The 46935-nt window shown below is 67.0% G+C and carries 35 protein-coding genes and 1 riboswitch (1 of these 36 running past the window's edge); of the genes, 12 read left to right on the plus strand and 23 right to left on the minus strand.

The window, feature by feature from the left end:
• The 4 genes from urtD to urtA form a co-directional block, all read right to left on the minus strand.
• On the minus strand, positions 1–681 hold the 5' portion of the coding sequence (gene urtD, locus LC039_RS18370) for an urea ABC transporter ATP-binding protein UrtD (protein ID WP_226627177.1). It extends 60 nt beyond the left edge of the window; only the first 681 of its 741 coding nucleotides appear in the window; the start codon lies at positions 679–681; its stop codon lies beyond the left edge, outside the window.
• Positions 678–1913 (minus strand): urea ABC transporter permease subunit UrtC, encoded by a 1236-nt coding sequence (urtC, locus tag LC039_RS18375; protein WP_226627179.1) that lies wholly within the window; start codon positions 1911–1913, stop codon positions 678–680. The genes urtD and urtC overlap by 4 nt, the downstream gene beginning before the upstream one ends.
• A 193-nt stretch (positions 1914–2106) precedes the next feature.
• Positions 2107–4092 carry an urea ABC transporter permease subunit UrtB gene (gene urtB, locus LC039_RS18380; protein WP_226627180.1) on the minus strand — a complete coding sequence of 662 codons (1986 nt, stop codon included), beginning with the start codon at positions 4090–4092 and terminating at the stop codon, positions 2107–2109.
• A gap of 90 nt (positions 4093–4182) precedes the next feature.
• Positions 4183–5472: an urea ABC transporter substrate-binding protein gene (gene urtA, locus LC039_RS18385; protein ID WP_226627182.1), complete on the minus strand. Its 1290-nt coding sequence runs from the start codon at positions 5470–5472 to the stop codon at positions 4183–4185.
• A 470-nt stretch (positions 5473–5942) separates the two neighbouring features.
• Between urtA and LC039_RS18390 the strand changes: the two genes are divergently transcribed.
• From LC039_RS18390 to LC039_RS18405, 4 genes are all read left to right on the plus strand, one after another.
• On the plus strand, positions 5943–7367 hold the full coding sequence (locus LC039_RS18390; protein ID WP_226627183.1) for a circularly permuted type 2 ATP-grasp protein: 1425 nt from the start codon (positions 5943–5945) through the stop codon (positions 7365–7367).
• Positions 7368–7371: 4 nt separating this feature from the next.
• Positions 7372–8325, plus strand: coding sequence for an alpha-E domain-containing protein (locus LC039_RS18395; protein WP_226627185.1), 954 nt, complete (start codon positions 7372–7374; stop codon positions 8323–8325).
• Positions 8322–9161 (plus strand): transglutaminase family protein, encoded by an 840-nt coding sequence (locus LC039_RS18400; protein ID WP_226627187.1) that lies wholly within the window; start codon positions 8322–8324, stop codon positions 9159–9161. Before LC039_RS18395 ends, LC039_RS18400 begins: the two co-directional genes overlap by 4 nt.
• A gap of 142 nt (positions 9162–9303) precedes the next feature.
• On the plus strand, positions 9304–10026 hold the full coding sequence (locus tag LC039_RS18405; RefSeq protein WP_226627188.1) for a peptidase: 723 nt from the start codon (positions 9304–9306) through the stop codon (positions 10024–10026).
• Positions 10027–10125: 99 nt separating this feature from the next.
• Here the strand turns inward: LC039_RS18405 and LC039_RS18410 are convergent, their stop codons facing one another.
• From LC039_RS18410 to LC039_RS18450, 9 genes are all read right to left on the minus strand, one after another.
• Positions 10126–10650 carry a chemotaxis protein CheD gene (locus tag LC039_RS18410; protein WP_226627190.1) on the minus strand — a complete coding sequence of 175 codons (525 nt, stop codon included), beginning with the start codon at positions 10648–10650 and terminating at the stop codon, positions 10126–10128.
• Positions 10647–11705, minus strand: a complete 1059-nt coding sequence (locus LC039_RS18415) for a CheB methylesterase domain-containing protein (protein WP_226627192.1) — start codon at positions 11703–11705, stop codon at positions 10647–10649. Before LC039_RS18415 ends, LC039_RS18410 begins: the two co-directional genes overlap by 4 nt.
• A 238-nt stretch (positions 11706–11943) precedes the next feature.
• The gene (locus LC039_RS18420) at positions 11944–12306 is read right to left on the minus strand and encodes a chemotaxis protein (RefSeq protein WP_226627193.1); all 363 of its coding nucleotides are present in this window, start codon (positions 12304–12306) and stop codon (positions 11944–11946) included.
• 4 nt (positions 12307–12310) lie between these two features.
• Positions 12311–12697: a response regulator gene (locus tag LC039_RS18425; RefSeq protein WP_226627195.1), complete on the minus strand. Its 387-nt coding sequence runs from the start codon at positions 12695–12697 to the stop codon at positions 12311–12313.
• 9 nt (positions 12698–12706) lie between these two features.
• Complete coding sequence (locus LC039_RS18430) at positions 12707–13573, minus strand: CheR family methyltransferase (protein WP_226627197.1); 867 nt, start codon at positions 13571–13573, stop codon at positions 12707–12709.
• Complete coding sequence (locus LC039_RS18435) at positions 13570–14037, minus strand: chemotaxis protein CheW (protein ID WP_108968485.1); 468 nt, start codon at positions 14035–14037, stop codon at positions 13570–13572. The genes LC039_RS18430 and LC039_RS18435 overlap by 4 nt, the downstream gene beginning before the upstream one ends.
• On the minus strand, positions 14030–16171 hold the full coding sequence (locus LC039_RS18440; protein WP_226627198.1) for a chemotaxis protein CheA: 2142 nt from the start codon (positions 16169–16171) through the stop codon (positions 14030–14032). The genes LC039_RS18435 and LC039_RS18440 overlap by 8 nt, the downstream gene beginning before the upstream one ends.
• A 2-nt stretch (positions 16172–16173) precedes the next feature.
• The gene (locus LC039_RS18445) at positions 16174–16548 is read right to left on the minus strand and encodes a response regulator (protein WP_095882021.1); all 375 of its coding nucleotides are present in this window, start codon (positions 16546–16548) and stop codon (positions 16174–16176) included.
• A complete protein-coding gene (locus LC039_RS18450) occupies positions 16545–16880 on the minus strand; it encodes a hypothetical protein (protein ID WP_226627200.1) in 336 nt (111 codons plus the stop codon). Before LC039_RS18450 ends, LC039_RS18445 begins: the two co-directional genes overlap by 4 nt.
• A gap of 319 nt (positions 16881–17199) precedes the next feature.
• On the opposite strand from LC039_RS18450, the gene LC039_RS18455 reads away from it, so the two are divergent.
• Positions 17200–18864, plus strand: a complete 1665-nt coding sequence (locus LC039_RS18455; protein WP_226627202.1) for a thiamine pyrophosphate-dependent enzyme — start codon at positions 17200–17202, stop codon at positions 18862–18864.
• Positions 18865–19044: 180 nt separating this feature from the next.
• Positions 19045–19857: a restriction endonuclease gene (locus LC039_RS18460; RefSeq protein ID WP_226627203.1), complete on the plus strand. Its 813-nt coding sequence runs from the start codon at positions 19045–19047 to the stop codon at positions 19855–19857.
• A gap of 39 nt (positions 19858–19896) precedes the next feature.
• Here LC039_RS18460 and LC039_RS18465 read toward each other — a convergent pair whose 3' ends face one another.
• Positions 19897–20985, minus strand: a complete 1089-nt coding sequence (locus tag LC039_RS18465) for a hypothetical protein (protein WP_226627205.1) — start codon at positions 20983–20985, stop codon at positions 19897–19899.
• Between the two features lie 410 nt (positions 20986–21395).
• Here LC039_RS18465 and trpB point away from each other — a divergent pair, with 410 nt between their 5' ends.
• The gene (gene trpB, locus LC039_RS18470) at positions 21396–22616 is read left to right on the plus strand and encodes a tryptophan synthase subunit beta (RefSeq protein ID WP_226627207.1); all 1221 of its coding nucleotides are present in this window, start codon (positions 21396–21398) and stop codon (positions 22614–22616) included.
• 47 nt (positions 22617–22663) lie between these two features.
• Here trpB and LC039_RS18475 read toward each other — a convergent pair whose 3' ends face one another.
• The 7 genes from LC039_RS18475 to LC039_RS18505 all read right to left on the minus strand — a co-directional run bounded on the left by LC039_RS18475 (position 22664) and on the right by LC039_RS18505 (position 29204).
• Positions 22664–23056 carry a GFA family protein gene (locus tag LC039_RS18475; RefSeq protein WP_226627208.1) on the minus strand — a complete coding sequence of 131 codons (393 nt, stop codon included), beginning with the start codon at positions 23054–23056 and terminating at the stop codon, positions 22664–22666.
• Between the two features lie 200 nt (positions 23057–23256).
• On the minus strand, positions 23257–23994 hold the full coding sequence (locus LC039_RS18480; protein ID WP_226627210.1) for an ABC transporter ATP-binding protein: 738 nt from the start codon (positions 23992–23994) through the stop codon (positions 23257–23259).
• Positions 23991–24974, minus strand: coding sequence for a FecCD family ABC transporter permease (locus LC039_RS18485; RefSeq protein ID WP_226627211.1), 984 nt, complete (start codon positions 24972–24974; stop codon positions 23991–23993). The genes LC039_RS18480 and LC039_RS18485 overlap by 4 nt, the downstream gene beginning before the upstream one ends.
• Positions 24971–25732: an ABC transporter substrate-binding protein gene (locus LC039_RS18490; RefSeq protein ID WP_226627213.1), complete on the minus strand. Its 762-nt coding sequence runs from the start codon at positions 25730–25732 to the stop codon at positions 24971–24973. Before LC039_RS18490 ends, LC039_RS18485 begins: the two co-directional genes overlap by 4 nt.
• Positions 25733–25812: 80 nt before the next feature.
• A complete protein-coding gene (locus tag LC039_RS18495; protein WP_226627215.1) occupies positions 25813–27654 on the minus strand; it encodes a TonB-dependent receptor plug domain-containing protein in 1842 nt (613 codons plus the stop codon).
• A gap of 110 nt (positions 27655–27764) precedes the next feature.
• Positions 27765–27969, minus strand: a riboswitch (cobalamin riboswitch).
• A gap of 67 nt (positions 27970–28036) precedes the next feature.
• On the minus strand, positions 28037–28957 hold the full coding sequence (locus tag LC039_RS18500; RefSeq protein ID WP_226627216.1) for a LysR substrate-binding domain-containing protein: 921 nt from the start codon (positions 28955–28957) through the stop codon (positions 28037–28039).
• 82 nt (positions 28958–29039) lie between these two features.
• Positions 29040–29204, minus strand: coding sequence for a hypothetical protein (locus LC039_RS18505; protein WP_226627218.1), 165 nt, complete (start codon positions 29202–29204; stop codon positions 29040–29042).
• On the opposite strand from LC039_RS18505, the gene LC039_RS18510 reads away from it, so the two are divergent.
• Entirely contained in the window at positions 29203–29652 is a 450-nt protein-coding gene (locus tag LC039_RS18510) for a cupin domain-containing protein (protein ID WP_226627219.1), read from the plus strand. The genes LC039_RS18505 and LC039_RS18510 overlap by 2 nt on opposite strands.
• Positions 29653–29841: 189 nt before the next feature.
• On the opposite strand, the gene LC039_RS18515 is transcribed toward LC039_RS18510, so the two are convergent.
• Positions 29842–31026 carry an ROK family transcriptional regulator gene (locus LC039_RS18515; RefSeq protein WP_226627220.1) on the minus strand — a complete coding sequence of 395 codons (1185 nt, stop codon included), beginning with the start codon at positions 31024–31026 and terminating at the stop codon, positions 29842–29844.
• 193 nt (positions 31027–31219) lie between these two features.
• On the opposite strand from LC039_RS18515, the gene LC039_RS18520 reads away from it, so the two are divergent.
• The 3 genes from LC039_RS18520 (at position 31220) to LC039_RS18530 (ending at position 34215) form a co-directional block, all read left to right on the plus strand.
• Entirely contained in the window at positions 31220–32236 is a 1017-nt protein-coding gene (locus LC039_RS18520; protein ID WP_226627222.1) for a sugar ABC transporter substrate-binding protein, read from the plus strand.
• A 117-nt stretch (positions 32237–32353) separates the two neighbouring features.
• A complete protein-coding gene (locus LC039_RS18525) occupies positions 32354–33424 on the plus strand; it encodes an ABC transporter permease (protein ID WP_226627224.1) in 1071 nt (356 codons plus the stop codon).
• Positions 33421–34215, plus strand: a complete 795-nt coding sequence (locus tag LC039_RS18530; protein ID WP_226627225.1) for an ATP-binding cassette domain-containing protein — start codon at positions 33421–33423, stop codon at positions 34213–34215. Before LC039_RS18525 ends, LC039_RS18530 begins: the two co-directional genes overlap by 4 nt.
• 631 nt (positions 34216–34846) lie before the next feature.
• On the opposite strand, the gene LC039_RS18535 is transcribed toward LC039_RS18530, so the two are convergent.
• Positions 34847–35098 carry a hypothetical protein gene (locus LC039_RS18535; protein WP_226627227.1) on the minus strand — a complete coding sequence of 84 codons (252 nt, stop codon included), beginning with the start codon at positions 35096–35098 and terminating at the stop codon, positions 34847–34849.
• A gap of 47 nt (positions 35099–35145) precedes the next feature.
• Here LC039_RS18535 and LC039_RS18540 point away from each other — a divergent pair.
• Positions 35146–46935: carbohydrate-binding protein (locus LC039_RS18540; protein WP_226627229.1), on the plus strand; the 11790-nt coding region annotated here is incomplete at its 3' end.

Consider the following 46935-nt stretch of genomic DNA (forward strand, 5'->3'; position numbering starts at 1 on the left):
CTCGGCCAGCACTGAGCCCTCGCAGAGCACCGTCACCTTGCAATCGAGCCGCCGCACGAATTCCATGTCGTGCTCGACCACCACCACCGCGTGTTTCTGCGCCGCCCGGCGCAGGAGGTCGGTGGTGTGCTCGCGCTCGGCCGGCGTCATGCCCGCGGCGGGCTCGTCGACCAGCAGCAAGCGCGGATCCTGCGCCAGCAGCATGCCGATTTCGAGCCATTGCTTCTGCCCGTGGCTGAGCTCGCCCGAGACCCGCCCGAGCTGGTCGGTCAGCCCGATCTCGGCGGCGATCTCCTCGATCCTCTCCGCCCCGGCCCTGGTCTTGTTGTAGAACAGGACGTCGAACGGCCCGCGCTTGTTCTTCAGCGCCATGGCGAGGTTCTCGCGCACGGTCTGCGCCTCGAAGACCGTGGGTTTCTGGAACTTGCGCCCGACACCCGAGCGGGCGATCTGGCTTTCCGACATCTTCAGCAACGAGACCGATTTCTCGCCCCAGAGCACGCGGCCTTCGTCGGGGCGGGTCTTGCCGGTAATGATGTCCATGAAGGTGGTCTTGCCGGCGCCGTTGGGGCCGATAATGGCCCGCAGCTCGGGCTCGCCGATGCGGAAGCTGAGGTTGTTGATCGCCTTGAACCCGTCGAAGCTGACGGAGACGCCGGACAATTCGAGCAGGGTCTTCATTTCTCTTCCTCCCCCTCGACGGTGCGATGCGCGCCCATGTCGGGGCCGAAATCGCCGACCCGCTCGGGCACCGGGTGGTGGCGGGTGAACAGATCGAAGATGCCGCCGATGCCCTTGGGCGCAAGCAATGTGACGGCGACGAAGCTGAGCCCCAGCAGCACCAGCCACCAGTCGGTCCAGTTGATCGTGTAGAAGCCGAGGTTGACGTTGGGCGCGCCGCCGCCGGTGAACCAGCTCGACAGCAGCGAGACCACGGCGGCGCCGAGCGCCGCGCCGTAGAGTCGCCCGCGCCCGCCGATGGCGACCCAGACCGCCAGGTAGATCGAGGCGATAGGGGCGATCTCGGCCGGGTTGATGATCCCGGCCTGCGGGTAGTAGAGCGCCCCGGCGAGGCCCGAGACGATGCCGGTCAGGGTGAAGATGAAGAGCTTGTAGCTCTCCACGTGGTAGCCGAGGAAGCGCACGCGGTTCTCGTTGTCGCGGATGCCGCGGATCACCGAGCCCATCTTGCCCGAGACCACCCAGGCAAAGAGCAGGTAGCCGAGGCCGAGCGCGGCCGCCGAGCCCCAGAAGAACCAGATCGAGATCGTGGCCTGCGGCACCGCGTCGAGCCCCGGCAGGTTCTGCAGGCCCGACAGACCATTGTTGCCGCGCAGGCCGGCCTCGTTCTGAAAGAGGTAAAGCGACAGGGCGAGCGTCATCGCCTGCGTCAGGATCGACAGGTAGACGCCGGTGACGCGGCTGCGGAAGGCGAGCCAGCCGAAGACCAGCGCGAGGATGCCGGGCACCAGCACCACCATGGCGAGCTGCAGCGGGAAGCTGTGCGCGAAGCCCCAGAGCCAGGGGAAATCGGCGCTGCCGACCACGCCGAAGATCTGCTGGCCGATGGCGTCGTGGATTTCCTCGGGGGTGGGCGGGATCGGTGCGTTGCGCAGGCTTTCGGCGATGATCAGCTCGGTGCGGGCGTACATCAGCCACATGCCGATCATGTAGCCGCCGAGCCCGAAGAAGGCCATGTGGCCGAGGCTGAGAATGCCGGTGTAGCCCCAGACCACGTCCATCGCCACGGCGACCAGCATCAGGCAGAGCGTCTTGCCCAGCGTCTTGACGAAGGAGGTCGACAGGAAGCCGGTGCCGGTGGCGGGCGCCAGCACGGTCACCAGCAGCACTAAGAGCGCGAGGGCCAGCAGGAACCAGGCGACGGATTTGTTCTGCGCGAAGAAGCTGGTCATGCGGTGGCTCCCTTGGTCTGCGGGGGGAGGGGGCTCTGCCTGGCGGTGCCCTGTTGGGGGCTCTCCCCCAGGATATTTCTGTCCAGACGAAGGGGCGGGCGCCGCGCGGAGCTCGTCGTGCTGCAATTGCGTCCGGCGGAGGCGATCCCTGCGGTGATGCAGGCGCGGCGGGGCGAGGTCTGCATGGCCATGGTCAATCTCCCGCCGCGCGGCCCTTGAGGGCGACGATGCCCTTCGGGCGGAACTGGATGAAGAGGATGATGAAGAGGATCATGTAGGTCTGCGCCGCCAGCGTATTGCTGGGGTTCATCCACTCGATGCCCTTCTGCAGGATGCCGATCAGCGCGGCGCCCGCCAGCGTGCCCCAGACGTTGCCGACGCCGCCGACGACCACGGTCATGAAGCTCTGCACGATATAGTTGGCGCCCATCTCCGAGGTGACCTGCGCGTAGAGCCCGATGGCGATGCCGGCGATACCGGCGATGCCCGAGCCGAGTCCGAAGGTCAGCATGTTGATCTTGTCAGGGTTGATGCCCATCGAGGCGGCCATGCCCGGGTTCTGGGTGACGGCGCGGACCTCGAGGCCGATGCGGGTCTTGTTCAGGATGAAGAGGATCAGGCACAGGAAGACCAGCGCCAGCACGAAGATCGCGATGCGGATGTTGGCGATGCCGGCGACGTCGTTGAGGATCCACGCCCCGTCGAGCCAGTGCGGCGAGGTGAGCGGGCGGGCCTGCGTGCCGAAGATGTTCTTGGCGAGCTGTTGCAGCGCGATGGAGATGCCGAAGGTGGCCAGCAGCGTCTCCAGTGGGCGGTGGTAGAGCCAGCGGATCACCAGCCGCTCCATCGCCACGCCCGCGGCGAAGGTGATCGCGAAGGCCAGCGGCAGGGCGACGATCAGCGACAACGTGTAGTCGGGGATGATCTGCTGCACCACGTAGCCGGTATAGGCCCCCATCATGATGAACTCGCCATGCGCCATGTTGATCACCCCCATGACGCCGAAGGTGATGGCAAGGCCGATGGCGGCGAGGAAGTAGATCGAGGCCAGCGACAGCGAGTCGAGCCCGAAGTCCACCGCCTGCCAAAGACCGACGCGGGTGCGCACCGAGCCGAGTGCCGCCTCGGCGGCCGCGGTGATGGCGGCATCCGGCTCGGTGTATTCCTCGTAGAAGACATGGGAGGCGAGGGCGGCGGCGCGGTCCTCCTCGGTGACGCGGGCAGGGACGGTGCCCGCCTCGGCGAGCGCGGCATAGGCGCGGGCGCGTCCGGCCTCCGAGCCGAGCTGGCCGAGGGGCACGCCCGCGACCGCGCCATCGGCGAGATTGGCGGTGAGGGCGGCCTTGATCTGCTCGCGGCTCTGCACTGGCTGGGCGAGTTCGGCGCTGACCAGGCGGGCATAGGCCTCGGCCTCGGTCAGGTCCTTGCCGGGTGTCAGTTCGCGGGCGATGTTTGCGCCCTCGGGCAGGGTTTCGGCGACGCCGGCGCGGGTGGTGAGGATCTGGTTGAGCACCGCGCGCACGTCGACGCTGAGCTCCGACGAGAGCGCCTCGATGGCGTCGATACGTACCTCGGGGGTGGCGCCGAAGCTGGCGGTGAGCATGCCGTCGAGACGCCGCTTGCGGGCCAGCACGCCGGGGTCCTCCTCGGTCTCGATGGAGGCGCGCAGCGGCTCGATCTGGTCGGCGGAGGGGCTGCGCGCGATCGCGTCGAGCGCGGCGATGCGGTTGGTGATGTTCGGATCGGAGAGCTGGAACTGCACCAGCGCGGTGCCGATCACCCGGCGCACGCCACCATTGGGGCGGATCTGGTCGATCTCGGCGCTCGGCGCGGTGCCGGCGGACTCGCCGGTGGCGATGTCGGTCAGCGCGTAGCTGTCGCCGTCCTTCTCGGCGTAGAAGAACCGCCCGTCGGTGGTGCGCTGGTAGACCTCGCGGTCGGCCCAGGTCTGCAGGAAGGTCGGAACGGCGGGATCGCCGGAGGTGACGAGCGCCTCGATCAGCGTGCCGACGGTCTGGCGGCCGGGCTTGGCCACCTCGTCGGCGTATTGCTGGAGGATCGCCTCGAGCCCCGTGTCGGGCCCGGTGTCCGCTGTGCCGGTGTCCTGCGCGGAGGCGGTCAGCGGCGTCAGGATCAGGCAAAGCAGGAGCGCAAGACAGGAGAGAAGCGCGCGCGGCATGGACGGCCCCCGGGAACAGAGTGCGGACAATGGAAAAGCGGTGTGGCGGGCGCGCTGCCGGAGCGCGCGCCCGCCTGAGGTTGGCTCAGATCAGTAGTTGGACTGGATCTGCACGCAGCTCTCGGTCTCGGTGTTGTACATGCCGCACTCGAGGTCTTTCCAATCGGACTTGAGGACAGCCGAGTCCGGCAGGAAGTCGGTCCAGGCATCGCCCGGAACCGGATCGGTCTCCGAGATGATGTCGAACTGGCCGTCGGCGCGGATCTCGCCGATCAGCACGGGCTTGGAAAGGTGGTGGTTCACGCCCATCACGGCGGTGCCGCCGGTCAGGTTCGGGTACTCCTGGCCCCACATGGCTTCGCGCACGGCGTCGACATCGGTGGTCTCGGCGGCGGTCACCGCGTTCACCCACATGTTGAAGCCGATGTAGTGGGCTTCCATCGGGTCGTTGGTGACGCGGGCGTCATCGCCGATGAAGGCGTGCCATTGCTCGATGAACTCGGCGTTCTCGGGGGTGTCGGCGGTCATGAAGTAGTTCCACGCGGCGAGGTGGCCGACGAGGTTCGAGGTGTCGAGGCCGGAGAGTTCTTCTTCCCCCACGGAGAAGGCCACCACGGGGATGTCGTCGGCCGAGACGCCCTGCGCTGCCAGTTCCTTGTAGAAGCCGATGTTGGCATCGCCGTTGATCGTCGAGATCACGCCGACCTGCTTGCCGTCGGCGCCGAGCGCGACCACGTCCGACACGATGGTCGACCAGTCGGAATGGCCGAAGGGCGTGTAGTTGATGAAGATGTCCTCTTCCGCGATGCCCTTGTCCTTGAGATAGGCCTCGAGGATGCGGTTCGTGGTGCGCGGGTAGACGTAGTCGGTGCCGAGCAGGGCGAACTTCTCGACGCCAAGCTCGTCGAGGAAGTAATCGGTGGCCGGGATCGCCTGCTGGTTCGGCGCGGCGCCGGTGTAGAAGACGTTCTTCGAGCTTTCCTCACCCTCGTATTGCACCGGGTAGAAGTAGAGCGCGTTGAGCTCCTCGATCACCGGCAGCACCGCCTTGCGCGAGGCGGAGGTCCAGGAGCCGAAGATCACGTCGACCTCGTCGTTCGAGATCAGCTCGCGGGCCTTTTCCGCAAACAGCGGCCAATCGGACGCCGGATCCTTGACCACCGCTTCGAGCTCGCAGCCGAGCAGGCCGCCGGCGGCGTTCTGCTTCTCGATCAGCATCAGCATGGTGTCTTTCAGAGTGGTCTCGGAAATCGCCATGGTGCCGGAGAGCGAGTGCAGCACGCCGACCTTGATCGGGCAGTCGGCGGATTGCGCCGAGGCGGCGCCTGCAGAGATCATGGCCAGCGCGGCCACGGTGGAAAGTTTGAGTGCTTTGGTCATGTTCAACATCCCTAGAGAGCGGGGTCTCGGCTCCGCGCGTCCCGGCTCTTGCGGCCGGTGATCTGGGCGGGTCCTCCTCCGCTTCGATTATTGTTGTGCCACAGGCGGCTGCCCTTTTGAGCTTGGTCCGCCACGGCTCCCCGTTGACGCGCCGTCGTCGCGCGCTCTCTTGAGATAACGGAGCGGTGATTGCCGGGCACATGCTTTCCGCTGGCAGGCGAAGCCCCGGGAGTGCGTGATTATTTCCTGTGCGATGACTGCTTTAGATGTCTAATATTTAATCGAAAGATATGAGGAATGAGGAGGATATCCGGCTAAACTACGGCGAATGCTCAGGAGATCGGATTCGTCACGGAGGGTTTGCCGGTTTTTTGGGCAGGTAATTTGGGGCCGGGATCGTTTTTCTGCGCGGGGGGCTTTTCCTTCGCCCGCGAAACGGAGAACGTGAGCCTCAGAACAAAGGGATTGTCATGAGCGCCACGAAGCCAGCGATTTTCAATGAGATGTTGAACGGCGAGCAGGTTCGCTCGGCCTATCAGAACCTCGAGAAATGGTACCGGTCGATGCCGGCCGAACTGCGAAGCCTGAAGCAGAGCGAGGCCGAGGCCCTGTTCCGAAGGGTCGGGATCACCTTCGCGGTCTACGGCGAGGGCGGGGATCCGGAGCGGCTCATTCCCTTCGACATGTTCCCGCGGGTGATGACCGCCGAGGAATGGCGCAAGCTCGACCGCGGCGTGCGGCAGCGGGCGGCGGCGCTGAACGCCTTCCTGGCCGATGTCTACGACCGCCGCGAGATCATCCGCGCAGGCAAGATCCCCGAGCACCTGGTGACCAACAACGAGGCCTTCGAGAAGGCCGCCATCGGCTTCCGCCCGCCGCGCGGCGTGTTCAGCCATATCGTTGGCGTCGATCTGGTGCGCACCGGGCCCGACCAGTTCTACGTGCTGGAAGACAATTGCCGCACGCCCTCGGGCGTGAGCTACATGCTGCAGAACCGCGAGATCATGATGCGCATGTTCCCGCAGCTCTTCATGGAGAACCGCATCCGCCCGGTCGACGGATACGCCGGCCTTCTCAAGAAGACCCTGGCCTCGGTGGCACCCAAGAAATGCCAGGGCGAGCCGAACATCGTCATCCTCACGCCGGGCCATTTCAACTCGGCCTACTACGAGCACAGCTTCCTCGCCGACCTGATGGGCGTGGAGCTGGTCGAGGGGCAGGATCTCTTCGTCGAGGGCGACTTCGTCTGGATGAAGACCACGGAGGGCCCCAAGAAGGTCGACGTGATCTATCGCCGGATCGACGACGCCTTCATCGACCCGCTGTGCTTCCGGCCCGACTCGATGCTCGGCGTGCCGGGGCTGATGAGTGTCTACCGCTCGGGCGGGGTGACCATCTGCTCGGCCCCCGGCGCGGGCGTGGCCGACGACAAGGCGATCTACACCTTCGTGCCCGAGATGATCCGCTTCTATCTCGGCGAGGAACCGATCCTCGAAAACGTGCCCACATGGCAATGCGCCAAGCCCGACGACTGCAAATACGTGCTCGAGAACCTCTCGGAGCTTGTGGTCAAGGAGGTGCACGGATCGGGCGGCTACGGCATGCTGGTCGGGCCGAAGTCCGACAAGTCGACCATCGAGTCCTTTGCCGCGAAGATCCGCAAGAACCCCGACAACTACATCGCCCAGCCGACGCTGGCGCTCTCGGCCTGCCCGACCTTCGTCGAGGAGGGGATCGCGCCGCGCCACGTCGATCTGCGACCTTACTGCCTCGTGGGGGAAACCATCGAGCTGGTGCCGGGCGGGCTGACCCGCGTGGCGCTGACCGAGGGTTCGCTCGTGGTGAACTCGTCGCAGGGCGGCGGGGTCAAGGACACCTGGGTATTGGCGGAGTGAAGACATGCTGAGCCGGACTGCAGAACACCTTTACTGGATGGCGCGCTACATCGAGCGCACCGAAACCACCGCCCGCCTGCTGGAGGTTGGCGCGCGCAATGCGCTGCTGCCCAACGCCACCGGCGGCTACCGCAACGACTGGGAGGCCGTGCTGCTCGCCAAGGGCACGCTCGAGCCCTTCCTCGACAAGTACAAGGAGACCAACCAGCGCAATATCGAAACCTGGCTGTTCTTCGACTCCGATAACCCCTCGTCGGTCTATTCGTGCCTGTCGGCGGCGCGCGAGAACGCGCGGGTGGTGCGCACCGCGCTGACCGCCCCGGCCTGGGACGCGATCAACACCTCCTTCCAGGAGCTGCAGCAGCTGCACCGCACCGAGCGCAGCAAGCTGATGGTGACCGATCTGTGCGAATGGACCCTGCGGTCGTGCCAGCTGATCCGTGGTGCCATCATGTCGACGCAACTGCGCAACGACGGCTACGACTTCATGGGCATCGGCACCACCGCCGAGCGCGCCGATAACACCGCGCGGCTGATCGACGTCAAATACTACGTGCTGCTGCCCTCGGTGAACTACGTCGGCTCGGGGCTCGACCAGAGCCAATGGGCGCTGCTGCTGCAGTCGATGACCGCGCAGCGGGCCTTCAACTGGAGCTACCAGGGCGAGATCACCGCCGCCAAGATCGCGCACCTGCTGATCCTCAACCGCCGGTTCCCGCGCTCGCTGCGCGCCTGCGTGCAATGGTATTGCGAACACCTCGACAATCTCGCCGAGAGCTACCAGACTGCCACTGCGGCGCAGGAGGTGGCGCACACGTTGCTTGACGATCTGCGTGCGGCGACCGTCGAGGACATTTTCGAGGAGGGGCTGCACGAATTCCTCGCGCGATTCATGTCGCGCAACGCCGAGGTCGCGACCACGGTGCAAGAGGTCTACCTGAGCGGAATGCCGGCATGAGACTTTCGATCCGACATATCACCCGCTACCGGTTCGACGAGCCGGTGCGCGGCATCGTGCAATCCCAGAAGCTGTGGCCGGCGGACTGTGCCAACCAGCGCATCCTGTCGTGGGAGGTGACCTCGCACGGCGGGCAGACCGGGGCGGAATTCGTCGACGGCGCAGGCGACATGATCCGCCTCGCCACCTGGCGCGGCCCGCTCTCGGAGGTCACGGTCGAGGTCGCAGGCGAGGTCGAGACCACCGACTCCTATGGGGTCTTGCGCGATCACCGCGAGCGCGTGCCGCCCTCAGCCTACCTGCGTCCGACCCGGCAGGTCGAGGCGAACGCCGAGCTGAAGGCGCTGTCGGCCGTTGCCCTGAAGGGCATGGAGAACGCCAGCGCGCTCGACCGCGCCCATGCGCTGAGCCGTGCCGTCTCGGAGGCGATCGAGTACAAGCCCGGCGAGACCAAGCCGCACACCACCGCCATCGAAGCGCTTTCGGGCGGGGTGGGCGTGTGCCAGGATCACGCCCATGCGCTGATTTCCGTCGCCCATGTCGCCGAGATGCCGGCGCGCTACGTCACCGGCTACCTGCAGGCGACCGAGGATGGCACCCCGCATGAGGCCAGCCATGCCTGGGCCGAGATCTGGGTGCCCGAACTGGGCTGGGTCGGTTTCGATGCCGCCAACGAGTGCTGCCCCGACGAGCGCTACGTGCGCCTCGGCTCGGGCTACGACGCGCTCGACGCCGCGCCGATCCGGGGCCTCGTGCAGGGCGCGACGCCGGAGGAACACCTCGAGGTCGAGGTGATCGTCAGCGCGGGGCAGTCGGGACAGCAACAGCAGCAATAGCGCGCGGCAGCCGGCCACGCGGAACGCCCGAAATTTGGGCGACGTGTCATATTGCCGTAACCCTATCCCTTCGAGCAGGATTGCCGGGGACGGGGCGCGGCGGTATATCGGTGCGCTGCCAATCGGAAGGACTCGGGGACAGATGACCTATTGCGTGGGATTGCTGCTGGATGCGGGCGTCGTTCTGCTGTCCGACACGCGCACCAATGCCGGGCTCGACAATATCGCGACCTATCGCAAGATGTTCCTCTTCGAGAAGGAAGGCGATCGCGCCATCGGGATCATGACCGCGGGCTCGCTGTCGATCACCCAGACGGTAATCGCGCGGTTGAACGAGGCCAATGACGATGCCGACTCGGATCGCTCGATCCTGCGCGCGCCGGGCATGCTGCAGGTGGCCGAGATCGTCGGCGCCACCTTGTCGGATGTCACCTCCGAGGTGTCGTCGAAGATGGAGCGGATGAACCAGAGCGCCACCGCCTCGATGATCGTCGCCGGTCAGCGCAAGGGCGGGCCGATGCGCATGTTCCTTGTCTACCCCGAGGGGAATTTCATCGAGGCCACGCCCGACACGCCTTTCCTGCAGATCGGCGAGCACAAGTATGGCAAGCCGATCCTCGACCGGGTGATCTCGCCGGAGACCACGCTGGCGGATGCCGAGAAGGCGGTGCTCCTGTCCATGGATTCCACCCTGCGCTCGAACCTCAGCGTGGGCATGCCGCTCGACTTCGCGGTGATCGAGCATGACGCCCTCGCGGTGACCCGGCGGCGGCGGATCGAGCCGACGGACGAAGCCTTCCAGAAGATGAGCCACGACTGGTCGGAAGCCCTGCGCAACGCCTTCGCCGAAATCGACGCGATCTGACCACCCGCGTCGGGCGCGAGCTTTTTGGGGCGCGGTACCGCGCCACTGATCCGGAGTCGGCGGCTTTTCTGTCCTCCATTCGAATCTCCGGGCGGCCTTTCAGAACAGGGTGATCTCGGTCGGCGGGGGCTTCGGGGGCTGGATCGGAGCGACGGCCTCGATCTCTCCGGGCACGACGAATTGCCGGACCCGCCCGTCGGCGGGCCAGAAGCGGATGCGCCGCGCGGATGTGCCGCCGGTGCTCTCCGAGGCGAGCGGGATCGCCTCGTTCTGCAGGAATTCCTTGGCAAAGGCGACGTTGGAGCCGCCGATGTCGCGCAGCTGGCTGAGCATATTGGCGCCGCCGAAGAGTTTTGCGACCAGCCGGTTCTTCTGCGCGCCCGCTTTCAGCAGCCCGTTGATCAGAAGTTCCATCGAATAGGCGCCATAGCGCACATTCTCACCCTCCTTCCCGGCGCGCTGCGGCAGCAGGAAATGGTTCATGCCGCCGACGCCGGCGGCGGCATCGGTGAGGCAGACGGCAACGCAGGATCCCAGCACGGTCGACAGCACCTCGGAGGGGGAGGAGGAAATCCGGTACTCGCCCTGGATCACGTTCACCAGCTTTTCTGCGGTATCGCTCATCGCGCGGGGATCCTTCCATTCGGGCTGTTCGAGACCGTGGCGGGCGCCGGCGCCGCGCAGGCGTTCAGCAGGGCAGGACCGATCTCCGGCAACGGGAGGGTTGTCTGCACCGCGCCAAGCTCATGCGCGGCGCGGGGCATGCCGTAGACGATGCAGCTCGCCTCATCCTGCGCGAAGGTGGTGGCGCCGGCGTCGCGCAGCGCCTTGAGACCCTGCGCGCCGTCCCGCCCCATGCCGGTGAGCAGCGCCGCGACCGCCCGCGGGGCGCCGGGCAGCGCCGAGGTGAAGAGCGCATCCACCGAGGGCATGTGCCCCGCGATCGGCTCGCCAACGCGCAGGGCGATCTTCATCGGCGTGCCGCCCGCAAGGTGCAGGTGGGCGCGGTTGCCGGCTGCGACGACAATCTGGCCATGGCCGACCCGCGCGCCATCCTCGGCCCGCCGGACCTGCGCGGCGCATTGCCTGTCGAGCAGCCGCGTCAGGCTTTCGCCAAAGCCGCCGCCGGTGTGCTGGACGATGAAGGTAGGCGGGCAGTCCGCGGGAAAGCTCGACAGCACGTTCAGCAGCGCATCGACCCCGCCGGTGGAGGCGCCAAGCAAGATGAACCGGTTGCTGCGCGCGGAGGTCGGGGGCGTGGGTGGTTGCGGGCCCGGATCCGGCGCCCGCGGTCCGAGCCGCCGCGTGGTGCGGGTGAGCGAACGCAGCGTGCCGACCAGCTCCTCTGGGGCGACCTCGGGGTCGATGGCAAAGAGGTCCGAACGCTTGTCCCAGGGGCTGGCGGCGGGACCGGCCGGCGCGCCGCGGGTCTTGATCACCAGCCAGCGCACGTCGAGCGTGGCAAAGAGCGCGCGCATCACCTCGAACTCCGGCAGGAGGGCGAGCCGTTCTCCGATCAGCACGGCCATCGGCTCTCGCTCCTCGACCTCGGTATAGGTCGTCATCAGGTCATGGGTTTCGGACAACAGGTCGATGAAGGCGGAGCTTCGCAGCCCGGCGGCCAGCCGCCGCCGCAGGCCGAGGTCCGGATGCGCCAGGATCAAGGATATCTTCGACATCTGTGCCTCCGTCATGGCGAAATCCGTGGCACGGCACATCGCGCGCGGTGCAGGGGCGCGCGCGCTCGGTCCACCTCGAACGGCGCCATCTCAGCTGTTCCCCTAGGTTTGCCTGCCGATGGATTGCCTGCAGATCGCCTTGCGTGCGCCGGGGCCCTGCGCAGCGGCCCCCGTGCAATATCCGCGGGATCTCGCCGCGTGTCCTGCTGCGGATGAAGGATACAGGCGGGGCGGCGCATCAGAACAACTCTGGGGCGTTCGGTTCAAGCCCGTCTCCCTGGGTGCCGCCGAGCCTCTGGCGCAGATCGCGCAGGGGGACGACTGCCAGCGCCTCGCTCAGGTCCAGCGCGGCATCGCTGTCCAGGAGACGCGCAAGACGCTCGACGTAGCCCGCGAGCGCATCGGTGGACTGCGCCAGCATGTCGAGTTCCTGGAAGGCGGTGATCGCCACGGAGCCGAGCCGGGAATCCGCACTCCCTGAATAGAGGTGCTCCATGCCGTGCTCGAGCCTCTCCAGCCGTTGCTGCAGATGCCTGATTTCGCGCGAGAGCAGCCATGTTGCTTCATTTGCGCTGATGGGGAGGGAGGTCGGCGGGGTCATGATATCAGAGCTTTCCGACGACGCTCTCGATGCACTGCTTCATCGCGATCGAGGTGAAGGGCTTCTTAATCATGTTGTTGAGGCCGAGCTGCTTGGCCTGTGCGACCATGTCGGGGGTGGGCTTTCCGGTGACCAGAATGAAGCCGACCTTCTGGGTTGCACGATTTTGCCGTACCGCCTTGAGCAACGCGAGCCCGTCCATGTTCGGCATGTTGAAATCAGACAGGACAAGATGCACAGGGCTGCCCGCCATCCTGGCCAGCGCCTTGCTGCCGTCGTTCTCCGTCAGGTAGTTCTTGATGCCGATCTCGTCGAGCGCCTGGGTGATCAGCCCGCGGCTCGTGGCCATGTCATCAACCACCATGATACGCAGCGAATCCTTCAAACTCATTTCATTCTCCTAGGTCGGCCGCAGCGGGCCGGGCGTTGCGCCTTTGCGGTAGGTGGTCACACCGGCGGTGGTGAACTCGGGAAGGGCGGGACCGGACAGGCGTTCGGAGTGGCCGATGAACAGGATGCCCCCGGCGCGGAGCTTCTCGGCAAAGCGTGTCCAGAGACGCTGCTGGGTGTCCTGATCGAAATAGATCGCGACGTTGCGGCAGAAGATGGCGTCAAACGGGCCCTTGAAGGGCCAGTCGCAGATCAGGTTGAGCTCGGCGAAGCTGATCAGTGCCTTGAGCTCGGCGCTGACCTCGACCATTTCGGGCTGGCCCGGAAGCGGACGCAGCCAGCGGCTGCGAAAGTCGGCGGGCACGGTTTCGCAATCCTCCGCAGGGTAGCGCCCGCTGCGGGCTTTTCGCAGGATCGCGGGATCGATGTCGGTGGCCAGGATACGCAAATCGCGCGCCCCTGGCGGCACCCCGTCGAGCAGCGTCATGGCAATGGAGAAGGCTTCCTGCCCGGAGGAGCAGCCTGCAGACCAGATGCGAATCCGCTTCTGCGCCGCCAATTCCGGTATCAGCGCGGTGCGAAGCGTTTCGAAATGGTGCTTCTCGCGAAAGAAGCTAGTGACATTGGTGGTGAGTGCAGAGACCAGTTCCAGCCTTTCCGCCGCCTCGTCGCCCTGGTCGAGCAGTGACATGTAGTCAGCGAAGGAGGCGAGGCCGCGTGCCCGAAGGCGCCGCGCTAGGCGGGAATAGACCAGGGGCTTCTTGCTCGAGGCAAGGCTGAGGCCAAACTCGCTCCGCGCGAGCCGCGCGAGAGCGTCAAAATCCGCGTCGGTGAAGGTGAATTCCCCGGGCAGAGTATCGGCTCCAGCGAGGCTCATGCGGCGGCCCCGCCTTCCTGGTCGAGCACCGCGTCAAGATTCACCACCCGGACCATGGATTCGCCGACGGAGATCACGCCCAGGATGGCCTGTCGCGCCGCGTCGGATTTCATGTCGGGCGTTTCCTGGATCGAGGACTTGGCAACCGAAAGGATCTCCGAGACGGATTCCACCAGCAGCCCGATCGTGGTGCCACCGGCCGCGGCGACGATCACCACGTTGCGCTCATTGTCCGGCGTCTCTCCAAGGCCGAAGCGCGCGGAAAGGTCGAAGATCGGAATGACTGCACCGCGCAGGTTCATCACGCCCAGAACATCGTCCGGCGTGTGTGGCAGCTTGGTCACCGGGGTCCAGCGGCGAATCTCGCGGATCTGCATGATCTCAAGGCAGAAACTCTGGTTCCCGGCGGAGAAGGTGATGAATTCGAACTGCGTCTCGGTCTGTCCCTCGTCGGCGTCAAGCATGGCGAAGCTCCAGTTTCGGGGGGGTGATTGCGGGGAAGAAGGGCGCGGCCGGCTGCAATTTGACCACTTCCTCGGGGTCGAGGATCAGGGCGATCTTGCCGTCGCCGAGGATCGTCGCGGCCGAAACACCTGGAATGGCGGCATAATTGCTTTCGAGGCTCTTGATCACCACCTGACGCTGGTCGTGGATTGCCTCGACCCGGAGCGCGGTCAGTCCCTGGCTCTCCGTGCTGACCAGAAGAAGCACGCCATCCCCCGCCTCCTTGCGGGCGGGGGACAGGCCGAGGTTGAAGGCGACATCGACCACCGGCACGTAGGCGCCGCGCACGAGGATCACCACGCCCTTCGTTCCCACGGCGTGCAGGTCGCGCTGGCTGGGGCGGATCGTTTCGATGATCGAGGCGATGGGGATGACCATGGTCTGATCGGCGACCGAGATAACGAAGCCGTCCATCACGGCGAGGGTGAGCGGCAGCACGATGGTGAAGGTCGTGCCAGCGCCGGGGGTCGACGCGATCGAGACCCGACCGCCAAGCGCCGCAACCGCGTTCTTCACAACGTCCATGCCCACGCCGCGCCCCGAGAGGTTCGAGACCTCGCTGGCCGTGGAGAACCCGGGCAGGAACAGCAGGTTGTCGATCTCGGTCTCCGACAGTTCCGCCTCCGGCAGCACCAGCCCCTTCTCGATCGCCTTTTCGAGAATTCGCGCCCTGTTGAGGCCGGCGCCGTCGTCGCCGATCTCGATGAAGACGCTGCCCGAGCGGTGTGAGGCCGAGAGGCGGATCGTGCCGACGCTCTCCTTGCCGGAAGCGGCGCGGGCATCGGCTTTTTCCAGACCGTGGTCGACCGCGTTGCGCACCATATGGGTCAGAGGGTCGGCCAGCCGCTCGATGACCGTCTTGTCTACCTCGGTGGAATCGCCGACGGTGACCAGCCGGGCTTTCTTGCCGGTCGCTTCCGCCGCCTCGCGGACGATGCGCGACATGCGCTGGAAGAGCGGCTTCACCGGCTGTGCGCGGATCGCCATCACCCCTTCCTGGATGTCACGGGCGAGCAGCTTGTAGGCCTCGAACTCGTTGGTCAGATGGGCGACGGCGGGCAGCTCGAGCTCCTCGATCCGCTGCGAGATCATCGCCTGGTTTATAATCAGCTCCCCCACGGTGTTGATCAGCCGGTCGACGCGTTCGAGATCGACGCGCAGGGTGGGGCGGGGACCGCGCGCTTCGCCGCGCTGGGCGTCGCCGCGGGCGTCCGGAGGATCCGTCGCCGCGATCGGGCTGTCCGCGTCGGGCGGGGCCGGGGGCGGCGAGAGACCGGGCAGTTCCGCGGCCGCATCCATGAGCGCAGGCGTCGTGGCGCCAGTGTTTTCGCGGATGTCGAGCTCGCAGAGGGATTCCACGAATTCGAAGATCTCGTGCAGCACGGTCTCAGGTTCCGTGGTCTCGAGCTGCAGCGTCCAGGAGATCACCGCGCCGTTGGGATCGAAGGCGTCGAACTCCGGCAGGTCCGAGAGGTCTGCCGCCACGCGCAGGTCGCCGAGTTCTGCCAAGGCATCGAAGAGCAGCAGCGGCTCATGCCCGTTGGCATAGAGCGCCGGGCCGGGCTTGAAGCGAATGTCGAAGCGGCGCAGGGCACCGTCCTCCGCCTCAGCCTCCGCCTCCGCCTCGGCCTCTTCCGGAGCCTCGACTTCCACCGGAGCGGCATCGAACTCGAGGGTCACCGCGTCGAAACTGAAACTGTCGTCCTTGTCCGCCTCGCCGAGGTAGCTGTCGAGCTCCTTGAGGATGGCGGCTTCGGACTCGGCGTTCGGTTCGCGCTCGTCCCTCGCAGCCTCCACGAGATCGGCAAGCTGGTCGCCGGACCGGTGAAAGAGATGCATCAACTCGGCGTTGACCTTGAGCTCCTGGCCGCGCACCTTGTCCATCACTGTCTCGAAGGTATGCGCGAAGCTCACCAGCCGGTCGAGCGCGAAGGCGCCGGCGCCGCCCTTGATCGAATGCACGGCGCGGAACACGGCATTGACCACGTCCATGTCGTCGGGGTCCTGCTCCATCGAGGACAGCCCCTCGACCAGGGCCTCGAGCAGCTCTTCGCATTCTTCGAAAAACGTATCGCGGATGGAATTTCTCGACATCTCTACACCATGTGTCCTGTGAGCCGGCGCAGCACCGAGACCAGAGATGCGTCGTCGAAGGGTTTCACGATCCAGCCGGTCGCCCCGGCGGCGCGGGCGCGGGCCTTGAGATCGGCACCGCTTTCGGTGGTCAGTACGATGATCGGCACGGTCGTGCGGTTGGGGCCGCTGCGCAGTGTCTCGATTACGCCGAAACCGTCCATGTTGGGCATGTTGATGTCGGTGATCACCACGTCGGGCTCGACCTCGGAGAATTGCTCGACCCCCTCGACCCCGTCGCAGGCGGAATGAAACTCGAAGCCCGCGCCCTCAAGCGAGATGCGCAGGAGGTTCCGGATCGTGCGGGAATCGTCGATCGCCAGGACTTTCGTGGTCATTTCAGGGACTCCTTGCCGTCCGCGGAGACGTCCGGACGTTCGGCGCCGCTGCCCGTGCCGGCCGGATCGAACTGGGTGGCGGGCAGGCCGAGTCGTTCCAGCCCGGCGCGGAAGGTCTCGGTGATCTCGGTCAGGGTGAAGGGCAGTGCCTCGGCCTGCCATTGCTTCTGCGCCACGAGCAGGATCTGCAGCCGGTGCGCATCGAGCCGCAGCACGTCGCGCACCGAGATCGAAACGGGCATGTGCCGCGCCCCGAGCAGGAACGGCACGAGTGGGTCTTCGCCATTGCGGTTGCGCCCTGGGTCGAGCACGTGGCTGTGAAGCTCTGTCATCGCAAGTTCGGTCCTTTGCCACAGAAGAGCGGTGGCGACCCGCGGCCAGATCGCAGCCGGTCACCGTGGGAATATCGCGCCTGCCCCGGGGCCGGCGGGCGCACGCGTGGCGCGCAGCCGGGCCCCGCATTGCCCCGGATGGCTGGCCGGCGCCGGGGACAGGTTCGAGACCTACAGGCGGGGTCTTAACAAAGCGTTCTGGCGCCCGGATTTCTGCCTTGTCGCGGCGTTCCGCGCGGAGGCCTCGCCACTGCGCTTGCATCCCCCGGCCGCAGCGCGCAGAAATTCCGCAACGCGGTCTGGCAGGGAGCAGGAGAAGATGCGCAACGGTGGGCAATTGGTGGTCGAGAGCCTGATGGCGCTGGGGGCCACGCGGGCCTTCGGTGTTCCCGGAGAGAGCTATCTGGCGGTGCTCGACGCGCTGCACGACACCGGCGGCAAGCTCGATTTCGTGCTCTGCCGGCAGGAGGGCGGTGCGGCCTTCATGGCGGCGGCGCATGGCAAGCTGACCGGCAGCCCGGGGATCTGCATGGTGACCCGCGGGCCCGGGGCGACCAACGCTGCAATCGGCGTGCACACGGCGATGCAGGACAGCGTGCCGATGATCCTGCTGGTCGGGCAGGTGGCCACCGACATGAAGGAGCGCGAGGCCTTCCAGGAGATCGACTACCGCGCGGTCTTCGGCACCATGGCGAAATGGGCGACCGAGATCGAACAGGTCGAGCGCATCCCCGAGATCCTCTCGCGCGCCTGGATCACCGCCACCACCGGCCGTCCTGGCCCGGTGGTCGTGGCGCTGCCCGAGGACGTGCTGATGGCGCAGACCGAGGTGCCGCCGCTCACCGGCCCGGCGAAGGTCTACGAGGCCGAGCCCGCCGCCGACGCAGTCGCCGAGGCGGTGGCGCAGCTTCAGCAGGCCGAGCGGCCGCTGATCGTGCTTGGCGGAGCGGAATGGACCGGACCCGCGCGCGCGGCGCTGCAGGGCTTTGCCGAGGCCTCCGATATCCCGATCATCACCTCCTTCCGCTACCAGGACCAGGTCGACAGCGCCTGCGCCTGCTTCTGCGGCGACGCGGGCGTGGGCATGACGGCGGGGGTCAAGGCGCTGCTGCGCGACGCCGACGTGGTGCTGGCGCTGGGGACGCGCTTCGGCGAGAACATGACCGACGGCTATACGCTGCTCGAGGTGCCGCAGCCGAGGCAGAGGATCATCCATGTCCATGCCTCCGACCGCGAGATCGGCAAGGTCTACCAGCCGGCGCTCGGCGTGCATGCCGATCCGGGGCGCTTCGTGCAGGCGCTTCCGGCCAAGGTGAGCGGCCCGTGGACCGCCTGGCGGTCCGAGGCGCGAGCCGCCTACCTGGGCTTCATCAACAAGGCCCCGGCGCAGCCCGGCCCGGTCGACATGGTGGCGGTCTGCAAGCACATGCGCGAGGTGCTGGGCACCGACGTGGTGCTGACCAACGGCGCGGGCAACTTCACGGTCTGGCCGACGCGCTTCTTCCGCTTCCGCCCCGGCATGCGCCTGCTGGCGCCGCAGTCCGGCGCCATGGGCTACGGCGTGCCGGCGGCCGTCGCGGCCAAGCTGGCGCGGCCCAAGTCGACGGTGATCTGCTTCGCGGGCGACGGCGATTTCCAAATGAACGGGCAGGAGCTCTCCTCGGCGCGTCAGGCAGGGGCGGCGGTGATCGTGCTGGTGCTCAACAACGGCACCTATGGCACCATCCGCGCCCACCAGGAGCGCGAGTTCCCCGAGCGGGTCAGCGGCACCTCGATCGTCAACCCCGACTTCGCGGCGCTGGGGCGGGCCTACGGCCTGCACGGCGAGCAGGTGGCGCGGACCGAGGATTTCGCCGCGGCCTTCGAACGTGCGCTGGCGGCGCCACATGGCGCGGTGCTCGAGCTTGATATCGCCGCCGAGGCGCTGACCCCCTACCGCACGCTGTCCGAGATCCGCGCCGGCGGTCTCGCGGCGAAGCAGTGACGCATGGGGGGACCCGATGCAGCCACCGGGTCCGTCGGACATGGCGCTTGGAGGAGCTGCGCCTCAGGAGGATTCACCCCTTAGTGATAAGCGCTTAGATGCCGACTCTCACGTCATATGTTGCCGTAATGTTCCGGTCGCGGTAGGAGGCCGGAAAACAACGTACCGAGGCGGCGGCAGATGAAAAAAGAGTACGAGACGATCTTGGGGACGGTGACCTTCGCGGCGCTGCTCTGCCTTGGCTATGCCTATTACGCGCTTGGCGCGGCAACGGCCACGACGCACGCATTGCCGCTGGTGCTCCTCGGCTACGTTACGGTGCTGGTGCTGGTGTTCAAGGGGCTGGGCCTGTCGCTGACGCGCGCCCGGCGGCAGGAGCTGACCCGGCACGTGCAGGCCCACGCCCCGGCGCTCTCGCGCAACCTGCGGCTCGCGGTCAAGAAGAACGACTACAACCGGGTGATCGCCGACGAGCGGCACGAGACGGTGCTCGAGTTCCTCGAGAGCATCGAGTTGTCGTTCGACTACCATCGCATCGAGCCCGCGGTGGTCGACTACGTGCTGGACGAGATCGAGCGGATCGAGGGCGAGGCGCGCGACGGCGGTTTCGATGCCGAGGACTACCCGAGCGACCCCACCGAGTTCGAGCATTGGTGCGCGGCGCAGCTGCGGCATTTCGGATGGGACGCGGATGTCACCAAGCGTGGCTATGACCAGGGCATCGACATCGTGGCGCGCAAGGGCGCGCTGGTAGTCGGCCTGCAGGTGAAGCGCTACAACTCGCCGGTCGGCAACAAGGCCATCCAGGAAGCCTTTACCGGCAAGAACTACTATGGGCTGGCCGGGGCGGGTGTGCTGGCCACGGCCGGGTTCACGCCAAGTGCGCAGCGGCTGGCGGCGACCACCGGGGTGCTGCTGCTCAGCCCGCACGACCTGCCCGGCCTCGACCGCGAGTTCGGGGTCGAGAGTTTCACCGAGGCCTGGGCCATGTGACAGCCCGAGGCGCAGGCATTCGACCGCGCGCCCGCGCGCTCACTGCGGCTCGAAGTGCCGGTAGAAGTTGCGGAAGAAGCCGTCTGGCGAGAGCCATTCCTCCCAGATCTCGCGCATTCTGCGCTGCTGGTCGGCGAATTGCTCGGGGCTGAGCGCCGCGTGGTGGTCGACGAGGATCTGCCCGGCGTTCCGATGTTCGCTGAGCGGCACCCAGACAAGCTCCTTGGGCCAGTCGAGCAGGAAGTCATAGGGCAGGATGCAGTCGGTGTCGAAGAACAGCATCGGGCGTCCCGCGGCCATGATCTCGTAGAAGCGCAGCGAATAGTTCCCGATGCCGCGCACGCAGAGGCTGTAGTCGCTGTCGTGCAAATTGGTCAGGAAGTCACCGAGGGCGGTCTTGCGGGCCTCGGTCTTCTCGTCCGCGGTGGCCTTCTGGTCGGCCCCGGCAAAGAAATCCCCGCGCAGCACGAAGTTCGTGTCGACACCGGGATGGTCGAGCAGGATCTGGATCGCCTGCGCGCGCAGGAACTTGTAGCGGAAGTTTTCCCGCAGCGAGGCCGAATAGCCGGACATGCGCAGCTCGGAGAACCCCGGCAGCGAGGTGCGGGCAAACTGCACGAGGCGGGACTTGAGCTTGGGTTTCAGCACCTGGCCGCAGAAGCTGACCGAGGGGCGCTCCTGCTTCTCGCGCAGGGGCGCCGGGCCGTCGGTGTGATCGGGAATCCAGGCGGGCAGGCCGAACTCGTTCGGCGTCCTGTCCTTCTCGATGGTCGGGGTGAAGAGCAGCGCGTTGTCGGTCGGAAACTTGTAGTCGTAGTCGCGCTCGTGGAAGACGATGACCTGCTTTCCGGCCTCCGCCGCCTTCTGCGCGAAGCGCAGCGCGACCTCGGTGGTGCCGTCCGACAGGTAGCGGTGCCATGTGCTGGGCAGCACCGCGTAATCCGCCTCTGCCATCGTGTCGGTCATCTCGAAATAGCCGGCGCCATTGGTCTTGTACTTGTCGAAGGCGTTGGTACCCGCCGACCAGAAGGCCTGTTCGCCGTTGCCGAGAAACGGCAGCAGCATGGCGCAGTGCATGGGGTTGGCGGGAGAGGCGAAGGCCGGGTCGGAGTAAATCTTCAAGCGCATCAAAATGGATCCAATCGTAATGGTCGCACCGGGGTCCGCGCTAGGTCCGGGCGGGAACGCGAATGACTTTTCCCAATTTCTTGAGGCGCTTGGATCGGCGAAATGGCCGGCGCCCAGAAAAGCGTAGATAGCGCAGGCCGTATTGGCAAGTGTCACTTGACCCTGCGCGCCGCCGCGCAGGGGCGTGCGGAGGAAACGCCCTTTCAACTTGCGCCCGCCGCAGCGGCCTTGGCGGAGGGCAGGCCGCCGCTTTCTTGCAGATCACCGTTGCCGACGGGGCTGGCCGGCTCCGCAACGTCGCGACGCCACTGGGCGCAGGGGGCCGACAAATGCGGTTCCGGCGCGTGTGACCTCTGGTCATTGGCCGCAGGCTTGCTTTAGAGAGGGGGAAAATCTGCGGGAGAAGCGCGATGGACGATCTGGTCAATTCCTTCATGACAGGCCCCGACGAGAAGGGCCGTTTCGGCATCTACGGCGGGCGCTTCGTGTCCGAGACGCTGATGCCGCTGATCCTCGAACTCGAGGAACAGTACGAACGTGCCAAGACCGACCAGATCTTCTGGGACGAGATGGACTGGCTGTGGAAGCACTACGTCGGCCGCCCCTCGCCGCTCTACTACGCCGAGCGCCTCTCGGAGCACCTCGGCGGGGCCAAGGTCTACTTCAAGCGCGACGAGCTGAATCACACCGGCGCGCACAAGATCAACAACGTGCTGGGCCAGATCATCCTCGCCAAGCGCATGGGCAAGACCCGCATCATCGCCGAGACCGGTGCCGGCCAGCACGGCGTGGCCACGGCGACGGTCTGCGCCAAGTTCGGCCTGAAGTGCGTCGTCTACATGGGCGCGCATGACGTCGAGCGTCAGCAGCCCAACGTGTTCCGCATGCGCCTGCTGGGGGCCGAGGTGGTCCCGGTGACCTCTGGCCGCGGCACGCTGAAGGACGCGATGAACGACGCGCTGCGCGACTGGGTGACCAACGTGCGAGACACCTTTTACTGCATCGGCACGGTGGCTGGCCCGCACCCGTACCCGGCCATGGTTCGCGATTTCCAGTCGATCATCGGCAAGGAGACCAAGGAGCAGATCCTCGAGCAGGAGGGCCGTCTGCCCGACACGATCATCGCCGCCATCGGCGGTGGCTCGAACGCCATGGGCCTGTTCTACCCGTTCCTTGACGACAAGGACGTGAAGATCATCGGCGTCGAAGCCGGCGGCAAGGGCGTCAACGAGAAGATGGAGCATTGCGCTTCGCTCACCGGCGGTCGCCCCGGCGTGCTGCATGGCAACCGCACCTACCTGCTGCAGGACGACGACGGGCAGATCCTCGAGGGATTCTCGATTTCCGCCGGTCTCGACTACCCGGGCATCGGGCCGGAGCACGCCTGGCTGCATGACACCGGCCGCGCCGAATACGTGGCGATCACCGACAAGGAGGCGCTCGAGGCGTTCCAGCTGTCCTGCTCGACCGAGGGCATCATTCCAGCGCTGGAGCCCAGCCATGCGCTGGCCCACGTGATGAAGATCGCGCCCGGACTGCCCAAGGACCATATCATCGTCATGAACATGTGCGGCCGCGGCGACAAGGACATCTTCGCCGTAGCCAAGCACCTCGGCGTCGACATCAGCTGAGGGCTGCAAGCCATTGAAAGACCCGGGCGATGCGTCGTCCGGGTTTTCTAGTCTTCACGACGCCCCTTGCCCTCGCGGTTGCGCGCATAGCGATGGGCGAGCGGAAACTCCGGCAGCCAGGGCTCGCGCCTGACCGTCCAGTTCTCGTAGGTCGGGATCAGCTGCCCCGGTGCATCGAGCGTGCCGAAATGCAGCTCCACCTCGTCCCCATCGACAGCAAAGACGGATGAGCCGCAGAGCGGGCAGAAATGCCGCCCCCTGTAGCTGCGGGTCTCGCCGGCAATGACGACCGAGGCCTTCGGGAACATCGCGGCGGCATAGAACAGCGCGCCGTGGTGCTTGCGGCAGTCGAGGCAGTGGCAGAGGCCGGTGCGATAGGGCTGCCCCTCCGCCCGGATGCGGACCGCGCCGCAGAGGCATCCGCCTTGATAGGTGTCCATCCTCTCGCTCCAGACTGGTTGCATCGAGAAGGTATCTTCTGCGCGGCGCGGAACAAGGCCCGCCCTCTCGGCCCGGCGCTTTCGGGCGGCAAGCACGAGGGCCAAAAGGCAGATGTCCTTGGCAGGCCTGCAGCGCTCTGACCCGAAGGTCGCATCGCCGGGCCGCGCCCGACGCCGCGTGGCCCCGTCCCGATCTACGCCTAGCGCGCTCGGTGCATCGGCTGGAACACCGGCCCGTCGGGGGTCTGCGCATGATAGGCGGTGATCCCGAAGCCCCGCGCCAGCAGGTCGTCGGTCAGCACCTCTTCCGGCCGGCCATCCGCCAGCAGCCGCCCCCCGGCCAGCAGCACCAGTCGCGTGCAGTGCCGCGCCGCGAGGCCGATGTCATGCAGCGAGAGCAGCACGCCGTGCCCCTCGGCGGCAAGGGCGCCAAAAACCTCCATCGTGGCGATCTGATGCGCCGGGTCAAGCCCCGCGGTGGGCTCGTCGGCCATCAGCAGCGGCGTCTCCTGTGCCAGCGCACGGGCCAGCAGCGCGCGCGCCTGCTCGCCGCCGGAGAGGTTGGTGGAACGGCGTTTGCGCAGCCCCTCCAGGCCCATCTTGGTGATCGCCGCCTCGACCGGCGCAGGCGCATGATCGCCATGCGGCAGGCGGCCGAGCGCCACGAGATCCTCGACCCGCACCGGCCAGGCAATCTCGCGCGCCTGCGGCATCCAGGCGACGGCCTTGGCCCGCTGCTGCGGGGTGAGCCCGGCCAGGGAGCTTTTGCCGCCCGAGGGGATCAGTCCCAGAGCCGCGCGCATCAGGCTGGTCTTGCCTGCGCCGTTGGGGCCGATCAGGCCGACCACTTCCTGCGCGTGGATGTTCAGGGTGATGCCGGAGAACACCTCGCGGCCGCGGAGGGTTACGGCGAGGTCTTGAAGTGACAAAAGGCTCATGCCCGCTCCCCCCGGCTGCGCCAGACCAGATGCAGGAAGAAGGGCGCGCCGACCAGTGCGGTCAGCACTCCGAGCTTGAGATCGCGGTCCGGGGCGACCACCCGTACGGCGATATCCGCCGCCAGCAGCATGGCGGCCCCGCCCGCCGCCGAGACCCAAAGCAGCGGCCCGGGGCGCCCGCCCACGGAGCCGCGCAGCAGGTGCGGCACGACCAGCCCGACGAAGCCGATCGCCCCGGCGACCGCCGTGCCCGCGCCGACGACGCAGGCGGTGCCCAGCACCACCCGCAGCCGCAACCGCGAAAGGTCGATGCCCATCGAGGCGGCGGCATCCTCGCCCAGCGTCAGCGCGTCGAGCCCGCGCCCGACTCCGGCCAGCAGCAGAACGCCAAGAGCCATGAAGGGCAGCGCCAGCCAGACGTGCAGCACCGAGCGATCGGCGAGCGATCCCATCATCCAGAAGACGATCTCGCTGGCGGCGAAGGGATTGGGCGAGAGGTTCAGCACCAGCTGCGTCAGCGCGCCCGCCACCGCCGAGAGCGCCACCCCGGCGAGGATCAACGTCAGCGTCTCGGCGCGCGGCCCGGCGAGCACGACGAGGATCAGCACGGCGACCACCGCCCCGGCCAGCGCGCTCAGCGGCAGGGCCATCGCAAAGGCCGCGGAAAGGCCGGTCTGGATCGCCAGCACCGCCCCCAGCGCGGCGCTGGCCGAAACGCCCAGCAGGCCGGGCTCGGCCAGGGGGTTGCGCAGGTAGCCCTGCATCGCCGCCCCCGCCAGCCCCAGCGTGCCGCCGATCATGAGCGCCAGAAGCACCCGCGGCAGGCGGATCTCGCGCATCACCATGGGTAGCGGGCCGTCGCCGCCGAGGAACAGCGCGCGCAGGCTTTCGGGCAGCGTCACATCCGCCGGGCCGAGCGACAGCGACAGGGCCGCCAGCACCAGCACGAGCGGCAGCAGAAGCGCGAGGGCGCGGGTCATTCGGTCTCCGTTTCGATGTCTTTGCGGAAGGCCGCGAGGTCTTCGATGGCGCGCAGCACGAAGGGTGTGCCGCAGATCCAGTCGTTGCCTGTATTGGCGGTGGACGCATGTGCGGCGCGCAGGCGGCGGACCACGGGATGCATGAGGACCTCCTCGGAGCGCGAGGCGCCGGGGTAGGGTCGCGCGGTGATCAGCGCCTCTGGCGCGGCCATGGCGAGCGCCTCGAGAGGCAGCTGGCCGCCGCCGCGTGCCCCGGCAATATTCTCGAACCCGGCGGCCAGCAGGATTTCTCCCGCAAGCGTTTGGTCGCCGGTGGTATAGCCGTTTGCATAATAGAGCGCGGCAGAGGGGCGGCGGGCGACCTCTTCGCGCAGGGCAGCGAGGCGCGTTTCGAACGCGGTGATCAGCGCCTCGGCCTGCGCCTGCCGGCCCATCGCCGCGCCGAGCGTGCGGATCCGCGCGGGCACGTCCGCCAGCGCATAGGCCGGCTCCACCCGCAGCACCGGCGTGCCGAGCCGCTCGAGCATCTGCGCCGCCGCCTGCGCGGTGTAGCTGCCGACCACCACGAGGTCGGGCTGCATCAGCCAGACCTCCTCGGCCTGCCCGTGGTTGACCGGGTAGGCCATCGCCTCGGTGGCCATCGCCGAACTCATCGGGTCGCGGGCCAGTTTCGAGACCGAGACCAGTTGGCCGGGGGCCGCCAGCAGCATGGCGAGCTGGTCGGTGCAGAGGTTCATGGAAACGACGCGCGCTGGCATCGGGGGTGCCTCCTGCGCCGCGGCGGGGGACAGGCCCGGAGCCGCGAGCAGGGACAGCAGGACCAGCGCGCGCCGCAGCATCAGAAGCTCGCCCGAACGCCGAAATAGGCGGCGCGGTCCGAGGTGCCGTAGCCGGTCACCACCTGGTAGTCCTCGTCGAAGAGGTTCTCGACCCGCAGGTAGAGCTCGGCCTGGTCGGACAGGGCGTAGCGCAGGTTCATGTTGGCGACGGTGTAGTCGTCGAGAGACTCGGAGACATCCTCGAGCCCGGCGACGTGCTGCACGGTCAGGCCGGCACGGAAGGCATCGGTCACCTCGGCGTCGAGCGACAGCGACAGGTCGCGCAGCGGCACGCGCGACAGGCGGTCGCCGGTCTGGGCATCCTCGCTGTCGGTCCAGGTGTAGGCTCCGGCCAGTGCCAGCCGGTCGGTCAGATCCACGCCACCGGTCAGCTCCACGCCCTGGGTCCAGCTGGTGCCCTCGATCTGGTCGTAGGTGTAGGTCGCGTAGCTGTAGTCGATCAGGTCGGTGATCTCGGTGCGGAACAGCGTGGCGCCCACGTAGCCGGTGCCGAAGCGCTGCTCGACGCCCAGCTCGTAGCTGACCGAGGTCTCCGGCGTCAGATCGCTGTTGCCCGACCAGACGTCGTAGCGCTCGTAGAGCGAGGGCGCACGGAAGCCGGTGCCGACGCTGGCGCGCAGGGTGAGGTCCGGGGTCGGCAGGTAGGCCAGCGAGATGCGGCCGGTGGTCTTGCCGCCGTAGTCCGAATGGTCGTCGTGGCGCAGCACGGTCACCAGCTCGACGGCTTCGGACAGGTGCCAGTCCGCCTGTGCCCAGATCCCCAGCGTGTCCTGGTCGCCATCGGTGCCGCCGCTCTCGTAGCGCTCGCGCGTGGCGTCGGCGCCGAAGGTCAGCGTTGCCGCGGAAAGCTCCGCCTGGCCCTGGTAGCCGAGCGACCAGCGCCGGCCTTCGTAGGGGTACTCGAACGGACCCCAGGCGTTCGAGCCCGAGAGCTCGCGGTCGATCTGGTAGTATTGCGCCGAAATCTCGTGGCTGACCGCGCCGGTCTCGAGCCGGGCGAAGCCGCGGACCCCGTATTGCTCGCTGTCCGACAGCTCGTCATGGGTGTCGCCGTCGATGGGGCCGGCTTCGTCGTAGTCGCTGTCCGACGTCTGCCAGAAGGCCGCGCCGCCGACGGTGATCGTCTCGGTCAGTGCGTAATCGCCCGAGAAGCTGAGCCGGGTGGCCTCGTGACCGTCTTCCTCGCGGTTGCCGTCATCCTCGTCCGCTGCCGAGAAGCCGTCGGTATCGATGTAGCTGAGGGTCGAGGCGAAGCTGCCGCGCGCGCCGAGATAGCTGAGGTTGTAGCTCAGCTTGCGGGTGTTGTAGCTGCCGTATTCGGCGGCCACGTTCTGGCTCAGCCCCTCTTCGGTGGCGCGGTTGGTGGTGATGTTGATCACCCCGCCGATCGCCTCGGAGCCGTAGAGCGCCGATTGCGAGCCCTTCAGCACCTCGATGCGGCTGATGTCGGCGGTGGTCAGCGTGCCGAAGTCATACTGGATCTGCGGGCCGGAAGTGTCGGTGACGTCGATGCCGTCGATGTAGACGCCGACGTATTTGCTGGGCAGGCCGCGCACGCGCAGGTTGGCGGTGCTGCCGATGCCGCCGTTGGCGGTGACGCTGACGCCGGGCAGGCGCGTGAGGTAGTCGGCGAGCAGCGTCTCGCCGCTCTGCTCGAGGTCGTCCTTGGTCACCACTTCCACCGTCACGCCACTGCGCGAAAGCTCGGTGCTCTCGCCGCGGTTGGCGCTGAGGGTGAGCGTGCCCAGGTCGTAGCCGTCCTGCGCGAAGGCGCTGCCGCAGAGGCTGGCTGCCGTAAGGGCAGTCGCGGCCCGCAGGCCGAATAGGTCAGGTCGCTTCATCGTCCCTTCTCCGTTCTTGTATGTCGCCGGAAGGGAGTCCTCTTCCGCAGACGGTTAGCGTGATGCCACCTCTACGGAAGGTCCGTCGCCCGCGGCGCTCCCCGCGCCGGGACTGGGTGATCGGCTTCGGCAGGTCTCCTGACTCGCGGGTCATCGCTTGGCCGGGTCTTCCCGCCCGCGAGGGCAGTGACTTGGGTCCGGCGTCGCTCTCCGCCTACAGTTGCGGGGGCAGTCGCGGAGTTGGGCCGGGGCCCGCACCGCATTCCCTATTCACCGGGCGGCAGGCCGCCCGGAACCGAAGCAGGGACGGCATAGCGGCAAGCCGCGCGCCGCGCAACAATCAGAAACGGTCAGGCCGGGCAGGAAGGTGATGCGGGGATGGTCAGGGCCCGGCTCGGCGGGCGCTGCGCAGATGGGGCGCGAAGCCTTCGGCGGCGACCTCACCATGGATCCACTCCGAGAACTCGCGGATCATCGGATCCTGGGCGCGGGTCTCGGGATAGGCGATCGAGTAGATGACGAAGGGCATGACCACCGTGTCGAAGAGGCGGACCAGCCGGCCCTCGCGCAGCGTGCCCTGCACCACGGCGTCATAGGCCAGTGCCACCCCCTGTCCGCGTTCGGCCGCGGTGGTGGCCAGTTCGCAGTTGGGAAAGGTCGGCCCGCGCGGGAAGGTGGGCGGCGTCACGCCCGCGGCCTCGAACCAGCTGGCCCAGGCGTCCATCGTCTCGTCGTGCATGAGCGTCAGGCCGGCAAGGTCTTCGGGCTCGCAGACATTCGCGCGGTCGCGCAGCTCCGGGCTGATCACCGGGTAGCGCCCGGAACTCATCAGCGGGTCGGTGACCACGCCCGGGACCGGCGCGTCGGCCCATTGGATCACCACGTCGGCGTCATTCGCGGCAAAGTCCAGCGAGGGCGCGCCGTCGGACACCCGCAGCCGCACCCGCTCGCCGAAACTCAGCCGGTCGAGCCGAGGCACCAGCCAGCGTGCCGCGAAGCCCGGCGTCGAGAGCACCCGGAAACTCCGGTGACCTGCCTCGCGCACGGCGCGGGTGGCCTCGTCGAACGTGTCGAGCAGTTGCGTCATCCGGCCGGCGTAGCCGCGGCCGGTGAGCGTAAGCGCAAGCCGGTTGCCGCGGCGCTCGAACAGGGCAGTATCGAAATATTCCTCGAGCGCGCGGATCTGGTGACTGAGCGCGGAGGGGCTGAGGCAGAGCTCCTCGGCAGCGTCCTTGACGTTCAGATGCCGTGCCACCGCCTCGAAGGCGCGAACGGCCGCAAAGGGGGGAAGTTTTCGTGCCATTCGGCCAGGCTCCCGGTCTTCGCCGCGCCATGTGGCATTGCGGCGAAGGCGCACTCTAGCACATCGGCAGCGCGGGCCAAAATCACGGCGCGTCAGGTTCAAGGCGGGTCAGGCGATATCCGGCGACGATGCGACCGGGCTGAATTTGCTTCAGCCAAGCGTGAAAAAGGGCCATTCGGCCGCGCGGCCCCGGCCTGCTACCGTGGTTCCATTCAATGAAGGACTTGGAAGCAGGGAGAATTTTCATGCGCACATCTTTCCGCAATATGACCGCGGCCAATAGGGCGCTCGTCACCTGCGCGTTCGCCGCGATGTCGTGGCTGAGCGCTGCACCGGCTGGCGCGCAGACGTCCGGCCCGTCCGAACATGCCGGGCTCTCCGTCGAGATGCTGGCCGAGCTGCCGGCCGCGACGATGGAGGCGACAATCGGCCTGCCGGGATACGTGATGCGCATGCGCGCGATCGAGATCGCGCCTGGCGGGCAGATCGCCGAGCACGGGCACGCCGATCGGCCCGGCATCGTGACGGTGATCGAGGGCGCCTGGGTCGAAGGCCAGCCCGATGGCGAACAGACCTTCGAGGCCGCCGCCCTCGGCACGTTTCCCGAGAAAGAGGACACGGTGCACTGGGTCTACAACCGCAGCGATGCGCCCGCGATGGCGCTCGTCTGTGATATCGCCAAGGCAGAGGAATAAACGCGGAGTGCGAGGGCGCGGAACCTCCTCAGACCCCGCCCCGCGGGGTGTGCGCCAAGCCTCTTGCCCTTCTCCCGGGCGGCGCACACCTTCAAATCGCCACGTTTGGCAAATCGTGACATCCGGCAAATCGTGACTTCTGGCTAGGGGTCGCCGCCTGGCCGGGCCGGCGTTGGTGCGCGCCCGGGTCTACTGGAAGAAATACTGCGCGTAGATCGGCGCAGAGCCCGCGCCGAGCGCGCGGGCATTGGCGCCGACGCGGGCTTCTTCGGGACGGGGCGGTAGCATGCCGCGCGTGTCGAGTCTCTCCAGCGCCTGCCGGGTCCGTGCCACCACGCGGCTTCGCACCTCTGCCGGCATGGCGCCGTCGATCAGCGCCACCTCGAAGTCCAGCACCGAGCCGATCGAACGGATCGCATGGGCCAGGGCCTCGCCGGTGCGCGCGACCCAGGGGTCGATCTGCCGCTCGAAGGCGCGCCAGTCCTGCGGCTGGGTCCAAAGCGCGGTGGTGTCCAGCCCGTCCGCCGCGATGGCCGCTTCCAGCGGGTGCAGCGAGGCGGCGTCGATCAGCGGCAGCTCGCCGCCGCCGGGGGCGGGCACCCGCAACGAGCCGAAGGCCCCGGCGTTGTTCTGTGCGCCGACGGTGACGCTGGAGTTCAGAACCACGCCACCGCCGATGAAGGAGCCGATGAAGAAATACGCGTAGTCGGCGAACTCGCGGCCGCGGCCAAAGACATGCTCGGCGCGGCAGGCGGCGGTGCCGTCGTTCTCGGTGAAGAGCGGCAGCTCGCTGATCTTCGCCACTTCCTCCTGAACGTCGATCTGTGCCCAGATGCTGAAATCGATGGGCGCACCCAGCACCTCGGTCCAGCTCCAGATCTCCGAGGGCGCGGCGATGCCGATGCCGCAGAGCCGCTCGCGCTGGTAGGGCGAGAGCCGGCGCGAGAGGTCTTCCATGCCGCCCTCGAGGTAGCTGAAAATCTCGGCGGGCATCGGGTAGGGGTAGGTGGTCTGCGACGAGCCCAGCACCTCTCCCATCAGGTTCATCACCACGAGGTCTGCCGAGCGCCGGCCGATCTTCAGCCCGAAGGAGAGCGCGGCGTCGGGGTTCAGCGCCATCGGCACCGAGGGTTTGCCCACCCGCCCGCGGGTCGGTTCGCGACGCAGCAGGAACTCCTCGGCCTCGAGCTTGCGCAGGATGTTCGACACGGTCTGCGCCGAAAGCCCGGTGTGCTTGGCGATGTCGCTGCCGGGCAGGGCGCCGTGGCGCTGTATCATCGACAGGATGAGCCGCTCGTTGTGCGCCCGCACGCCAAGCTGGTTGGCGCCGTCGCTGAGCTTCCTGATCTCCTGCCCGATTTCCCGTATGTCCATCGCGTTTCCCCCGGCTGTGTCCCCGGTCCTGACGAGGAACAGACTACCTGCTCCAGTTAATAAATCAATTTTATTTATTTATTGACGCATCGTCAGATTCGCCCGTATCACAGTGGGCAATCCGTTGGAGGACGGAGGTTTCAGGGAGCGGCCCGCGCGCCGCCCCGGAATTCGATAGGGAGGAGGAGACCCCATGAAGAAGCTGATTTCCGTCAGCGCATTTGCGCTGCTCGCATCGACGGCCGGAGCCTACGCACAGGACGGCGGCAGTGCCTGCCTGATCACCAAGACGGACACCAACCCGTTCTTCGTGAAGATGCGCGAGGGCGCATCGGCCAAGGCCGAGGAGCTGGGCATGACCCTGAACTCCTACGCCGGCAAGGTGGACGGCGACAACGAGAGCCAGGTCAATGCGGTGGAGACCTGCATCGCCAACGGCGTGGACGGCATCCTGATCACCGCCTCCAGCACCTCGGCCATCGTGCCCTCGATCCAGCAGGCGCGCGACGCGGGGATCCTGGTGATTGCACTCGACACGCCGCTCGACCCGATCGACGCCGCCGACATGACCTTTGCCACTGACAACTTCCTGGCGGGTGAGCTGATCGGCCAATGGGCCGCGGCCAAGCTTGGCGATGCCGCGGCGGATGCGCGGGTGGCCTTCCTCGACCTGGACGTCAGCCAGCCTACCGTCGGCGTGCTGCGCGATCAGGGCTTCATGCAGGGCTTCGGCATCGACCTCGCCGACCCCAACAAGTGGGGCGACGAGGACGATAGCCGCATCGTCGGCCACGACGTGACCCAGGGCAACGAGGAGGGTGGGCGCAAGGCGATGGAAAACCTGCTCGCCACCGACCCGATGATCAACGTCGTCTACACGATCAACGAGCCCGCCGCCGCAGGCGCCTATGAGGCGCTGAAGGCCATCGGGCGCGAGAACGACGTGCTCATCGTCTCGGTCGATGGGGGCTGCCCCGGCGTGCAGAACATCGCCGACGGGGTGATCGGCGCGACCTCGCAGCAATACCCGCTGCTGATGGCGTCCAAGGGCATGGAGGCGATCGCGGCCTACGCCAAGGACGGCAGCAAGCCCGAGGCGACCGAGGGCAAGAACTTCTTCGACACCGGTGTGGCCCTAGTGACCGATCAGCCGGTCGAAGGCATCGACTCGATTTCTGTGGCAGAGGGCACGGACCTCTGCTGGGGCTGAGCCCCGCATTCCGGGCCCGCGCCGCGCAGCGGGGCGGGCCCATCTAGCACAACCGCAACCTGCGCGGGTCATGGCCGGTGAGGGGCCGCGCCCGCGCACGCGAGAGGAGGGCGCGACATGGCCGAAGCGGACAGGTACGAAGACGTTGTCCGAACCCGGAGCGATGAGAAATTCGCCGAGTTCGAGGACAGCGGTAAGGGGCTCTGGGGCCGCTTCCACGAGCTCTTGCACACCACTCCGGCGATCGTGCCGCTGATCGTGCTGCTCTCGGCCTGCGTGGTCTTCGGGCTGATCCTCGGTTCGAAATTCTTCTCGCCCTTCGCGCTCACGCTGATCCTGCAGCAGGTGCAGATCGTCGGCGTGCTGGCGGCGGCGCAGGCGCTGATCATCCTGACCGCGGGCATCGACCTGTCGGTGGGGGCGGTGGCGGTGCTCTGCTCGGTGATCATGGGGCAGGTGACCTTCCGCTACGGCGTACCCGCGGTGCTCGCGGTGCCGATCGGCCTGGCCTGCGGCATCGCCATCGGCGCGATCAATGGCTGGCTGGTCAGCAAGGTGAAGCTGCCGCCCTTCATTGTCACGCTCGGGATGTGGCAGATCGTGCTGGCGGTGAACTACCTCTATTCCGCCAACGAGACGATCCGCGCCCAGGACATCGAGGCGCAGGCGCCGTTCCTGCAGTTCCTCGGCACCAAGTTCAACGTCGGCGGCGCGGTCTTCACGCTCGGCGTGGTGCTCATGCTGGTGCTGGTGCTCGTGCTGGCCTACGTGCTGCGCTCGACCGCCTGGGGCCGCCATGTCTACGCCGTCGGCGACGATCCCGAGGCGGCGCAGCTCGCCGGTGTCGACCGCCACAGGACCATCATGTCGGTCTACATGCTAGTCGGTTTCATCTGCGGCCTTGCGGGCTGGGTGATGATCGGCCGCTTCGGCTCGGTCTCGCCGTCGGCGACCACCGGCGTCATCGGCAATATCCAGGCGATCACCGCCGTGGTGATCGGGGGCATCTCGCTCTTCGGCGGGCGGGGGTCGATCCTCGGGGCCTTCTTCGGGGCGCTGATCGTCGGGGTTTTCGAGCTGGGCCTGCGCATGGCCGGGGCCGACCCGCAATGGACCTATCTCCTCATCGGCGTGCTGATCATCGCCGCCGTGACCGTGGACCAATGGATCAGAAAGGTGACGGCATGAGCAAGGACACGCATGAAAGCCCCGTTCTCGAAGCCCGCGGCCTCGTCAAGCGCTACGGCAAGGTGACGGCACTCGACCACTGCGACTTCGACCTGAGGCCGGGCGAGATCCTCGCGGTGATCGGCGACAACGGCGCCGGCAAGTCGACGCTGATCAAGGCGCTCTCCGGCGCCATCCAGCCCAACGCCGGGGAGATTTTCCTCGAGGGCCAGCCGGTCAGCTTCGGCTCGCCCAATGATGCGCGGGGCGAGGGGATCGAGACCGTCTACCAGACCCTCGCCATGTCCCCGGCGCTGTCGATCGCCGACAACATGTTCATGGGGCGCGAGCTGCGCATGCCGGGGATCATGGGACAATTCTTCCGCAAGCTCGACCGCAAGCGGATGGAGGAGTTCTCGCGCCAGAAGCTCTCGGAGCTTGGGCTGATGACGATCCAGAACATCAACCAGCCGGTCGAGACGCTCTCCGGCGGTCAGCGCCAGGGCGTGGCGGTGGCGCGGGCGGCGGCGTTCGGCTCGCGGGTGGTGATCCTCGACGAGCCCACCGCGGCGCTCGGGGTGAAGGAGAGCCGCCGGGTGCTCGATCTCATCCAGGAGGTGCGGGCCCGGGGCATCCCGATCATCCTGATCTCGCACAATATGCCTCATGTCTTCGAGGTCGCCGACCGGGTGCACATCCACCGTCTCGGCAAGCGGCTCTGCGTGATCGATCCCAAGGAGCACACCATGTCCGACGCTGTCGCCTATATGACCGGGGCGGCGGTGCCTGAGGGGGTGGAGGAACCGGCCTGAGGCTGGTCCGAGATCTGCGCGCCCGCGCTGCGATTTTTGCGGCGCGGGTTGTCTCGTCTCTCGTCGCATATTCACGAATTGGAGGATCGGACTTCGACACTCTCCACCACAATGCCGGCGATCTTTCGGAGTGAGCGATTCTCGGCGTGATTCCGGGATTCGAATCTTTTTTGCAATTTGAGGGTTCTTTGATTGCTGCGCGGTACTTCTATACCGGCGCGGCTTTTTTGTGACGCTTTTTGGTGGAGTGATACAATTTATTGATAAACCATTGGTTGCGTGCCGCATGCAATCCTGTCTTTCCGCGGGCTTGTACCTCGGCGTGCGTTGGGCGCGTCAGCACCTGAGATTACCTTGGTCCAGCCCCACAAATCGCTCGCGATTTGCAAGATTCTCATTTTTGAAATCTTCATAGATTTCTGCCGCTTGGGAGTGAGAGTGAATGCGGTTCCGGTATTGCAGCTCGGGTGCAATCTCTCAGGAGTTGCATGGTTGCGAGCGAATGTGTTCGCGAAGAGTTAAAAATGTATTGAAAGAGTGGCATGCTATGGTAACACTGCTCAGACGCGTTCTGCCTGTTTTTTGGGCTTGGGAGCTCAAAGCTCCAACGCGGTGTTTGGTACGTGCTTGTTCAGTTTTCAATTCTAAACCTGATATTTTGGATCATTGCCGCGGCCAGACATTTAACCGCCGCCTCTGAAGCATCCCAAGATTTGGCTGTATCCGGTTTTCGGGTGCGTCTCGATTTTTTCCGGTTCGCTGAATTCGGATGAAATGACTCCAGCGATATAGCCGCGGCCTCGCGGCCGATTTCTTTTTTGCGCCCCGCTCGGCTTTCGCGCCGCAGGGGGAGTTCATTCGTGCGCCCTGGCGCAACGCTCATTTTTCGAGCCTGGGAGAGTGCTCGTATTTTTTGGGGGAGGTTCTGACATGCCGATCGAAACCATTTTCATCCAGGGCGAAGCTCTCGTTCTCGACCTTGTGGACGAAACCGGATCCGCCAACGTCATCCGGACCCGCGTCGAGAACCAGGAGGTCGACGGGGTGAACGCCTCCGGCCTCGGGACAAACAATGGCCTTCCCAATCATGACATCTACGGGCTGCGGCCCGACTACACCGGCACCGGCGACGAGGACGGCTGGGGCTATCTCGACATCAATGGCGATGACACCGGCGCCCAGGCCGCGACCACCTTCGATGCCCCGGCAGGCACCTACGAGATCACCCTGCGTCTCGCCAACGGCTCGGGTCTGCGCCCGATCTCGATCACCGTCGACGGGGTGACGTACCAGATCGACGACACAAATACCGGCGCGTTCTATTCCTGGGAGACCCGCACCATCGAGGTGGTGCTCACCGGGGATGGCCCGCACGATCTGATCGTCAATCAGGACGGCACCGCCGGGGCTCCGAACATCGACGCGATCGCCATCCATGACGTGGGTGTCGTGCCGAATTTCTCACTTCCGACCTTCGAGTCCGAGGCGAGCTTCGTCGTGGCCGATGGCGGCACCGCGGTCGGCGCGGCGCTGGCGACCGACATTGCCAACGACACCTCGCTGGACGCTCCGGACCGCGCCGGGATGATCTACGCCATTGCGGGCGGGACCGATGCCGGCGCCTTCGCGATCGACCCGGAGACCGGCGCGCTGACACTGACCGAAGAGGCGGATTTCGACGCGCAGCCGAGCTACGATCTGATCATTTCCGCCACCGATGCCGAGGGCGGCACCACCGAGCAGGCGATCACCGTGGCGGTCGTGCCTCCCTTCGCGCCGATCTACCTCGGGGTGGAAGACATCGAAGTGCTCGATCCCGTGGGCACCGGCACGGCCAAGCGCACCACCGATGAAAATCCCGAGAGCGGCGCCATCGAGGGTGGGGCAAATGACAACACCGGCCCCGAGAGCGAGGGCAATGACTTCGACGATTTCGGCCTGCGCCACAATTACAGCGGCATCGGCTACATCGACCTCAACGGCGGGGTGGGGGACAAGCTCTCCTTCACCTTCGATGCGCCCGCGGGCACCTATGACATCACCCTGCGCTACGCGAACGGGGCGACAACGGCGCGCCCGATTTCCCTGACCGTCGACGGCGGCGCGGCGCAGACGCTCGCCGATACCCAGACCGGCGGCTGGAGCACCTGGGACAGCCACAGCTTCACCGTGACCGTCGGGGATGGCACTCACACCGTGATCATCGCCCAGACCGACGGGGCAGGTGCACCCAACATCGATGCCGTGGCCATCGCGCTTCCGGGCGCCGCGGTCAGCTTCGCGGCCCCCGAGGTGCTTTCTGCCGCGGCTTTCGACATCGCCGAGAACACCACCGAGATCGGCCAGGTGCTGGTCGATGACCCGGAACTGAGCGACCTGTCGCCCGACGTGCTGAGCTTCGTGCTCACCGGCCCGGATGCGGATAAGGTCAGCGTCGATGCCTCGGGCCTGCTGACGCTGAACGATCCGGCGGACTTCGAGGCGGCGAGCGACGCCAATGGCGACGGCATCTTCGAGGTCACGCTCGAGGTCTCCGATGGCGTGCGCAGCGTGACGCAGGAGCTGTCGATCACCGTCACCGACGTCGATCCCGAACTGCCTTCGCCGACCATCGCGCCGATAGTGCTGCAGTCCGAGACCGGCATCATCCCCGAGGGCGCCGAGACCTTCCATCGCGTGCAGAACGACCCGACGACCGGCGAGGGCTCCGGCAACACGCCGCAGGACGAATATGCCCTGCGGGTGGGCTACAGCGGCTTTGGCTACACCGATTTCGGCGGCGCCGGCGTCGATGGCGACGAGTCCATCACCTGGACCGTGAGCGTGGCCGAAACCGGCCTTTACGAGCTGCACATCCGCTATGCCTCGGTCGAGTCGACGCAGACCGACCGTCCGATCGCGGTGCTGGTCAACGGCGCGGATGCGGTGGGCGGCAATATCGGCTTCCCCGAGCGCGACGGCTTTGACACCTGGGTGGTGCGCGCGCCGGTGCAGATCGCGCTGCAGGCCGGCGAGAACAGCCTGACCCTCGCGATCCCAGCGGGCTTCAGCAACGGGCCCAATATCGACGCCATCGCGATCACCAGCGTCGGCGACGTGCCGACCTTCCCGCCGGTGAACACCGCGCCGGAATTCGACGTGACGTCCGGTGCCGTGGTGATCGACGAGAACAGCACCGAGGTGGCCGTGGGGCTCACCGCCACCGATGGCGAGGGCGATGCGCTGAGCTACGAGCTGACTGGCGACGACGCCGCGCTGTTCGAGTTCAACGAGACCACCGGCGCGCTCGACTTCGTCACCGCGCCGGATTTCGAGGCCCCGGCGGATCTTGACGGCGACAATGTCTACGAGGTGACCCTGACCACCAGCGACGGTGTGCTGAACGCCTCGCAGGACATTTCCGTCACCGTAACCGACGTGGTGGAGGCCACGCAGCCCACCTCCATTGCCCTCGACGCCAGCACGGTCGCCGAGAACGCGGCGGGCGCGGTGATCGGCACGCTCTCGGCGGTTGATCCCGACGGAGACGATGCCGCGATCACCTTCAGCGTCGATCCCGCCTCCGATTTCGAGGTCGTCGGCGGCCAGCTGAAGCTGAAGGACGGCGTCGCGCTGGACTTCGAGGCCACGCCCACGATCGACGTCGAAATCACCGCCACCGATGCGGCGAACGAGACCACCACCACGACGCTCACCATCACCGTGGGCGATGTCGACGAGGCGCCCTCGCAGCCGCAGATCACCGGGCTGACGGTCGACTCGGGCGCGGCGGGCGCGATCATCGGCACGGTCTCCTCGGTCGATCCCGAGGGCACGGCGGTCTCCTTCACCGTCGACGATGCCCGCTTCCAGGTCGACGGCGACGACCAACTCACGCTGCTGCCGGGACAGAGCCTCGACTTCGCCAGCGAGCCGACGGTTTCGGTCGAGGTCACGGCCTTCGACGAGACCGGGCAGAGCTCGGTGCAGACCTTCGCCATCACGGTGAACGATCCCGGCGCGGTCTTCGAGCCCATCGTCATCGAGGCCGAGGACGACACCCTCGCCGCGCTGACCATCATCGACGTTGACGCGAACACCAACGACACGCAGATCCGCGATCCCGAGAACCCGGAATCGAACCAGAACCTGCCCAACGGGCTGCGCCCGGGCTTCAGCGGCGACGGCTATCTCGACTTCGGCGACACGCCGGGCGATGCGATCACCTTTACCGTGAACGTCGCCACCGCCGGCGCGTATGACCTCAACGTGCGCTACGCCTCGAACGGCGCCCGTCCGCTCGATCTTTCGGTGAACGGCGGCGGTGCGGTCTCCTTGCCCTTCGTGACCACGGACCCGGATGGCTCGGGGCCCGAAGAGGGCTTTGACCACTGGCTCTTCCAGACCGTCACCGTGACGCTCACCGCCGGGGACAATGCCATCTCGCTGGCGATCCCCGCCGGCGCCACCTCCGGTCCCAACGTCGATCGCATCGAGATCACCGAGGCCGGCACCGGCCCGATCCCAGAGCCGGACACCACCGCCGACGAGGGCAATGACCTCGCGGCCTCGCCCGAGGCGGCGGCGATCAACCCCGCGGCGCTTGGCGCGGTCGAGTTCTCGCTCGCCGGGGTCGACGCGGACATCACGCTCTTCGAGGTCTCGACCGACGGCGGTGCCAGCTTCCAGCCGGTGACGCCCGTGGGGGATATCGTCACGCTCGACCTTTCTGCCTTCGCCGCAGAGACGTCTCTGACCGTGATCTTCCGCGTGACCGACGATGCGGCGAACACGGCCCAGACCTCTGCCGTCATCGCCATCGGCGATGTGCCCGAAGCCTTCTCCACCACGATCCAGCTCGAGAACCGCGACGGTTCGATCATCATCCTCGATGACACCGGCACCGGCGAGGGCGATCCCGCCTCCACCCAGTTCCGCGACGCGGACAACATCGAAGGGGTCACCGCCGACCGGCCCGAGGGCATCTGGTCGGACTACACCGGCACCGGCTACCTCGACATGGGCGGCGACATCGGCGACGCGGTGCAGTTCGACGTCACCGTGCCCGAGGCGGGCACCTACACGATGAGCTTCCGCTACGCCAATGCCTCGACCACCATGCCCGACCGCCCGATGGAACTGCAGGTCAACGGGCAGACGGTGATCGTACCCTTCGGCATGACCCCCGACTGGGACATCTGGGAGGACATCGAGGTCGAGGTGACCCTGGCCGCCGGCGCCAATACGGTAACGCTCGCCAACACCGTGGCGAACGGGCCCAATATCGACAGCGTCACGATCTTCAACGACATCACCCCGCCGCCGCCGCCCTCGGAGCCCGGCGTGCGCGAAACCATTCGCATCAACTTCCAGGACGGCAGCACGCCGGTCGACCCGGACTACCTCGTCGGCAACTTCACCGACTTCGGGCTGCAGTCCAACGGGCTCACCTACGGCTTCGTCACCGAGGACTCGGCGCTCGACGCCGACGGCACCACCAACACACCCACCGGCTCGAGCTTCCCGACGATCGCGGTCAACGAGCGCTCGGGTTCGGGCACCTTGCCCGATGACGGCACGCTGCCCACCGAGAAGCTCAGCGTCGACTTCGACGCCATGGATCCGCGCCTGACCGGCTACGCGCATTTCGACCTCAGCTCCTTCCCGACGCGCACCGCCTGGGAGATCGAGCTGGAGAACGGCTGGTACGAGGTCACGGTTTCGATCGGCGACACCGGCGGGCCGAACGACAGCGACAACCGGCTCTTCGTCGAGGGCGCGCTGGTCAGCGAATGGACCAGCACCTCGGCCTTCAAGACCGAGCTGCTGACCACGCTGGCGCATGTGCAGGACGGCCACCTGACGCTCTCGGCTCAGGGCGGCAACATCACCGAGATGCAGTATCTCGAGATCCGTGCGCTGCCCGATCTCACGCCGGAGGACGGCAACGAGGCGCCCGAGGATTACGCCGCCTTCATCAACCCGCGCGCGGTCTCGACCGATGGCGAGGCCGAGCTTGGCATCTCGGGCGGCGTGCTGCCCACCGACATCAACCCGACCTCGGACATCGTGCTGGGGATCGACGTGGTGGACGGCCGCGGCGGCGTGCTGCTGGAAAGCCTCGGCGACGGCTCGATCCGCATCTACGAGACGCTGACCGGCGAAGAGGTCGCCTACAACGCCAACACCACCGGCGGCTTCGACTCCGTCACCATCGCGCCGGTCACCGACCTCAAGCCCTACACCAGCTACACCGTGGTCATCGACGGTTTCCGCGACCGCGGCGACAATGACGACACTTCGGCGCTGACCCGCGAGTTCCAGAAGTTCACCACCACCTTCACCACCGGCGCCGCGCCGCTGGTCGAGGCGCGCGAAGTGGCCTTCAACGACACCATCGAGGTCAACTCCGACCCGTCGCAGGGCGAGAGCTATACCTCGATCGAGATGTCGCCGGACATGCAGTTCCTCTATGTCACCTCGATCACCGGCTCGATCACCCGCTGGGCGGTAAACGCCGACGGTTCGCTCGACCAGTCGACCAAGGAAAGCTGGTTCCCCGGCGGGGACTTCAACGTTCCGGGCGCCGGCACCCGCGGGATCATCGGCATCGCCTTCGATCCCGAGGATGACAACACCATCTGGATCACCGACAACTACCCGATCCCGCTCAACGGCCGCTCGAACTCGGTGCCGGAATTCTCGGGCCGGATCTCGAAGGTCACGCTGGGCGAGGGCGGCTCGCTCGAGGATGCCACCATCGAAACCTACATCACCGGCCTGCCGCGCTCGAACGGCGACCACGTGACCAACAGCCTCGAGTTCCGGATCAATCCCGACTACGTGCCGGGCGGCGACGAGCCGCAGTACCTGCTCTATCTCACGCAGGGCTCGAACTCGGCGATGGGCGAGCCGGACAGCGCCTGGGGCTTCCGGCCCGAGCGACTGCTCAACGCGGCGATCCTCGAGATCGACCGCACCCGCGAGGCCCCCGAAGGCGGTTTCGACGTCTCGACCGAGCCGATCCCGGAGGATGGTCTGAACCGCCGCTACGCCGACACCGACAACGATCTCAAGAACGGCGGCATCGCGATCACCGACGGCATCTATGTCGGCAACTACCTGCATTTCACCGCCGAGGGCGTGGCCGAGGTGCGCACCGGCGAGGATGCCTCTTCCGAGCTGATCACGCGCTACTACGATCCCTATGCCGAGGACGCCGTGCTGCGCATCTTCGCCGAGGGCAACCGCAACGCCTATGATCTGGTCTGGCACAGCAACGGCTACCTCTACGTGCCGACCAACGGCTCGGCGGCGGGCGGCAACGTGCCCGACGATCCCTCGACCCCCGAGGACGAGGGGATCAACGGCGTCGGCCTGCAGGCGGACTACCTGTTCCGCATGGTCGAGGACGGCTACTACGGCCACCCCAACCCGCTGCGCGACAAGTTCATCCTCAACGGCGCCAATCCGACCAGCGGCACCGATCCCAACCAGGTGGGCAACTACCCGGTCGGCACCGATCCCGACCCCGAGTACGATCTGACCGGCGCGTACAACCTCGGCAACAACCGTTCGCCCAACGGCGCCATCGAGTACATGAGCGGCGTCTTCGGCACCTCGCTGCAGCACGCGGTGATCTTCACGCAGTACTCCTCGGGCGACAACCTCCGGGCGGTGCTGTTCAACGAGGACGGCACCCCGGCGCAGGACTTCATCCTCACCGACCTCGACGGCAACGAGATCAACTACGTCGATCCGCTCGACGTGATCGAGGGCGCCGACGGACGGCTCTACATGCTCACGCTCAACCGCTCCAACGGCATCAGCCAGATCATCCGGCTCGACGCGGCGCCGGGCGGCGAGATCGAGGACAATACCGCCGACGAGGGCGGCAACCTCGGGCTGCTGGTGGTCAGCGCCGCGGATCCGGCCAACGTGCTGTTCCAGGTGGTCGGGCTCGACCCCGACATCCAGAGCCTGACGATCAGCCTCGACGGCGGCCCCGAGCAGGTGGTGACGCTCGACGCGCAGAACCGTTTCAGCCTCGACTTCAGCGGCCAGACCGAGCAGGTCTCGGCGGTGCTGACGGTGAACGACGACGACGGCAACAGCGCCAGCACCAGCACCAGCTTCACCCCCGGCGACAGCGCCAGCGGCAACCTTATCGACGCCAGCGCCTTTACCGTGCTCGACACCGATGACGGCACGCTGATCCGCCTGCTGAGCGATCCCAGCACACATGAAGCCGGCGGCGGGACCTACGACAGCAACGGCGACGGGATGAACGACGGCTACACCGGGGCCGGCTATCTCGACATGAACGGCGGGGCAGAGGACAAGGCGGCCTTCGTCTACGATGCGCCGAGCGCCGGTTCCTACACGCTGACCTTCCGCATGGCGAACGGCTCGGGCACACCGCGGCCCATCGCGATCATCGCCGGCACCCAGACGGTGCAGGTCACCAGCACCGACACCGGCAGCTTCGCCGCATGGCAGGACTTCGCGGTCACCCTCGATCTCTCGGAGGGGCCGAACACGGTGATCATCGAGCAGCTTGCCAGCAACGGCGGGCCGAACATCGACAGCGTCGCGGTTATCGCCAACGTGCCCACCGCGCCGAACGACGGCAGCGAGACGATCGGCGGCGTCACCTACACCAAGTACGAGGCGGAGAACGCCGAACTCGACGGGGCTGTGGTGGCCACCGACCCGCGCAACCAGAGCGGCGGCGAGTTCGTCGACTTCGACGGCACCGGCACGCAGAGCATCACCTGGACGGTCTCGGTCACCGAGGCGGGCATCTACGGCATGGACATCCTCTATGCGCTCGCCACCACCAAGGACGCGCGCCCGGCCTCGCTCTTCGTCAACGGCATCGACCAGGGCATCCTGGCCTTCGAGCCCAACAGCTCGGCGGGCGAGGACGTCTGGGGGCCGCAGAGCGCGCAGATCTCGCTGAACGCGGGGCTCAACACCATCTCGATCAGTGTGCCCGACGCCAATGGCGCGAACATCGACTACCTGCGCGTCTCCGAGGCGCCGGTGGACACCTTCGTGCCGGCCTATGCCGCGATCGACGGCGAGGGGCGGATCGAACTGGAGGCGACCGACGACACCACCCGCACATTGGGGGCCACGCAGGTGGAGTTCTACTTCACCGTCGCGTCGGATGACACCTATGCGCTCGACCTCGCGGCCAACGCGGGGGCGCCGGATGGCGCCGGGCTGACGGTCTACCTCAGCGCCAACGGCGCGCAGCCGGTCGAGATCGGCGACATCGCCTTCCCCGGCGAAGGGGACGCCGGCGAGACCTCGGCCTACGTCGAATTGACCGCCGGAGTGCAGTACAAGCTCACGGTGATCTCGGACCAGTCCGGGGCGAGTGCGCTCGACTATCTCGACGTGCGCCCGGCGCCGGGCAACGACAATGCCGACATCGAGATCCAGAGCAACGACCCGGCCTATTTCGACAACCGCCTGCACTTCTCCTGGATCGACAACCCGACCGCGGTGGTTGCAGACACCCCGCGCGACTACAAAGAGAGCGCCACGGTCACCATCTCGAACTCCGGCAGCGAGCCGCTGGACGTGCTCGAGGCGACCATCTCCGGCCCGTTCGAACTGGCTGATCCGGCGGTTTTCGACGGTCTGACGCTGGCTGCCGGCCAGTCGATCAATGTCGAGGTGCTCTTCGACCGCGACGCCTACACCGCCGGAAGCAGCAGCGTCAGCGGTGTCTACAAAGGCACGCTCGACATCCGCACCAGTGACGCCGACACGCCGGTGGCCACGGTCGATCTTGCGGGCTTCTGGCAAGCCCGCGACGAAGGCGGACAGGAGCCCAACATCAACGAGGTCTGGGATGTCTTCGGCTTCGGCAACGAGATCGAAGGGCTAACCTTCGTCGGCGGCGGCGAGAGCGACGAGCTGGACTTCTACGACATCTACCTGCCGGTGGACGAGACCGAGATCCTCTCGCCCTACTGGCGGCTCGCCGACGGGGTGACCGAGGCGCGGATCACCCAGATCGCCGCCTTCCACAGCCCCTCGGGCGCCAGCATGGGGATCCACGCACCGGGCGACAAGGGCGCCGACGTCGGCTTCACCAGTCACCTCAGCACCAACAACCAGACGCTGCTGCCCATGTCCAACAGCACGTCCTTCGCCACGCGGGTCTTCTCGGCGGCGGATATTCCCGACGGCTGGGCGGGCAACGATCTCTTCGGGATCGAGGTCGCGGGGCTCTCGACCGATCCGCGGCTCAACCCGACCGGCTCGGGGGTGCCGACCCAGGCCGAACTCGATGCGCGCTATCCCGGCTACACCATCTCGAATGGGCAGGTCTACGATCCGGACGGCAACGAGGTCTCGGACGGCTACACCGTGCGGGTCTTCCAGGCGGTCGACGAGGACGGCGTGGCCATCGAGAACGTCTTCCTAGGCGTGATGGACTACACGGGCATCAACTACGACTATAACGACAACATGTTCATCATCCAGGGGGTCGCGCCGGTCTACTACGGCGCGGTGGCCACCATCGAGGGTCTCGACGATGCGGCGGCGGACGATCGGCTGGTCTTCTCGCGCATCGACACTCCGGCGAACGCCAACCAGGCCTTCCGCGACAGCGCGGTGCTGACCATCACCAACGACGGCATCAGCGATCTGAGCATCGACGATCTCGAGATCACCGGCGCCTTCACGCTGAGCGGGCTCGCCGAAGGGCAGGTCATCGCCCCGGGTGGCTCGGCGCAGGTCTCCGTCAGCTTCATCGGGGTCGATCCGAACGACGACAACCAGGCGACCTCCTACGAGGGCACGCTGACCATCGGCAGCAGCGCGGGGGTCCGCGAGATCGCCCTGGCCGGTCTCGCGCAGATCCAGTCCGAGGGCGGCGAGGAGCCGACCGTCGCGCAGATCGTGCAGGCCTTCGGTTACTCGACCGACGTGGCGCAGGGGCTCCTGTCCAACGGCGGTGTGGTCGAGACGGTCGGCGACGAGGTGCTGCTGCCCTACCTGCAGCGGCTCGACGACAGCAAGCCGGTCGAGGTGATCCAGATCGCCGCCTACCTGAGCGCGGGCGTCAGCCGGCTCAGCCTGCACGACGTGTCGAACGGCGCGCTCACCGAGCTCTATGCGCAGGATGACAACCAGTACCAGACCCTGCTGCCGGACGGGCTGATCTCAGGGCCGGGCGCGCAATCGGGCGTGGCCCGCGCGAGCATCGACCGCGACGATCCCTTCGGCCTGCGGGTGACGGTGGATGGCCAGCCGACCTTCTCGGCCTGGAGCGATCCCAATGCCAACGTGGCGGATGACACCTACAACATCAGCCCGCCGAATGAGGGCCACTACATCCGCTTCTTCGAGGCCAGGGACTCGGCGGGCAACGTCATCGAAGGCACCTACATCGGCATCCAGGATTACCCGGGCGGGTCGAACTTTGACTACAACGACCACATGTTCATCGTCACCAACGTGCAGGGCTACACGCTCTCCGCTGCGGAAGACGCTGACGCGGACGGGGTCAACGATGCGCTGGTGAGCGACAGCGATCTCGACGGCACGCCCGACTTCTTCGACGCCGACAACAGCCCGGCGCCGGTGCAGCAGCCCTATCCGGGCCCGGCCCCCGTGCTGGACGAGACCCTCACCGTGGTCGCCGCGAACTTCGACAGCGGCGGGCAGGGCATCTCGTGGAACGATGACCCGGGCCGCGACGGCAGCCATCCACTGCGCGCCGACACCGATGTCGAGCTGGTAGGCGCGACCAATGACATCGGCTACGTGCAGCCCGGCGAATGGGTCGAATACACCATCGACGTGGCACAGGCGGGCAACTATGCGCTGAGCATCAACGCCAAGACCCCGATCGGCGGCAACTCGGTGATCGCAACCCTCGAGGACGGCACGCCGCTCGCCACCTTCGCGCTGCCCGACAGCAATGGCAGCTCGACCTCCTTCAGCGGCACGGTCTTCGCGCCGACTGCGGCGACCACCGTGGCGCTCGAGGCCGGCCTGCAGACCCTGCGTTTCACCTTCGAGGGGGCGCTGGCGTCGAACGGCTACATCCTCGACTTCCGCTCCTTCACCCTGGAGCAGGTCACGGTCGATCCCGAGCCCGAGGACGATGTGGCGCCGGTGGTCGATGCGGTGATCGCCGCGGACATCACCATCGCCGGGGGGGCGACCGCCAGCGTGGTTGTGACCTTCAGCGACGACGTGGCGCTGGATGCTTCGAGCATCGACGTCACCGACATCACGGTGACCGGGCCGGGCGGGCCGCTCGCGGTGACCGGGGTCAGCCTCGACACCGGCAGCGACGGCACGCCGCGCAGCGCCACCTACACGGTGGCGGCGCCGGGCGGCAGCTGGGACACGGCGGACAACGGCGCCTACACGGTGGCGCTGGCGGGCGGGCAGGTGCTCGACACCAGCGGCAACGCGGTGGCGGCCAATGCGGCGCTGGCGAGCTTCAACGTCGCCGTGCCGGTCACCCCGCCGCCCGAGGACGATGTGGCGCCGGTGGTCGATGCGGTGATCGCCGCGGACATCACCATCGCCGGGGCGGCGACCGCCAGCGTGGTTGTGACCTTCAGCGACGACGTGGCGCTGGATGCCTCGAGCATCGACGTCGGCGACATCACGGTGACCGGGCCGGGTGGTCCGCTCACGGTGACCGGGGTCACGCTGAACGCCGGCGGCGACGGCAGCCCGCGCAGCGCCACCTACACGGTG

The organism is Alloyangia pacifica (genome assembly GCF_020524285.1).
Taxonomy (GTDB): domain Bacteria; phylum Pseudomonadota; class Alphaproteobacteria; order Rhodobacterales; family Rhodobacteraceae; genus Salipiger; species Salipiger pacificus_B.

Excerpts from the sequence above, each read along its gene's own strand:
- urtC (WP_226627179.1), bottom strand. The coding sequence starts at position 1,913 with ATGACCAGCTTCTTCGCGCAGAACAAATCCGTCGCCTGGTTCCTGCTG.
- urtB (WP_226627180.1), bottom strand. The coding sequence starts at position 4,092 with ATGCCGCGCGCGCTTCTCTCCTGTCTTGCGCTCCTGCTTTGCCTGATC.
- urtA (WP_226627182.1), bottom strand. The coding sequence starts at position 5,472 with ATGACCAAAGCACTCAAACTTTCCACCGTGGCCGCGCTGGCCATGATC.
- LC039_RS18390 (WP_226627183.1), top strand. The coding sequence starts at position 5,943 with ATGAGCGCCACGAAGCCAGCGATTTTCAATGAGATGTTGAACGGCGAG.
- LC039_RS18395 (WP_226627185.1), top strand. The coding sequence starts at position 7,372 with ATGCTGAGCCGGACTGCAGAACACCTTTACTGGATGGCGCGCTACATC.
- LC039_RS18400 (WP_226627187.1), top strand. The coding sequence starts at position 8,322 with ATGAGACTTTCGATCCGACATATCACCCGCTACCGGTTCGACGAGCCG.
- LC039_RS18405 (WP_226627188.1), top strand. The coding sequence starts at position 9,304 with ATGACCTATTGCGTGGGATTGCTGCTGGATGCGGGCGTCGTTCTGCTG.
- LC039_RS18410 (WP_226627190.1), bottom strand. The coding sequence starts at position 10,650 with ATGAGCGATACCGCAGAAAAGCTGGTGAACGTGATCCAGGGCGAGTAC.
- LC039_RS18415 (WP_226627192.1), bottom strand. The coding sequence starts at position 11,705 with ATGTCGAAGATATCCTTGATCCTGGCGCATCCGGACCTCGGCCTGCGG.
- LC039_RS18420 (WP_226627193.1), bottom strand. The coding sequence starts at position 12,306 with ATGACCCCGCCGACCTCCCTCCCCATCAGCGCAAATGAAGCAACATGG.
- LC039_RS18425 (WP_226627195.1), bottom strand. The coding sequence starts at position 12,697 with ATGAGTTTGAAGGATTCGCTGCGTATCATGGTGGTTGATGACATGGCC.
- LC039_RS18430 (WP_226627197.1), bottom strand. The coding sequence starts at position 13,573 with ATGAGCCTCGCTGGAGCCGATACTCTGCCCGGGGAATTCACCTTCACC.
- LC039_RS18435 (WP_108968485.1), bottom strand. The coding sequence starts at position 14,037 with ATGCTTGACGCCGACGAGGGACAGACCGAGACGCAGTTCGAATTCATC.
- LC039_RS18440 (WP_226627198.1), bottom strand. The coding sequence starts at position 16,171 with ATGTCGAGAAATTCCATCCGCGATACGTTTTTCGAAGAATGCGAAGAG.
- LC039_RS18445 (WP_095882021.1), bottom strand. The coding sequence starts at position 16,548 with ATGACCACGAAAGTCCTGGCGATCGACGATTCCCGCACGATCCGGAAC.
- LC039_RS18450 (WP_226627200.1), bottom strand. The coding sequence starts at position 16,880 with ATGACAGAGCTTCACAGCCACGTGCTCGACCCAGGGCGCAACCGCAAT.
- LC039_RS18455 (WP_226627202.1), top strand. The coding sequence starts at position 17,200 with ATGCGCAACGGTGGGCAATTGGTGGTCGAGAGCCTGATGGCGCTGGGG.
- LC039_RS18460 (WP_226627203.1), top strand. The coding sequence starts at position 19,045 with ATGAAAAAAGAGTACGAGACGATCTTGGGGACGGTGACCTTCGCGGCG.
- LC039_RS18465 (WP_226627205.1), bottom strand. The coding sequence starts at position 20,985 with ATGCGCTTGAAGATTTACTCCGACCCGGCCTTCGCCTCTCCCGCCAAC.
- trpB (WP_226627207.1), top strand. The coding sequence starts at position 21,396 with ATGGACGATCTGGTCAATTCCTTCATGACAGGCCCCGACGAGAAGGGC.
- LC039_RS18475 (WP_226627208.1), bottom strand. The coding sequence starts at position 23,056 with ATGGACACCTATCAAGGCGGATGCCTCTGCGGCGCGGTCCGCATCCGG.
- LC039_RS18480 (WP_226627210.1), bottom strand. The coding sequence starts at position 23,994 with ATGAGCCTTTTGTCACTTCAAGACCTCGCCGTAACCCTCCGCGGCCGC.
- LC039_RS18485 (WP_226627211.1), bottom strand. The coding sequence starts at position 24,974 with ATGACCCGCGCCCTCGCGCTTCTGCTGCCGCTCGTGCTGGTGCTGGCG.
- LC039_RS18490 (WP_226627213.1), bottom strand. The coding sequence starts at position 25,732 with ATGCCAGCGCGCGTCGTTTCCATGAACCTCTGCACCGACCAGCTCGCC.
- LC039_RS18495 (WP_226627215.1), bottom strand. The coding sequence starts at position 27,654 with ATGAAGCGACCTGACCTATTCGGCCTGCGGGCCGCGACTGCCCTTACG.
- LC039_RS18500 (WP_226627216.1), bottom strand. The coding sequence starts at position 28,957 with ATGGCACGAAAACTTCCCCCCTTTGCGGCCGTTCGCGCCTTCGAGGCG.
- LC039_RS18510 (WP_226627219.1), top strand. The coding sequence starts at position 29,203 with ATGCGCACATCTTTCCGCAATATGACCGCGGCCAATAGGGCGCTCGTC.
- LC039_RS18505 (WP_226627218.1), bottom strand. The coding sequence starts at position 29,204 with ATGAAAATTCTCCCTGCTTCCAAGTCCTTCATTGAATGGAACCACGGT.
- LC039_RS18515 (WP_226627220.1), bottom strand. The coding sequence starts at position 31,026 with ATGGACATACGGGAAATCGGGCAGGAGATCAGGAAGCTCAGCGACGGC.
- LC039_RS18520 (WP_226627222.1), top strand. The coding sequence starts at position 31,220 with ATGAAGAAGCTGATTTCCGTCAGCGCATTTGCGCTGCTCGCATCGACG.
- LC039_RS18525 (WP_226627224.1), top strand. The coding sequence starts at position 32,354 with ATGGCCGAAGCGGACAGGTACGAAGACGTTGTCCGAACCCGGAGCGAT.
- LC039_RS18530 (WP_226627225.1), top strand. The coding sequence starts at position 33,421 with ATGAGCAAGGACACGCATGAAAGCCCCGTTCTCGAAGCCCGCGGCCTC.
- LC039_RS18535 (WP_226627227.1), bottom strand. The coding sequence starts at position 35,098 with ATGAGCGTTGCGCCAGGGCGCACGAATGAACTCCCCCTGCGGCGCGAA.